Source organism: Streptomyces sp. OZ13, from assembly GCF_052068155.1.
Lineage (GTDB): Bacteria > Actinomycetota > Actinomycetes > Streptomycetales > Streptomycetaceae > Streptomyces.
In genome coordinates, this window is sequence record NZ_JBQHCZ010000002.1 from 282145 (window position 1) to 338758 (window position 56614).

Here is a 56614-nt window from a genome sequence, read left to right on the forward strand (position 1 = left end):
GGTGCCACGGGTTTCCCGGGCTGCTCCCGGTCATGGACCAGCCATTCCACCTCCACGCCCAGGGTGCGGGGCGGACCTGTCTTGAAGCAGATACATCGGAGCAGGTCCTCGGCCTCGTCCTCGGACATCGGACGGCTGAAGTCGCCCGTTCCCGCTCGGTGCATGATCGGCTCCTCCTGTCGAAGGGACTTCTGTCAACCTAAGGCCACCGCTGCGGGTCCGCACAAGAGTGCCCCTGAGGAGCGAAAATGTGTTTGCCGCCGTCACCTGGGGTTCCCGATGATGTCGGGCATGAGTGCACGACTACGGGGAATCGCCAAGCAGACCGAGGAGATCGTCGGGGCCGGGGGGTACCGCCTTCCTGACGGACGCGAGGTACGGATCGGTCAGCAGCTCGCCACCGCACTGGCGGGCACACGGATGTACGGACCGGAGCCCCTGGCCGTCTCACCGGACAGGGACCGGATCACCCGCTTCGAGGTCACGGGCGAGAGCAGCACCGAGGCCGCCCGGCGGCTCACCGGCGCCGGGGAGGGGCCGGTCGCCGTCCTGAATTTCGCCTCCGCCCGTAATCCCGGCGGCGGTTACCTCAACGGCGCGCAGGCCCAGGAGGAAGCTCTGTGCCGGGCGTCCGCCCTGTACGCCACGCTGCTGCGCGTGCCCGAGTTCTACGAGCACCACCGGTCGGAACGCAGCGTCTTCTACACCGACCGGGTGATTCTCTCGCCCGGTGTGCCGGTCTTCCGCGACGACCGGGGGCGGCTGCTGGAGCAGCCGTTCACGGTCGGCTTCCTCACCTCTCCCGCACCCAACGCGGGAGTCGTCGCACTCCGCACACCGGGCGAGGTCCACCGCATCCCCGCCGCGCTCGCGTCACGGGCGGAACGGGTCCTGGAGACCGCGGTGACCGGCGGCTACCGCCGTCTCGTGCTCGGCGCCTGGGGCTGCGGCGTCTTCCGCAACGACCCCGCAGCCGTCGCCGGCGCCTTCCACGCCCTGCTGACCGGGGGCGGCCGGTTCGCCGGCCACTTCGAGGAGATCGTCTTCGCCGTGCTCGACCGGGCAGGCACCTCGCCGACGCTCGCCGCGTTCCGACGTGCCTTCGCCGACCGGACCGGCGCCGCCGGGGCTCAGCTCCAGCCGTAGCGCTCCCGCAGCCGCCGCACCACACGGTCGAACCGCGCCCGGTCCAGCGCGGACGCCTCACGGCGCATCCCCGTCTCGTGCACCCGCAGCACCCGGTCCAGATCCACCCACGACTCGCGTCCGGCGCCGTCCCACGGCCCCACACCGATCGGCACCCACTCCCGGTCGTGGTCGTGGCGCCTGCTGGACAGCTGGACGGCCAGCAGCGTGCCGGCCGCCTCCCTGGCCACGACCAGGACCGGCCGGTCCTTGCCGCGGCCGTCGTTCTCCTCGAACGGCACCCACGTCCAGACGATCTCGCCCGGATCCGGATCGCCGTCCCGGTCCGGCGCGTACGAGGTGCGGACCGGCCCGGCGCGGAGGGGATCGGCCTCGGTGGTGGCGGCCGGGCCGCTGCTGCCGGGCGAATGGACAAAGACGTCGGAGCGCGTGGAGCCGTGCGGTCCCCGCGGGCCGGGCGAAGGGGCGGTGGAATGCGTCATCCGGTCACGGTAGTGCCCACCGGGCGACATGCGGGCGCGGCGGTGGGTGTCTAGCGTCGCCTGCATGAACACACAACCGCAGCGCTTCGGGATCATCGTGGTCCCCGAACATGTCGAAGGGCACGATCCCGCCACGCTCCCCGAGGATGTCATCCGCTCCGCCGTCGTGGACTACACGGGAGAGCTGGGCGCGTCGGGCTTCCCGCGTTACGTCGGCGACGGCGTCGAGGTCGACATCGACCCGGAGACCCGCGCGGTCGAGGCCCTGCTGGTGGACGGCGCGGAACTGTCGCTGGGACTGGTGGCGCGGGTGGTGGACGCGGGGGAGGCGTAGCGCCGCCCTTCGAGCATGCGCTCCCGCCCCGCACCGACGGCCGCGCCGGTGCGCGAAACGCGAACGGCCGGGGTCCGGCCCGAGGAATCGGGCCGGACCCCGGCCGGACGTGTGCGGGGATCTGCGCACGGGAACGGTCAGGCGGTTGCCTGGCCACCCTCGGCGGCGCTCTTCTGGGCGGCCTCGTCGATCGACTTGCGGACCGCGTCCATGTCCAGCGCGCGCGCCTGGCCGATGACGTCCTCGAGGGACGACTCGGGCAGCGCACCGGGCTGGGCGAAGACCGCGACGTTCTCGCGCACGATCATCAGAGTCGGGATCGAACGGATCTCGAAGGCAGCCGCGAGCTCCTGCTGCGCCTCGGTGTCGACCTTCGCGAACACCAGATCGGGGTGACGCTCCGACGCGCCCTCGAAGACCGGCGCGAACTGGCGGCAAGGACCACACCAGGAAGCCCAGAAGTCGATCAGGACAAAGTCGTTGTCGGTGACGACCTGATCGAAGTTTTCCTTGGTGAGCTCAACGGTGCTCATGACGTGCTACCTCTTCCTGAGGTCCGGGGGACTCGCCCCGCACAACGGTGCCCGGGGCCGTGCTATTCCTGCCCCTGCCCATGTGGCCAGGACGCACACCCCGGATCAGACTGGCCCTATGACCCATGCTGTGGAGTACGACGTCGTAGTGCTGGGCGCGGGCCCTGTCGGGGAGAACGTGGCTGATCGGACCAGAGCGGCGGGACTGAGCACCGCGGTGGTCGAGAGCGAACTCATCGGCGGTGACTGCTCCTACTGGGCGTGCATGCCGAGCAAGGCGCTGCTGCGCCCGGTGATCGCGCGGGCCGACGCCCGCAGACTGCCCGGCGCGAGCGCAGCCGTGCAGGGTCCGCTGGACAGCAAGGCCGTACTGGCCCGCCGCGACGAACAGGCGGCCCACTGGAACGACGAAGGGCAACTGGCCTGGCTCGATTCCATCGGCGCCCGTGTCTACCGGGGCAAAGGAGCCCTCCACGGCCCCAGGAAGGTGGTGGCGTACGGGCCGGAGGGCGAGCACTACTCACTGACCGCCCGGCACGCCGTCGTCGTGAGCACCGGCAGCCGCGCCGTACTGCCCGACATCCCCGGCCTCGCCGGAGCGAAGGCGTGGACGAGCCGCGAGGCCACCAGCGCCCGCGAGGCACCGGGCCGGCTCGCGGTCGTCGGCGGGGGAGTGGTCGGGGTGGAGATGGCCACCGCCTGGCAGGCACTCGGCTCGCAGGTGACCATGCTCGTCCGCGGCGGCGGCCTGCTGCCACGGATGGAACCCTTCGTCGGCGAGCACGTGGCGGAAGGCCTCAGGGAGGCCGGCGTCACCATCCGGACGGACACCGACGTCACCGCCGTCGAACGGCCCGGCGGCGCCGGACCCGTCACCCTGGTCCTCGGCGACGGCGAGCGCGTCGAGGCCGACGAGGTGCTCATCGCGACGGGCCGCGCCCCGCGCACCGACGACATCGGACTGGAGACCGTCGGACTGGATCCGGGCTCGTGGCTGACGGTCGACGACAGCTGCCGCGTGCAGGGCACGGACTGGCTGTACGCGGTCGGCGACGTCAACCGCCGCGCGCTGCTGACCCACCAGGGCAAGTACCAGGCCCGGGTCGCGGGAGCCGCCATCGCCGCCAGGGCGCAGCAGGTCCCGCTGCTGGAGACCGACCGCTGGGGCGCCCACTCCGCGACGGCCGACCACGCGGCCGTGCCGCAGGTGGTGTTCACCGACCCCGAGGCAGCGGCCGTGGGCCTCTCGCTCGCGGAGGCGGAAGGGGCAGGACACCGGGTGCGCGCCGTCGACTACGACCTCGCCTCCGTCGCGGGCGCCGGACTGTACGCGGAGAACTACCGCGGACACGCCCGCATGGTCGTCGACCTCGACCGCGAGATCCTGCTCGGCGTCACCTTCGTCGGCGCGGGCGTCGGCGAACTGCTGCACTCGGCCACGATCGCGGTGGCCGGGGAAGTGCCCATCGACCGGCTGTGGCACGCGGTTCCGTCCTTCCCGACCATCAGCGAGATCTGGCTGCGGCTGCTGGAGACGTACCGGGCGGGCTGAGGAGGGCACGCGAGTGCGCGTGCCGGGGCCGGCAGGGCGGCGTCGTCGCTCTGCCGGCCCGAGCCGTTGGCAGAGCGACTCCGCGACCGTCCGTCCGTGCGACGGCTCGGCCGCGCGTCGGCTCGTCCTCTTGTCGGCTCCCGCGTCGGCCCGGCCGAGGCCGGCCCTGCCGCGATGAGTTCCGGCCGGCTCAGGAGTCTTTTCCGGTGGGCGTCGCAGGACGCCGTACGACGCAGTCCGGCACGAGACACCACGGAGGACCCGATGACGACCACGCCGAGTGACCCGAGCGCCGCGCTGCCCGGCCGCCCGCCCGTCGCCGACCTGGCCACCTGGCAGGCCGCCCGTGACGAACTCCTGGTCCGCGAGAAGGCCCACACCCGTGAGGGCGACGCCCTGGCCGCGGCGCGTCGCCGGCTGCCGATGGTGGAGTTCGACGGGACGGTCGAGGTCGTCGGACCCGACGGCCCGGTCCCGTTCCTGGAGTTGTTCCAGGGCCGCGACGAACTCGTGGTCTACAAGCACATGTGGTACGACGGCGCCCCCCATCAGGGGCAGTGCGAGGGCTGCACCACCACGGCCTGGCACATGAAGGACGCCGTCTACCTCAACGCCCGCGGCGTCTCGTTCGCCATCGTGACCACGGGCCGGTGGGACGAGGTGGCCGCGTACGTCGAGTTCATGGGCTACACCCAGCCCTGGTACTCCGTGCGCGACGTGGACGCGCCGGTCGGCGGCGAAATGGGTTACCTCACCTGCTTCCTGCGCGACGGCGACCGCGTGTTCCTCACCTACTCCACGACGGGCCGTGGCAATGAGCCGGTCAACGGGTCCCTCGGCCTTCTCGACATGACGCCCTACGGCCGCGGCGAGGCGTGGGAGGACAACCCCGAGGGCCGGCCCGAGGGGTACAGCCCGTGCTGGTACTGGCGCTCGGACGCGGACGGGAACCCCACCTGGGGGCCGACCAGCCGCCCCGTGCCGCAGTGGACCCGTCCCGGCGCGACCCCCGTGGAGACCCTCGGCCGGCACGGCGACCACCACTGAGGCGCTTCCGCGCCGCGTCCGGACCGCCGCCGGGGCCGCCGCCCCGCGTCGGCACAGGTGTCCGGTGTTGGGGCGGCACCTCCGGACGTGACAACTCCTGCACGAATTCTTGACGGCGGTCCGGCGCGGGCCGATTCTGAGAGCGCTCTCAAGCGTCCGTCCTTCGGGCCGGGACTTCACCTTCGAGAAGTCCCGCCAGGGATCGTGACGCCATCCGACCAGCATCCGACGACGATCCGACAGGGATCCGTCGAGGATCCGATCAGGAGGAGGTGGAGCGTGCCTGTCCCACGGAAGTTACTGGCGCTGGCGTTCACCGCGCTGCTGTGCGCCGCCGGCGTCACCGCCACCGGGCCCACCGCGACGGCGGAAGCCGCGGTGCCCGCGACCATCCCGCTCAAGTTCACCAACAACTCGGGCCGCAGCGAGCCGGTCTACATCTACAACCTCGGCACGGAGCTCAGCACCGGCCGGCAGGGCTGGGCCGACGCGAGCGGCACGTTCCATCCCTGGCCCGCCGGCGGCAACCCGCCGACCCCGGCCCCCGACGCGTCGATCGCCGGCCCCGCGTCCGGACGTTCCGTCACGATCCGGATGCCCAAGTTCTCCGGGCGGATCTACTTCTCGTACGGGCAGAAGCTCGTCTTCAAGCTCACCACCGGCGGCCTCGTGCAGCCCGCGGTGCAAAATCCCGGCGACCCCAACCGCAACATCCTCTTCAACTGGTCGGAGTACACACTCAACGACTCCGGCCTGTGGATCAACAGCACACAGGTGGACATGTTCTCCGCCCCCTACGCGGTCGGTGTCCAGGCCGCCGACGGCACGGTCAAGAACACCGGCCACCTCAAACCCGGTGGCTACAACGGCTTCTACAACGCGCTGCGCGGTCAGCCCGGCGGCTGGGCGAACCTCATCCAGACCCGTGCGGACGGCACCGTCCTGCGCGCCCTCGCCCCCGGCCACGGCATCGAGGCCGGCGCGCTGCCGGCGAACATCATGGACGACTACATCAACCGCGTGTGGAACAAGTACACGACCTCGACCCTCACGGTCACGCCCTTCGCCCACCAGCCGGGGATCAAGTACTACGGCCGGGTCTCCGGCGGGGTCATGAACTTCACGAACGGTTCCGGGACCGTCGTCACCTCGTTCCAGAAGCCGGATTCCGACAGTGTCTTCGGGTGCTACAAGCGGCTCGACGCGCCCAACGACCAGGTGCGCGGCCCGATCTCGCGCACCCTGTGCGCCGGCTTCAACCGCTCGACGCTGCTGGTCAACCCCAACCAGCCGGACACCGGTTCCGCGAACTTCTACCGGGACGTCGTCACCAACCACTACGCCCGCAAGATCCACGCTCAGATGGCCGACGGCAAGGCGTACGCCTTCGCCTTCGACGACGTCGGCGCCCACGAGTCACTGGTGCACGACGGCAATCCGCAGACGGCGTACGTCACGCTGGACCCGTTCAACTGACGGGAATCAACCCCGCCCGACGCTGGTACGACGCGCACCGGGACTACGGCCGCACCCGTGACCCCCGGTCGATCGGACTCCCCGGAGGTCCGCCTTCATAGGTCCACCGTCCCGAAGTCCCACCGTTCCTCGAACTTCGTCGCCCCCGGAACCGGGCCTGCCCGGGGGCGGCGGAGAGGTCTTGATCACCGTCGGGCATGCTGATCCGGTGACCGTGCTCTCCGGCTTTCTGCCCATCTGGGCGATCACCGCCGTCGGTTGGGCGGCCGGCCGGTTCGACGTACTCGGAAAGCAGGCCCAGTCGGTGCTGGGCCGGTTCGCCTTCGCGTTCGCCATGCCCGCGCTGCTGTTCGTGACACTGGCGCGGGCCGACGTGTCCAAGCTCCTCAGCCCCGGCGTGGCGGTCTTCGCCGTCAGTGTGCTCATCATGCTCGCCCTCGGCCTGCTGATCGGCCGATGGGTCTTCCACCGCGGACGCGCGGACCGGGCGATCGGCGCCATGGCGGGCGCCTACGTGAACTCCGCCAACCTCGGCATCCCCGTGGCCGTACATGTGCTGGGTGACGCCTCGTTCGTGGTCGCGGCAGCCCTGTTCCAGACGCTGTTCGTGACCCCTCTGATCCTGACGTTGATAGACCTCGACGCGGGCCGCGGCGCCGACGGCCGGAGCCGCTTCCTGTGGCTGCCGCTGCGCAACCCGATCATCACCGCGTCGGCGGCAGGGGTGACGGTGTCCGTACTCGGTGTGCCACTGCCGGAGGCCGTGACCGCGCCCGCCCAGATGCTCGGCGGCGCGGCGGTCCCGGCGGCGCTGTTCGCGCTGGGCATGTCCCTCGACTCCCGCGCCACGGAGCCCGGCACCACCGTCCTGGAGGACGCCGTGTCCGCCGGGCGTGCGGAGCGACACGTCCTCGTCCTCCTCAAAACGGTCGTCCAGCCGTTGCTCGCCTACGCCCTGGCCCGATGGTGGCTCGGCATCGAGGGCGACGACCTGCTCGCGGTGGTGCTCTGCGCGGGCCTGCCGACCGCCCAGAACGCCTTCATCTTCGCATCGCAGTATCGGCTCGACACCCGACTCGTCAGGGACGCCGTCGTGTTGAGCACCCTGTTCTCCATGGGATCCCTGTCGCTGATCACCTGGCTTCTCGCGTGAGCGGCAGGCCGTGACGGACGGCCTGAGGACGTTCCGCGGGAATCGGGGCGCGGAAGGGGGACCCGGGGCGCCCGCACCGCAATAGGTTGGACCCCATGAGCAATCTCGATCGTCAGGCCACCCTCTCCGTATGCGGCGGGCGTGGCTTCGTCGTCGCCGAGCCCGTCAGGGAGCTCCTCAGCCCCCGCCGCGTGCAGCTCGGTGAGTCCACCGAGGTCCGCCGGCTGCTGCCCAACCTCGGGCGGCGGATGGTGGGCGCCTGGGCCTTCGTCGACCACTACGGCCCCGACGACATCGCCGACGAGCCGGGCATGCAGGTGCCGCCGCATCCGCACATGGGTCTGCAGACCGTCAGCTGGCTGCACGAAGGCGAGGTACTGCACCGCGACAGCACGGGGGCGCTGGCCACCATCCGCCCCCGGGAGCTCGGTCTGATGACTTCAGGGCGGGCGATCAGCCACTCGGAGGAGAGCCCCCGTCCGCACGCGCGCTTCCTGCACGGCGCCCAGCTGTGGGTGGCGCTCCCCGCCGAACACCGCGGTATCGAGCCGCACTTCCAGCATCACACGGAACTCCCGGAGGTCACCGGCGCCGGTCTGAGCGCCACGGTGATCCTCGGCAGCCTCGACGGAACGGCCTCACCCGGTACGACGTACACGCCCCTCGTGGGGGCGGACATCACCCTCACCCGGGGAGCCGAGGCGCGCCTGCCGCTCGACCCGGACTTCGAGTACGCCGTGCTCTCCATGTCCGGCGAGGCCCACGTCGACGGCGTTCCGGTACTTCCCGGCTCGATGCTCTACCTCGGCTGCGGCCGCTCCGAACTGCCCCTGCGCGCCGACTCGGACGCGGGCCTGCTGCTGCTGGGCGGCGAGCCGTTCGGGGAGGAGATCGTGATGTTCTGGAACTGGATCGGACGGTCGCATGAGGAGGTCGCTCAGGCCCGAGAGGACTGGATGAACGGCACCCGCTTCGGCGAGGTGAAGGGCTACGACGGCCCTCCGCTGCCGGCCCCGGAGCTGCCTGCGACGCCGCTGAAGGCGCGGGGAAGGGTGCGATGAGCTCGGGCAATCACCTGAACCGGCCTCGGGCGGAGCTGGCGTCCGGGGTAGCGAAAGCGGGCATGTAGATCACTCCGATACGCGAGAAGCGTCGAGCCGCTTCAGCTCTGATTGCGTCGTGAATCCGGCATGCGCCTTGAAACGAAACGATTGACCGCTTGCACGTCAAGGGCGTGGTGGTCGCCGGACGTCACAGTCAGAGAGCCCCCTCGCCTCTGCATGACCTGATCGGCCTCCCGCGGGGGAGGGTCGGCTGCCCTGTCAGTCCAAGAGGTGCAGTGCGGTGTCCGGTCGGCAGTGGGCGCAGGCTTCCACTCCGTCGGTCAGGGCGCGGATGGCTTGGGCGCGGTCGACGGGGTGCTGCCGTTTGCCGGCCATGTGGCAGCCGCCGACGTGCACGTAGAGCGGTTCGCGGCGCTGTCCTATCCCGGTCTCGATGACCCAGTCGGGCACGGGCGGGCGGACGGCGGCGCCGTGCGCGTGCTCGCGCTGCCGCTGCTCGAGGAAGCTGATCCGCTCACGGACCCGGTCGAGGCTGAGGGTGAGCCAGTGCTCCAGGGTGCGCAGTCTCGGAAGGTCGGGCGGAAGGTCGGACATGACGGTCGCCGGGTGGGTTCAGGCGGCCCGGGCGACATCGACCGCGGGCGTCGGGGACGGGCGGGTGACCGCCTTCAGTGCGCTGCGGGCCTCCTGCACCCGCTGCTCCTCGAGCGTCGCCCAGTACGAGTGGGTGGTGATCCGGATGGACAGGTCGGTGCACTCCATCCTCAGCCGCTTCACCGTCTGCTTCTGCTCTTCGCTCCAGCCGGGGCTGTCCTCGCGGCCGCCGGTGACCTCACCGGTGTGCGGGTGCTCGGTGCCGGGCCGTCCGGGCATCGGCTCCACACTCCACGGCAGGGTGCGGCACAGCGCGGCCAGCTCAGCCGTCGCCTGGTGCAGACGGACCTGCGCGGCACGCAGATCCTCCGGGAACTGTCTCTCAGCCATGACAACCCTCCTGCTCGATCATGTTCAGCACGCCAGCCAGGCCCGCCGGCGGGCCTCACCCCGGCGCTGGACCGCCCCCACCGCCTCGAGCCGCTTCAGCTGGTACAGCACGCTCGAAGGCGACGAAAGCCCGGCACCGGCAGCGATCTCCCGCAGCGACGGCGCCTCGCCGTTCACGGCCACGTAGGTGCGCATCCAGCGCAGGATGCGCACCTGCCGCTCGGTGAAGTCACCCATGCCGCCCCGCCTCCTTGCCCTCGCGGCGGCGCGCCTGGTGGCGCAGCTCCGCCCACCCGGTGCTGGGCCGGTTCGTGCCCAGATGCGGGTCGGTGAAGATCCGCGCCGACAACTGCAGCAGGCGTCGGCGCAGCTCCGCCGCGCCGTGGGGGCGCGGCTCGGCGAGCGCCCGGTAGACGCGGTCCCACTCACGCTGGACCTGCATCAAGTCATCGGGGAACGTCGGTCGCGCCATACCCGCAGTAAAACACGTGTTCGATTTACTGTGCACGCCGGACACACCCGGCACGGCGGCAGGTGGCCGGTGCGCTGGACGCCCGCGCATTCGGACGAGAAGCTCGTTCAGCAGCTCCGCGCTCAACAGGGTGCCACGGTGGTCGAGATCGGCAAGGACGGCGCCCCGCTCCGCCCCGCCGGCGTCCTGTCCGGGAGACAGTGCCCGGCCTACTGCGTACCGAGTGCTTCCACCATGTGCTGTTGGTGCCGGTGGCCGATCGTCTCGTAGCCGATCACGGTGACGAACGGCGCGAGCATGACCACGAGCAGACACACCGCGATGGCCACGCCGGCGGCGGCCAGCAGGACAGCGGCGAGCAGCACGGCGAGGGTGAGGGAGATCAGGAGCAGGTGGAAGGGGTCGGCCGCGGACAGCAGGAGCGTGTGCAGCAGATAGACCATGAGGAGGTAGAGGCCGACCGGAAGGGCCAGTGCGAGGACGACGGCCGTGCCGGAGATCTTGGCGTGGTGCTCCATGTACAGGCCCGCCACGTGCAGGCCCGCGCCGGCTCCGGCGACGCCGATGAACAGGGGGATGTGGCCGTACCCGAAGAGGTACCCGCGGCCGCGGCGGTGCGCCAGGATGTCGCCGAACGGCGTCATGAAGTACATCCACCACATGCCGAAGGTCAGGCCCACGCCGGCGATGACGACGGCGATCGAGTTCCAGGTCCAGTGCGTACCGTCGCTGCCGCCCAGGAGGTCGCCGGAGGAGGCGACGGTGCCGACGACGCCCTCGCCGAGCGTGATGATCGCGAAGAGTCCGTACCGTTCGGCGACGTGGTGCGGGTGCCAGGGCGTGCCGCCCGCGGAGCGCTGGGTGAGGACCGGCAGGACGAGTTCGAGGGCGCCCAGGACGCCGAACGCCACGAAGACGGCGGCGATCGGCAGATGGACGAAGGCCACGACGATCCAGCCGGCCTGGACGATCACCGTCCAGCGGATGTTGGCCATGCCGACGTCGTGGAACGACGGGGACTGCCGGGCGGCGCGCCACCACTGAAGCACCATCGCGATCCGCATCACGACGTAGCCGATGACCATGGCGCGCAGTTCGAGGTGACCCCCCTCCTCGACGGAGTGGAACATCGCGGGCAGGCCGAGCGAGAACACGACGACGCCCATCATCTGCACCATCGTCAAGGCCCGGTAGAGCCAGTCGTCGGTGGCGAAGGCAGAGGCGAACCAACTGAAGCTGATCCAGGCGACGCTGATCGCGAACATCGCCATGACGAACGCGACCACCGCCTGCCCGGCATGCCCTTCGGCGACCATCTCGGCGAACTGGAACGCCGCCGTGCCGACCGCGACCACGAAGGTCAGGTCGAACAGCAACTCCAGTGGTGAGGAGACCCGCCCGTGCTCTTCCGGGTCACGGCCGGTCATCGGAACCAGCCGTCGCGACAGGGCATGCCTGCCGGGCCTGCTGGTGCGCTGGGGATCGTTCATGCGCACCATCATTTCCGACATCTCCGCTCAGTGCGCTCGCGCACCACGGCACGAGCACACCCGGCTCCAAGGGTGGAGGGCACTGGGCGTGACCGGGGACCAGACCAGGCGTCTCCCGCTGAATGCGGGGGGGGGGGGTGATCGATCAGCGGGAGTGGCTGACGGTGTTCCTGCTGCCCGCCGTTCGCCCGACCTCAACCCCGTCGAATGGGTGTGGGCGCATGTCAAGCGCACCCTCGCCAACCTGGCCGTGGTCGCCCTCGGCCGTCTCGAGATGCTCGTCCGCAACCGGCTCAGACGCCTCCAGTACCGCCCCAGCACCCTCAACGGCTTCATCGCCGGAACCGGACTCACCCTCGACGACCCGACCCCACCCTGACGAGCCGAAGCCAGTAGAGCCTCGTCACGGTGCGTGTCAAGTTGGCCGAAGGAAGTCAACTCATGCCTGGGTACGGGCCTTTCGTCGGCGCAGGCCGACGAACGTACCGCCACCTGCGACGAGCAGCCCGGCCGCACCTGCGGCGACCGCCGCGGTGCTGTCGTTCGTGCCGGTCTCCGCGAGCGCCTTGCCGCCGTTGTTCTTCATGGTCTTGTCGATCCAGCCTGTGTAGGCGGGGGCGCTGCTGTAGAGGCCGGGCCCGCCCGTGCACGGCACGTTCGGGACGCCGGGGCCCGAGGTGACGCCGATCAGCTCCCACTTGCCGTCCCGGCCCTTCTGGACCTGCGGCCCGCCGGAGTCCCCGAAGCACGCCATGGCCCTGGGCACAGTGGAGATCGTGCACAGCCGGGTCCGGTCTGCGTACCCGGGCGCGCACTCGGACTCGGCGCCCCTGCGGGTGTTCAGCTCCTGGAGCCGGTTCGGGAACTGGAACTTCCCGTCGACGGTGGTGCCGAAACCGATGAGGCGGGTGGGCGTGCCCGGCTTCCCCGGCTTCTTCGCGATCTTGATGGGCTGCTCGCCGACCGGTTTGTCGAGCCTGATCAGCGCGACGTCGTCCTTGTTGGCGACCTTGTTGTCGCCGTTCACGTAGCCGGGGTGGACGAAGATCCGGTCGATCTTCCGGACCGTACCGCCGGACTTCCGCTGGTCGCTGCCGACACGGACGATGCCGTCCAGCTTCATGCCCTCCATCTTCACGCAGTGCGCCGCAGTCAGGACCCACTGCGGGTCGATGAGGGAGGCTCCGCAGTTGCCGTCGATCAGCCCTAGCTCCGGAGCGGATTCCGGGATCACCGCCATGAAGGGGTAACTCTCGGTGGAGTCGGAGCCGTTGACGATGGCGTTGGCACTCCCGACGGTGAGGGAGGCACAGGCTGCGGCGGCGAGGGCGGTGGCGGCGACGGTGCGGGTGGCGCGGCGGCTGAACACAGGGGGTCCTTTTTGCTCGGGGGATCCGTACTGAGTTCAGCCTGCCCGGCCGTGATCCACCGGACCATCCGGGCAGCGGGAGTCCGGACGGTGTAGCCAGCCCCCCTTGGACCGGGGGGTGGGCGGGAGGGCAGGGTGGTGTCGGGTCGTCGAGGGTGAGTCCGGTTCCGGCGATGATGCCGTTGAGGGTGCTGGGGCAGTACTGGAGGCGTTCGAGCCGGTTGCGGTCGAGCATCCGCCCCCCATCCGCATACCCCGCACACCACGAGATACAGGCAACACTCCTATCTCATCAGCGACTTCACCGAAGGTCACCCCGACGAGCCGAAGTCAGTAGATGCCTCGACACTGGTCGCGGTGATCGGGGACGCTTCACGCGATGACAAGAATCGACGACACGCCGCCCGCGTGGGACGAGCGCACCCAGCTCACCACGTTTCTCGACTACGCACGTGACACCGCCCGCGCCAAGTGTGATGGCATCTCTGCGGAGAACGCCCACAAGGCGCTCCTGCCGGGGTCACCGCTGATGACCATGAGTGGAGTGATCAACCACCTTCGCTGGGTCGAGTACTACTGGTTCCAGGTGGTCTTCCTCGGCGAGGAAGACCGGGGCCCCTGGACCGAGGAGGACCCCGACCGCGAGATGCGCATCGCCGTCGACTTCCCGCTCACGCAGTTGCTCGACGAATACGCCGAACAGAGCGCCCACTACCGCGAACTGGTCGCCGGGAACGGCCTGGACAAGAAGGCCCAGCGAGCCGTCCGCGACGGTCTCCATGTCGACCTGCGCTGGATCCTCCTTCACCTCACCGAGGAGACGGCCCGCCACAACGGCCACCTGGACATCTTGCGCGAGATGCTCGTGCTCTGACCGCATACCTTCGCCGGGTTGGGCGGGTGTGGGGGCATTAATGCCAGCTACCTGGCCGAGGCATCCGCCTATGCTCGGCTCGTGCAGCCGCTTTCCGACCGCAGCAATCCGTTGATCACGGCGTTCCCAGCCGAGCTTGCAAGCGATGCCGAGGCAGTTCTGGCGGTGATGCCTGATTCTCGGCTCCAGCCGCATGCCTCGTTCTCGGTCGCTGTCGAGGGCCAGCAGGTTTTGATCCCCGGGCGTCTCTACAACGACGAGCCGCCAACTGACAGGGTGGCGTCGCTTTCGTCGCGCCAACAACAGCTTCTGCACTGCCTGTACTCAAGGCACTGCGACGGCATGGTCAGGCAGCGCCACCTGGAGAAGGTCGTTGGTTCCACGGACCCATGGGTCGTCCCCTTCGTCGTGCAGCTGGTTGGCGAGTACGTCTTGGAGATCCTGGTCGTCATCTGCGATGAGCTCCGTGATCTCGCCACGCCCGGCACCTGCGGCCACCTCGCTTACGGGCAGTTCCTCGTGGACAACCCTGCTTTCTTCGCGCGCACTCAACGGCGGGTCGTGAGCTACTGGAGCTGCTACTACCGGGGCACCTACGCGAGTTTTCGGGGCTACCCGGGCTGCACGATTCTTGACCTCCTACGGTCCGCTGCCTCCGACAGAACAGGACAGCCCTGGCCCAACCTCGCTCCAGCCGGCACCAGGGTGGACGGCTACTGCTAGGACCCGGCCGGGCAAGGCCGCCGGGCTGGTCAAGCGGCATCGGCGAGGGGACGTCCGCCCCAACGGATGCCCTTCTCGCTGCGGATACGAGCGCGCTCGCGGCGCTGGGCTGCCAGCACGTCAGGATGACGGGCACTCGCGTTGCGCCAGCGCAGATAGGCGTGCAGGGCCCGGGTCTGCACGGTGTGGTTGCGGTGGTTGGAGTTGGCGATGGTGAACTGCCGCAGCGGCCCGAAGTGCGCCTCGATGGGGTTGGCCCAGGACGCGTATGTCGGCGTGAAGCACAGCTCGACGCGGTTCTTCTTCGCCCAGCGGCGGATCGTCTCGCCCTTGTGGGCGGACAGGTTGTCCAGGATGACGTAGATGGGGGCGCCGTCCGGTCGGGCGGCCCGGACCGATCTGAGCGCGGCCAGCGTGTTCGCGGCGCCCTTCTTCCGGCGGTTGACGCCCCAGAGCGTGTCGTCACCGATCGAATAGCAGCCGTGGAAGTACCTGACGCCATGCGTGCGGTGGTAGGTCGCCGGGTGCCGCTCGGGGTGACTGGCCGGGGCCCAGCCCGCACCGCCGGTGGGGCGGATGCCGAGCGGGCCGAACTCGTCGAACGCGAAGACCCGGTCCGGAAAGCGGTCCAGGACCTCCTCGATCCGGTCCAGCTTTGCCTCACGGTCGGGGTCCGGGGACTCCTTCCACGTCTTGGTGCGCTGGAAGGTGATGCCGCGGCGGGCGAGCAGACGGCGTAACGCCTCGCGGCCGATGCGGATGACCCGCCCATGGACTTTCCGCAGGTGGGCCAGCAGTTTGCGGATGGACCAGCGAGTGAAGGGCTGGCCGAGCTTGGTCGGGCGGGTGGTGGCCGTCTGGACAACGAAGTCCTCGTCGTCAGGACTGAGCAGGCGGGGACGGCCTCCCGCCCACCGAGGGTCCAGACAGGCCAGGCCGATCTCGTTGAACCGGTGGATCACATCCCGGACGGTGTCCTCGTCGGCCTGCACCAGCTGGGCGATCACCGGGACCCGGTTCCCGCCTGCCGACGCCAGCAGCATCATCGCGCGTCGGAAGCGGACCGAATTGGTGCTGCCCCGACGCACGATCTGCTGCAGCTTCTGCCCCTCCTGGTCGGTCAACCTGCGCACGCGGACAGGCTCAGCCACCGCACCCCCAGCACTCGGATCGGACGTCACGCAACATCCAACCGCCCCGACCACCAACCCGGCGAACCAATGTGGTCAGAGCACTAGATCCGGCAGAGATCACGGCCGGAGCCGGAGCCGGAGCCGGAGTCGGAGTCGGAGCGTGCAGAACCCCCGGCCTCAGTCGAAGCGCAGGTCGGCGAGTTGCCGCTCGAGGGCGGCGTCGTCGTCCACGGGTTCGGCCCGGGGCGGACGGGCCGCCATGAGGGCGGCCAGCTCGCCGCCCGCCCGCCGGACGCGTGCGGGCAGGCCGTCGGTGTACTCGTCTCCCCCTGACCCCCAGTCCTCGGACGCCGCGTACACCGCGGTGGGGACGACGGCGGCGCGCAAATAGGCGAAGAGCGGGCGCAGGGCGTGCTCCAGGACCAGGGAGTGACGAGCGGTACCGCCCGTCGCCGCGACCAGGACCGGCTGCCCGGTAAGGGCGTCGGGGGCGATCACATCGAAGAAGGACTTGAACAGCCCGCTGTAGGAGGCCGTGAACACCGGAGTCACGGCGATCAGGCCGTCGGCTGCCGTCACCGCGTCGATCGCCGCGGCCAGTCGCGGCGGTGCGAAGCCGGTCACGAAATGATTGGCGACGTCGCCGGCAAGTGCCCGCAATTCGACGACCTCGATCGACACGATGTGGCCCTGGTCGGCGAGATCGTCTCGGGCCGCCTCGGACAGCCGGTCGGCGAGCAGACGGGTGGAGGAGGGCGTGCTCAGTCCCGCGGAGACGACGGTCAGCTTCACGCGGCGCTCACTCCCGGCTGCCTCGCGGCGGAGGAGACCCGCGCCGCGTGCGTCGGCGCGTCGGGCACGTCGGCCGGCCGTCCGTTCGCGAACTCCTTGCGCAACACCGGTACGACCTCTTCGCCGAGGATGTCGAGCTGTTCCAGGACGGTTTTCAGGGGCAGCCCCGCATGGTCCATAAGGAAGAGCTGGCGCTGGTAGTCGCCGACGGTCTCCCGGAAGGAGAGGGTCCGCTCAATGACCTGCTGGGGCGAGCCAACCGTCAGCGGGGTCTGCTCGGTGAAGTCCTCCAGGGACGGGCCGTGGCCGTAGACGGGGGCGTTGTCGAAGTACGGGCGGAACTCCCTTACGGCGTCCTGCGAGTTCTTCCGCATGAAGACCTGGCCGCCGAGGCCCACGACGGCGTCCTCCGGACGGCCGTGGCCGTGGTGGGCGTACCGCCGCCGGTACAGCTGGACCATCCGCCGGGTGTGGTCGGCCGGCCAGAAGATGTTGTTGTGGAAGAAGCCGTCGCCGTAGAAGGCGGCCTGCTCCGCGATCTCCGGAGACCTGATGGATCCGTGCCAGACGAACGGCGGGACGCCGTCCAGCGGCCGGGGTGTCGAGGTGAAGGCCTGCAGGGGCGTGCGGAACGTACCTTCCCAGTCCACGACGTCCTCGCGCCACAGCCGGCGCAGCAGCGCGTAGTTCTCCTTGGCGAGGTTGATGCCCTGACGGATGTCCTGTCCGAACCACGGGTACACCGGGCCGGTGTTCCCGCGCCCCAGCATGAGGTCGACCCGGCCGTCGGCCAGGTGCTGGAGCGTCGCGTAGTCCTCCGCGATCTTCACCGGGTCGTTGGTGGTGATCAGTGTCGTGGCGGTGGACAGGATCAGCTTCTCGGTGCGGGCGGCGATGTGGCCGAGCAGGGTGGTCGGGGACGACGGGACGAACGGCGGGTTGTGGTGCTCGCCGGTCGCGAAGACGTCCAGGCCGACCTCCTCGGCCTTGAGCGCGATGGCGACCATGGCCTTGATGCGCTCGTGTTCCGACGGAGTACGGCCGTCGGTGGGGTCGGGGGTCACGTCCCCGACGGTGAATATGCCGAACTGCATGGGGTCCCTGTTCTCCTGGTCCTGTCTGGATCCTGCGGTCGTGGGCCGTGGAAGGCCGGGTGACGCCGGGGTTCCGGCCCCACCCACGCGGCAGCTGAGCCGGTTCCCCGGGGCGGTGCGCTCACCCGCGTGTGAACCGGCGGGTAGGGCGTCACTTCGCCAAAAAGTCGAGGAGAGCGGTGTTGACCTCCTCCGCGTGGGTCCAGAGCAGGCCGTGCGGAGCGCCCTCGATCTCGACGTAGTCGGCCGACGGGAGCGCCTTGTGGAAGGGGCGCGCGGTGCCCTCGGCCGGCAGGATGCGGTCGGCGGTGCCGTGCAGGATCAGGGCCGGGACGTCGACGGCGGGGATGTCGGCGCGGAAGTCCGTGTACCAGGTCGACGGAGCGGCGGATGCGGCGAAGGAGCCGCCGCGGGCCGCGGTGTTCCAGCTGTTGCGGACGGCTTCCTCGCTGATCCGGGTGCCCAGGTTCTCGTCGAGGTTGTAGAAGTCGTTGAAGAAGGCGGTGTAGTAGGCGTAGCGGTCGGCCTTGACGGCGGCGACGACTCCGTCGAAGAACTCCTTCGGGGCCACGCCGTCGGGGTTGTCGTCGCTCTTGAGCAGGCAGGGCTCCAGCGAGGCCAGGAAGGCGACCTTGGCGACGCGGCCGGAGCCGTACCTGGACACGTAGCGGGCGACCTCGCCGGTGCCCATGGAGAAGCCGACGAGGACGGCGTCGTTCAGGTCGAGGGTCTCCATCACGGTGTTCAGGTCGGCCGCGAAGGTGTCGTAGTCGTAGCCGGTCGTCGGCTGCGAGGAGTGCCCGAAGCCGCGGCGGTCGTACGTGATCACGCGGTATCCGGCGTCGAGCAGCGCGGCGCTCTGCCGCTCCCAGGAGTGGCCGTCGAGCGGGAAGCCGTGGATGAGGACGACCGGCTGCCCGGTGCCGTGGTCCTCGTAGTAGAGGTCGACGGGGGTGGTGTTCTCGTGGCCCACGGTGATGTACGTCATGGGGTGATTCCTCGATTCGAAGGGACGGTCCGCGCCTCGGTGCGGGTACGGAACGCCGCCACGCTACGGTCGCGGAAGCGCCGCCTGTTGTCGCACAACGCACTGCGTCTTGCTCATGAGCGCAGCGTTCTGCCCGCCCGGGAGCAGATCGAGTCGGACGGCGCAGCACGCCGGACGTGCCCGTCGGCTCCCGCGATTCCTGCCTGTGGTTCTGCCTGGAGACAGAAACGGCCTGCTGCTTGGCTGTTCGGTGCGGGCGGGAACCCGGGCCCCGCCGAAGCGGTCCGGTTGCGCTCCAGCGAGGTCGCTGCCCGTACGACGAGCCGTCCGGCCCTGACGGGCACCGGCCGCCGCCTTCCGGGGAGGCGCAGCGTCCTGTTCCCGCCCGTCGCAGCCCCGGAGTCACTTCCCTTGAGCGGAGAGCACTTTGAGCTTCGTGTTGACGACCGCCTCCGTGCCGGACCGGGACAAGGTCGCGTACTGGAACGATGCGGTGAGCAGGACGCTGGTGCCGATGACGGTCGCCCCCCGGGGCGACGGGCCGTTCGACGGCCGGATCGCCACCGACCGCCTCGGATATCTCCAGGTTTCCACCATGGAGGCCGACGCGGAGCGGGTCAGCCGCACGCCGGCGCTGATCGCCAGGTCGTCCGAGGCGCTGGTGGCGGTCGGTGTCCAGGTATCCGGCACGGCCACCTTCGTCCAGGACGGTCGGCGGGCCGAGGTGGGTGAGGGTGACCTGGTGGTGTACGACACGACCCGGCCGTACTCCTTCGACTATCCGCAGCGGTTCGCCACGCACGTCTTCCAACTACCGCGCCGCACGCTGGGCGTGTCGGACAGCGACATCCGGCAGGTCACAGGCAACGCCATCGGCACCGGGGACGGTTTCGGCGCGATGCTGCTCCCGTTCCTGGCCACCCTGGCCTCCTCCTCGGCCGACGGCTACCCACCGGCCGTCGTCGACCGGTTGGCCGGCAATGTCGTCGACCTGTTCGCCACTCTGATTGCGGAGCGGGCCCACCCGGGCGGCACGGACGCGGACGCACGGAGTCATCTGATGCTGCGCGTCCGGGACCACATCAACCGGAACCTGGGCGACCCGGACCTGACACCGGAGCAGATCGCCCGGACGCACCGGATCTCCGTCCGGTACCTGCACCGGCTGTTCGAGGGCGAGGGGACCACCGTCGGCGGGCTCATCCGGCAACGGCGTCTGGAGGAGTGCGGCCGTGAACTGGCCCGCCGCGGCAGGACAGCCCCCACCGTGTCCGCCGTGTCCCAGAGGTGGGGCTTCGTCAACCCTGCCCACTTCAGCCGGGCCTTCCGCGCCGCCTACGGTGTGTCGCCCCGTGAATGGCGCGACCTGCGCACCGCCCAGGACGACGGCGGGCGGTCCCCGGCTGTCACCACGGCGCCCTCGACCGTCCCAAAGGCCGCCGCCGATGTCCACGGTACCGACCGGCAGGGGGCTGACCGCATGCCGTCCAGCGGGTAAGGTCCCCGCTCGGAGCCGCGCCGGCCGCCCTGTGCCTGCTGCGGCGGTGCCCCGGCCCGACAGCCGCCGCACCGCCTTCCGCCGCTCGACCAAGGGCCGGTGCTCCGAACCACCCTTTCGCTTCAGGCCCTCTCGGCAGGAGACCGTGTGTGACCACCTTCGTCCCTTCGTCCGCTCGGCGCCCGGTCCTGGACCACCCCACCCGAGCATTCGTGGCTCGGCACACCTGCCCACCGTCGGCGCACGACCCGGACCTGGAACAGGCCCGTCTGAACCTTGCGCGTCTCCAGGAGAAGGACGCTCCCGACCCTCTCGACGAAGAAGCCACTTCCACGGACTGGCTCGCACTGCCGGGCGGGCCGACCGGTCACGTACGGGTGCAGGTGGTCAGGCCCGCCGACAGCGTCGGCGAGATCCCCGTCGTGCTGTTCCTGCACGGACTGGGCTGGGCGCTGGGCGACGCCGACACCCATGAACGTCTGGTGCGCGCGTTCGCCCTCGGCACGGACGCGGCCGTGGTCTTCGTCGAGTACGAGCGCGCCCCGGAGGCGCAGTATCCGGTCGCCGTCGAGCAGTGCTACGCGGTCGCGAAGTGGATTTGCGAGCGAGGCGGCGAAATCGGCCTGGACGGAAGCCGGATGGCCGCCGTGGGCGACTCGGCCGGCGGCAACCTGGTGGCAGCGCTGACCCTGCTCGCCAAGGAGCGCGGAGGAGTGCGGCTGCTGCAGCAGGTGCTGCTCTGCCCGGTCACCGACGCCGACTTCGACACCCCCTCGTACCAGGAGTTCGCCAAGGGATACTTCCTGGGCCGCGAGACCATGCGCTGGTTCTGGGACCAGTACCTGCCCGACGTGCGGCAGCGGAGCCAGGCCACCGCGTCACCGCTGCGGGCCTCCCTGGAGCAGCTCACCGGGCTCCCTCCGGCGCTGGTGGTCACCAGTGAGGCCGACGTGGTACGCGACGAGGGTGAGGCCTACGCGGCGAAGCTCCGAGCGGCCGGCGTTGCGGTGGTCTCCATGCGCTACCACGGGACGATCCACGACTTCATGGTGCTCGATCCGCTGCGCGACACGGACGCCGCCCACGCCGCCCTCGTCCAGGCCCTCGACACCGTGCACGTCGCCCTGCACCGGCACCGCGGCTGAGCTCCCGCTCCAGGACCGGCGTACCCGCACATCGGTCCGTGATCACCAGAGCGGTCGGCAGCCCTCGCGGGATTCCGGGCCCAGGGCACATCGACGCGGCAGTCGCCAGTCACTCGGCGGGGAGCGAGTCCAGGAGCTTCTGTGCGGTCATCAGGTCTTTGCTGTCGGCCGCGTCGCCGAAGGCGAGGGCCTGACGGAGGCAGGAGCGGGCTTCCTCGCCTTCTCCCAGCTCGATCAGGGCCTCTCCGAGATGCAGGAGCGTGCTGCCCTCTATGTGGGGAATGCCGATGCGGTGGGACTGGACCACGGCATGGCGATAGTGGTCGGCGGCCTCGCGCCATAGGTGCAGGACGGCGTAGCCGCGACCGAGCGCACGGGTCGTGTTGGCACGGTAGATGTCGGCGAGGTGCCCGCTCACGGGACAGTCGGGCGCGTCCAGGAAGGTGATGATGCGCTTGTGCTGGATCAGGGAATCTTCGGCACGGCCGAGCAGGCGCAAGGAGGACCCGTAGGTGAACATGGCACCCAGCCAGCCCTCGCGGTCGTCGGCCTCCTCGTAGAGGGCTATGGCGGCGAGAGACTTGTCGGCGGCCTCCCGGACCTCGCCGAGCTCCGTCTGGGCCCATGCGGCCTGCGCAAGTGCCGAGGCTTGCTGGGACGCGTCCTGGGCACGGCGGGCGCAGTCCAGCGCTTCCTGGGCCCGTTCGACGGCCTCCCGGTACCGGGATTCGCAGGAGAGGGCCCAGGAGTACATGTTGAGGTGGAAAGCCTGCATGTACGGGTCGTCGAGTGCGGTGGCGGCCTCGCCGGCCAGGCGGAAGACCTCGGGCCAGTGTCCCCAGTGGACCCACAGGTCGCAGAACCACTCCATGGCATGTGCGGTCTCCACGACCCGGGTGTGCTCACCCCTGTGGGCGGCGCTGCGCAGCGCGGCGAGCCAGGCGGGGGCTTCGCTCTGCAGCCAGGCACGGGCCTGCTCGGCACTCTCCAGCGGGACCAGGCCTTGCCAGGAGGCCGGCGGCGCCCCGTACTTGGGCTTGTACCAGCGGCCGGCGACAACGGCCGTCTCCAGCAGCCAGGTGCGCAGCCGGTCGTCGGCTGCTTCCCGCTCGCCGGGTTCCTCCTCGCGCGACAGCCGGTCGCGGGCGAACAGCCGGAGCAGGTCGTGCAGTTGATAGCGGCCGGTGAAGGTGGCCTGCAGCAGTCCGGCCTCGGCGAGCTCCTCCATCACGTCCTCGGCCTCGAAGACGCCGGTCGCCGTCAGAGCGGCGCCGTAGGCAGCGGTCATGTCCGGCCCGGGAACCAGACTCAGCAGCCGCAGCATCCGTGCCGCGTGGGCGGTCAGTTGACGGTAGGACAGTTCGAATGCCGCCTCCACGCGCACATCGCCGGCGGTGAGCGCGCCCAGTCGGCGTTCCTCGTCGGCCAGGCGCCGGGCCAGGTGGTCGACGGTCCATCCGGAACGGACGGTCAGCCAGTTTCCCGCCACCCGCAAGGCCAACGGCAGACGCCCGCACAACTCCGCCACCCGCGCCACCGCCTCGGCTTCCGCGTCCGCCCGATCCTCGCCCAGGATCCGGCGCAGCAGATCGACCGCCTCGTCCTGCGCCATCTCCGACAGCGCCAGGCGGCCGACATCCTCCAGCCCGGTCAGGGGCCGCCGACTGGTGACCAGCACCAGACTTCCCCCGCCCGTGGGCAGCAGCGCACGGACCTGTCCCTCGTCGCGGGCGTTGTCCAGGACCACCAGGCACCGGCGGTCACCGAGCAGCGCCCGCAGCAGCCCCGCGCGACCCTGCGAATCCTCATGCGCCAGCCGGCGGTCCGACACGCCGAGGGCCTTCAGCAGCTTCAGCAGCGCCTCGCCCGTGTCCACGGGGCCGTCCACGCCGTGCAGGTCCACCACGAAACACCCGTCGGGGAACTCTTCCGCCAGGTCCGCTGCCGCCTGCAGCGCCAGCGTCGTCTTCCCGCACCCCGGAGGACCCGAGACGACCCACACCGAGAACTCCTCGCCGGCACGGGCCGCTTGCGCCGCCTCCCGCAGGAGCGCCAGCTGCGGAGCGCGCCCCGTGAAGTCCCCCACCGATCGTGGCGGCACGGCCGTCCCCGCCACCGCCACCGCGCGCGTGGGACGCGCCGCCCGCGCCACGGCCAGCAGCGCCTCCCGTTTCGCGTCCGCGAGTCCCAGCCCCTCCGCCAGCGCCACCACCGTGCGCCGCTGCGGAACCCGACTGCGCCCCCGCTCCATGTCGCCGATGGCGCGGACACTCACGCCCGACGCCTCGGCCAACTCCTCCATCGTCAAACGGCCTCGCTGCCGCAGATCACGCAGAACGACCCCGAACGACTTCTCCCCGTACACAACCCCTCTTTCCTCCCCGCCCCGAGGGAAGAATACGGCGTGCTTGTGCGGGCAAAGCTGCAGGGTGGCGGCACCAACCGCGGTGCCGGGCCGCAGGTCAGCGGGCCGTGGAGCGGACCGCGTCCTGGATCAGCTCCGCCACGGCCTTGGGCCGGGCGAGCATGACCAGATGGGAGGAGTCGACCTCGACGGTGGTCATGCCGGCGCGCTCGTAGCCGTAGCGCTCCACCTCGGGGTTGATGGTCCGGTCGGAGGTGGCGACCAGGCCCCACGAGGGCTTGGTCTTCCACGCCGCGACCGGCGCCGCCTCCGAGAAGGCACGTGCGGCCAGGGGGCGTTGGGAGACGGCGAGCACCGCGGCGAGGTCGGGGTCGACGTCCGCCGCGAAGAGGGCGGGGAACTTCTCGATCTCCACCGAGACGTCTGTACCGGTCTCGGTGGAGCCGGCCACCGGGAACGGGGTGTAGACGAGCGCGTCGGCGAGACCGGAGTCGGGGAAGCGGCCCTGCAGCTCGCCCAGGCTCTCTCCCTCCTCCAGCGCATATCCCGCGAGGTACACCAGTGCGCGGACGTTGTCCTCCGTGCCGGCGAGGGTGATGACCGCGCCGCCGTAGGAGTGCCCGACCAGGATCACGGGGCCTTCGACGGCGCGGATCACCGAGGCGATGTACGCGGCGTCGTCGACGAGGCTGCGGTTGGGCACCGCCGGAGCCACCACCTTCAGGCCGGCGGCGGTCAGTTCGGGGATGACGCGGGCGAAGCTGGAGGCGTCGGCGAAGGCGCCGTGGACCAGGACGACGGTGGGGCGGGCGTGTCGGGACATACGAAAACTCCTCGGTGCGTGACTGGGGATGGGTCTGGGATGCGGGAGATGGATGCGCGGTGCTTCACAGGCCGAAGCGGGCGCGCCTTGCCTCGGGAACCAGGTCGGTGTACTCGGGGTGCTTGCCGATCCAGCCCCGGATGAATGGGCAGTACGGCAGGACGCGCAGCCCACGGGCCCGGGCGTCGTCGAGCGCTCCCTGGGCGAGGAGACCGCCCAAGCCCCGGCCGGCGAACCGGCTGTCGATCTCGGTGTGGATGAAGGCGATCTCGCCCTCCGAGAGGTGGTACTCGGCGAATCCCGCGGTCTCGGTGCCGTCGTCGCCGGCGAGGATCTCGTACCGGGACTTCTCGGGCCGGTCCGTCACCTGCGGTTCCATGGGTGCTCCTGTGCGGTCGTGGTGTGACGGGGTGGGTCGGGGCCGGGGTCAGAGCGTGCGGCGCACGCCCGCCTGGCGTTCCAGGTTGCGCAGTTGGACGCCCAGGTCGCCTTCCACGGCGATGTGGGCGGGGCCGCTGCGGCCGATGGGCAGGACCTGCTCGCTGCGCATGTCCTCGAGCATCAGGGCGAACGCCGTGTACATCGCGACGAGCGCCACCACGAGGCCGAGCGCACCGGCCGTGAGCGTCAGCCATTCGGCGCCGGTGAGGCCCGCGAGGCCGGTGGCCGCCCAGCGGGGCAGGGAGACCGCGAGGACGAACCACAGCGCGCGCTTGGGCCGCGTCACGGCAGTCATCAAGGCCCCGAAACAAAGGAGGGCCAGGTTGAACACGCCAAGGACCTCGAGGCCGTCGGCCGCGCCGCTGAACATGACGAGCGCGTACGCCAGCCAGCTGCCGGCGAACACCGCCATCAGCGTCGCCGCGATCACGTCACGGGCGCCGAAGGCCAGGATGCTCACCAGAAGTTGGAGGACGAAGGCCGGCAGTACGGTGAAGGCGACGGCGCTGCGGGCCGTCTCGTCGAAGATCCCGAGCTGCAGGCAGCCTGTCATCACGGAGGCGATGGCCACCGCGAAGAAGCCGAGCGGCATGGGTGAGGCGATGGGGCGCAGGTTGATGCGTGTCATCGACCGGAGGTCCGGTTCGAAACGGCGTCCCGGGGGAGCGTCCGGCGAGGCGGCCGGGGTGTCGCCGCTGTCGGCGGCGGGGGAGGCTGCGGTCATCGGGTGGATCTCTCTTTCAGTGCTCGAAGCAGGGGTCGACGAAGGACGGCGTCGTGTCGCGAACGGAGCCGCGGGCGACGCGCCACCGGCGGTGCTGCTCGGACTCGGCGACGGCATCGGCCACCAGCGACGCCTGACGCGCACCGCTCTGGTAGCCGCCGAAGTGGGCGACGGGGCTCCAATCCGGGCTCACCGGCGGGACGGGCTCGTCGAGACCCTCGTACTCGGCGGAGGCGTGGACGATCCGGCCGCCGACGACGGTGAGTACGGATTCGATGTCGGGGATGTCGGCCTCGGGCACGGTGAGGTAGTCGTCGGACAGGATCGCGAGGTCGCCGTAGAAGCCCTCGCGGAGGATTCCCTTGACGTCTTGCTCGCCGGTGAGCTCCGCCCCGCCGCGGGTGTAGAGGCCGAGGGCGGTCTCCCGGTCGATCAGGTTCCCGGCCGGACTGAGGGCCGTGCCTCCGACGGTGCGCCCGGTGACCAGCCAGTGGAGCGCGACCCACGGGTTGTACGAGGAGACGCGGGTGGCGTCCGTGCCGGCGGCGACGGTCAGGCCCCGGTCGAGCATGGCCCGGACCGGCGGCGTGTGGGCGGCGGCCTCGGCGCCGTAACGGTCGCGGAAGGCGGTGCCCTGGAAGGACATGCGGTTCTGGACGGAGAGGGCACCGCCGAGGGCGGCGATCCGGTCCAGGCTGTCGGCCGAGACGGTCTCCGCGTGGTCGAAGAGCCAGCGGTTGTCGCCGGGGAAGAGTCCTTCTGCGGCGAGTTTCTCGAAGACGGCCAGGTCGCGGCGGATCGTCTCGTCGTAGGTGGCGTGGAGCCGGAAGCCCCAGCCGTTCTCCATCAGGAGCCGTACGGCGCTCTCGAACTCGGCCTCGTACCCTGCGGCGAGTTCGGGCCGGGGTTCGGAGAAGTTCTCGAAGTCGGCCGCGGCCCAGGTCAGGTTCTCGCCCGCGCCGTTGAGCCGCAGCCACTCGTCCCCGTCACCGGGCTTCACCATCTCCGTCCAGCGCTTGAGGTCGGCGAGCTCCTGACCGGCCGTCTGCGGGAACAGGTGGTAGGCGATCCGCAGGGACAGCTCCCCCGACCTCGCGAGGTCGACGACGGTGGCGTAGTTGTCGGGGAAGTTCTGGAAACCGCCGGCGGCGTCGACCGCCGAGGTCAGTCCGAAGCGGTTCAGCTCACGCAGGAAGTGACGGGTCGACGTCCGCTTGTCCGCCTCGTCGAGGGCCGGCGCCTTGGCCAGCGTCGAGTACAGGATGAGCGCGCCCGGCGCCGCGAGGAGGACGCCGTTGGGTTCGCCGTCCCGGCCCCGTACGATCTGCCCGCCGCGGGGATCCGGGGTGTCGCGAGTGAACCCGGCCGCCTGGACCGCGGCCCGGTTCATCAGGGCCGACTGGTACAGGTGCAGGACGAAGACCGGGGTGTCGGGGGCGGCGGCGTTGAGCTCGGCGACGGTCGGCATCCTGCGCTCGGCGAACTGCTCGGCGGTCCAGCCGCCCACGACCCGGATCCACTGCCCCTTCGGGGTGCGGCCGGCCTGCTCGCGCAGCATCGCGAGGGCGTGGCGGAGGCTTCGTACGCCGTCCCAGCGCAGTTCCAGGACGTAGTTCAGGCCGCCCCTGATGACGTGCAGGTGCGAGTCGTTGAGGCCGGGGATCACCCGGCGGCCCAGCGCGTCGACGACCTTCGTTCCCGGCCCGACGAGATGGGCCAGGTCGTGGTCGTCGCCCAGGGCCGCGACCCGGCCGTCGCGGATCGCGACGGCACGGGCCTCGGGGCGGTCGGGGTCACCGGTGAAGACCTTGGCGTTGCGGACGAGGAGGTCGGCGTGCTCGTGTTCCCGCCGCGGGCCGGGGACGAGGCCCGCCACCGGCATGCTTGCCGACGGCCCGTGTGCGGAGGGTCCGTGCGTCGACGGCCCGGTCATGCGAGGGCCTTGCGGAGGGCGTCGGTGGCGAGGCCGATGGCGAGTTCCGCGGCCTGCGTCTCGCGCAGCGCGTTCAGCATGACGAAGTCGTGGATGGCTCCCTGGACGCGCAGGGCGGTGACGGGGACGCCGGCGGCGCGGAGCTTCGCCGCGTACGCCTCGCCCTCGTCGCGCAGGACGTCGGCCTCCGCGGTGATGACCAGGGCCGGCGGCAGACCGGTCAGCTGCTCGGTGGAGGCACGCAGCGGTGACGCGGTGATCTGAGCGCGCTCGGCCTCTTCGGTCGTGTACTGGTCCCAGAACCACTTCATGGCGTCACGGCGCAGGAAGTAACCCTCGCCGAAGGCGTGGTACGAGTCGGTGTCGAAGCCCGCGTCGGTCACGGGGTAGAAGAGGACCTGGTGGGCGATGCGGACGTCGCCGCGCTGCTTGGCCATGAGAGTGAGGGCGGCGGTCATGTTCCCGCCGACCGAGTCGCCGGCGACGGCGATCCGGGTGCCGTCGAGGTCCTTGTGGTGTCCCTCGCGGGCGATCCACTGGGCGACGCTGTAGTTCTGCTCGATGGCGACGGGGTAGCGCGCCTCGGGCGAGAGGTCGTAGTCGGGGAAGACGACGGCCGCGCGAGTGCCGACGGCGAGTTCGCGGACGAGCCGATCGTGGGTGTGGGCGTTGCCGAAGACCCAGCCGGCGCCGTGGATGTAGAGGATGACGGGGAGCGGGCCGGTAGCGCCGCGGGGGCGGACGATCCGGGCGCGGACGTCGCCGGTCGGGCCGCCGTGGACGGTGATCCACTCCTCGTCGACGGCGGGCAGCACGACGCCTTCACCGCTCTGGACGTCGTCCACGGCCTTGCGGCCGTCCGCCACGGGGATCTCGTACAGGAACGGCGGCTGGGCGGTGGCGTCGGCGAAGGCCTGGGCAGCGGGTTCGAGAATCGGTGTGTTCGGCATGAGAGGTTCTCCTTCGTGGGTCCTACGAGTGGGTGCTGCTCAGTGGGTGGCGCGCGTGGCGTCGATGATCACGTCGGTGACCACGACCGGGACGGCCACGGCGTGCAACGCGTCCACCTCCGTGGTGTGGGAGCCGCGCGCCGTGCCGTGCACCGTTCGGCGGCCGGCGGGATGTTCTTGTCAGCGGTGGTGATCAGCGCCCACAACGGGCTCGCCGGATGCTTGTGTTGGTGCAGTGCGGCGGTCTTCTGAGAGGCCGTACGACTCCAGGAGGCGCAGCCAGACCTCGCTGACCGTCGGGAAGGCCGGGACGGCGTGCCACAGACGCTCGAGCGGGACTTCTCCCACAATGGCGACGGTGGCCGTGTGGATGAGTTCGGTCGCCATCGGGCCGGTGAGGGTGCAGCCGACGACGACTTCGCGGGTCTCGTCGACGACGAGCTTGGCGTGGCCGCGGTAGTCGTCCGCGTACAGCGCGGCTCCGGCGACGTCGTCGATGCGGTACTCCACCGCGCGGACCGGGACTCCGGCTTCGCGTGCCGCGCGTTCGGTGAGACCGACGCACGCGACCTCGGGGTGGGTGAAGACCGCCTGGGGGACTGCGAAGTGGTCGGCCTCCGCGCGCCATGCCCGCCGGCGGCCGGTGTCGGCAGGACGGCCCGCTGCGCGCTCGGCGATCGCAGCGGCGCATGCGCGGGCCTGGTACTTGGCCATGTGGGTCAGCGGCGCACGGTGGTTCACGTCGCCGACCGCGTAGAGCCAGTCCCCGTCGAGGGCGGTGACGCGGCAGGTGTCGTCGACCGGGAGCCAGTCGCCGACCGGCAGGCCGACGGTCTCCAGGCCCAGGTCCGCCGTGCGCGGCCGGCGGCCGGTGGCGGCAAGTACCTCGTCGCAGAAGAAGGCGGCTCCGTCGTCGGTCTCCACGGTCACGCTACGGGTGGTCTCGTCACGGGCGACCCGCGTGGCCGAGACCCCGAAGCGGATCGCGACGCCCAGGCCGGTGAGCCCCCTGGTGACCTCTTCGCCGGCGCACGGCTCCCAGCCGGTCAACAGGGCCTGGTCGCGGACGAGCAGGGTGACGGAGGAGCCGAGAGAGCGCCACGCGGTGGCCATCTCGCAGGCCACGACCCCTCCGCCGATGACGACGAGCCGCGCCGGCACCGCATCGGACGTGGTGGCCTGCCGGTTGGTCCACACACCGATCCGGTCGAGCCCTTCGACCGGCGGCAGCGCGGGTTCCGTGCCGGGGCAGAGGACGACCGCGAGCCGGGCCCGCAGGGTGCGGACCGTGCCGTCGGCCCCGGTCACCTCCACCCGGCGCTCTCCGGCGAGCCGGCCGTGCCCTCGTACGAGGGGTATGCCGGCGCTGTTCAGCCAGTCGGCCTGGCCGGTGTCGTCGCCGCGGCCGGTGAACCGGTCGCGGCGGGCCAGGACCTGCGCCGGGTCGAGGGCCCCGGTCACCGCCTGCAGTGCCCCGTCGACCGACCGGGCGGCCTCCCTGGCCGCGCCGGGACGCAACAGGGCCTTGCTCGGCACGCATGCCCGGTAGGAACACTCGCCGCCGACCGCCTCGGCCTCGACGACGACGGCGGTCAGCCCTGATCGGACGACGCGGTCGGCGGCGACCTCGCCGCCCGGCCCGCCGCCGACCACGACGACGTCGTACGTGTCCTCCATCAGCCGCGCACCAGGGGGGTGTCCACGAGGTGCTCGGCCAGGAACCACACCTGCGCCTCGCCGGTGCGGATGACGTCGGAGACGAGCAGGTCGGTGCTGCCCTCGTCGCCCTCGTCCGAGATCCGGGCGGCGGCGTCCCGCGCGTCGATCAGGATCCGCTCGTGCGCGTCGAGAAGGCGCGACAGCATGACGGGGACCGGCTCCACGCCGTCCGGCGGCCGGGGAATCGCCGTCAGCTCCGCGACGTGGCGCGGGTCTCCGACCGCGACGCCGCCGAGGCTCTGGATCCGCTCGGCCAGCCCGTCCACGATGGCGAGTTGGGCATCCGCATGCTTGTCCAGCATGAGGTGGAGCGAGTAGAAGGTCGCCCCGCGCATGAGCCAGTGGTGCTTCTTGTAGAGGGAGTACAGGATCTGCGTGTCGGCGAGTACGCGGTTCAGCCGCTGGCAGGCGTACATGCGGGTGTCGTGGCCGAGGCCGATCGGCAGCTGCTTGAGCGTGCCGAACGTCTGGGTCTCTTCGCCCTTCTGGTGCAGCAGCGGCTGGCCGCCTCCGCGCGGGGCTGTGGTGGTCGTGGTTTCCATCGAGTTCTCCTGGAGGTGGGAGGGCCCGGCCGTCCGGTCGGGGGCACGGAGCGGCCGGACCCGGTCTGCGTGGCACGCGGTCAGCGCTCGCTGCGGACGGCGGCCTGCGGCGCCGCCGGGTCTGCCGTAGCTGCCGGGCCCGACCGGTGCAGTACGACCCGGGCGAGCAGCCCGCTTCCGACGCCCGCCGCGACCACGAGGACTGTCCACCACAGCGGGTAGGGCCTGAGGCCGAGGGCCGCGTCGAGGGACCAGGCGCCGGGTCCGGTGGCGGCGAGAGCGGCGGCGGTGCCGATGAGGACGAGCGGGTACTCGTAGCCGTCGTTCTGCACCCAGAGGCCGTTGTGCCATTTCACGGTGAGGGCGACGGTCATGACCCCGATGGCCCCCGTGGCGGCGAGCGGGGTCAGGAAGCCTGAGGCGAGCAGCAGACCCGATCCGATCTGACCACCGCCCGCCGCCAGTGCGGTGAGGGCTCCACCGCGGAAACCGTCGGCGCGGAACTCCTGCGTGCCGCCCTCGAGCCCCCTGCCGCCCAGGTGCGTGCTGATCTTCTGCACGCCATGGCCGGCGACGAGGAGCCCCACCAGCAGACGCAGGATCAGAATGCCGGTGTCCAAGGAGGTCAGCCGGCCGCGTGCGCGCCGATGATGCTCTGCGCATACACGACACCCAGGCCGTAGGCGCCCGCGTGGGCCTTGACGATCTCCATGACCGCGCCGTACGTCTCCTGACGCGCCCAGTCCCGCTGCAGCTCGAGGAGGACCTGCACCCAGGTCACCGGCACCGCGCCGGCGGCGATCATCCGCTGCAGCGCGTGCTCGTGGGCGGCCGGGCTGACGCCGCCGGAGGCGTCGGAGACCACGTACACCTCGTAGCCCTGCTCCAGCGCGGACAGCGCGGGAAGCACCAGGCAGACCTCGGTCCACAGGCCGGAGAGGATGATCTTCTTGCGCCCGGTCGCCCTGACCGCCGCCACGAGCGCCTCATCCTCCCAGGCGTTCATCGTCGTGCGGTCGATGACCTCGTTCTTGGGGAACACCTCTGCGAGCTGCGGAAGCAGGGGCCCGGAGAACGACTCGGCGGCCACCGTGGTCAGGACGGCGGGCACGTCGAACGCCTGGGCCGCCTTGGCGAGACCCACGGTGCTGTTGATGATCGCGGCGCGATCGCCGCTCCCGGTGCCGAAGAACATCTGCGGCTGGTGGTCCACGAAGAGCATGACGGCGTTGCCGGGCGTGAGCAGGTCCGCGCTCGGGGCGGCCTGCACCTTGGTGATGTCGAACATGAGGGATCCTTTCGGAGCAGTCGGAATCGTGCCGTCCGCGTTACTGGGTTCGGCACACCCGAAAACTACGACCGGCCCGACCGGCCGACTTCTCTCTCCGTGCCCAGGAGTTGGCACGACAGCGCACTACCCCCCGCGCAAGGGACACGAGTTGGATTCACTGCGTATGCCGGACTCACCGGAGTACTCGCCTCCCGCGAAAGGACGGTGGGGCCGGCATTCGTCCGTAGGTGGGGGGCGAGGCTCGCTCCCGGGGCTCTTCGGGCGTGACCAGGGCGTCCATGCCTCTGCAAGCTTTCTGCAAGCTCAGAACTGGAGGGTGGTGTCTGTCATCCGCCCCAGTACGCCGGCAACAGGTCGCCAGTCCGGCCGGCGGATCGTCAAGAAGCAGAGGGCTACGCAGACGGGCCTTCGACAGACGTGACAGGACCGACGTGACACGACAGGACGAGGCTTCCATGGAGATCAACCGCACCCTCCGCACCCTCCGTACCAGAGTGACGGCTCTCGCCGTAGGAGTGACATTGCTGTCCGGCGCCGCCGTGGTCGGCACCGCCGGGCCGGCCGCGGCCGCGAGCGGCTGCAACGCGACCTACGTCAAGTACGGGAACTTCATCGAGTGGCGCGGGGAGGCACGCATCCCCGCCTGGAGCGACGGCACCTACCTGAGTCTCAACTGCTCGATGCAGGAGGGGTCCTCCGGCGCCGGTGTCAGGGCGCTGCAACTGACCCTCAACAAGTGCTACGGCGAATCGCTGGACGTGGACGGGGACTTCGGGCCCCGGACCCGTGACGCGCTCAAGCGGGCCCAGGCCAGGGAGCGCATCTCGGTGGACGGCGGCTACGGCCCGCAGACCCGCAACGCGCTCACGTGGTACTACAAGCCGGTCACCGCCATGGGCTCCGACGAGTGCAGCCGGCTCTGACGAGCCGCCACTCCGAGCGGAACGACAATCCTCACCGGCGGAGCATGCCGGAACTCGACGGAGCCTCTTCAGCGCGGGCCGTGGGACGGGGAGTGCCGCGCTGCCGACCTCGAGGGCCGCGTCACACGAGGCTCCCGTGCCGGAGAGGCGAGGGGAAGCCCGCCTCTCCGGCACGGGAGCCCCATCGGCTCCCGCTCCCGCCCGGGCCGGGGCGCGGCCGACCGCTCCCGCGCGCCGGCCACGCGGCGGCTCCACCGCCCCGCCCGGCGAACCGCGCGCCGGGCAGACGAATCTGAACCGTGGAGGATGCGCATGTCGGAAGACCCGAATGTCCTGGCTGCCCAGAAGTGGGTCAATGCGACCTACGCGAACGCGCCCGGGTACGTACCGTGCCCGACGGACGGCAGTACGGGCTGGGCGACAGTGGACTGCCTCACCCAGGCACTCCAGCACGAACTGGGGATTTCCCCGACAGTCAAGAACTTCGGGCCGGGCACCTTCGAAGCGGTGAAGAAGCGCTTCCGGTTCCCCGACCAGGAGACCAACACGAACATCGTCCGCATCTACAACGCCGCGCTGTGGTGCAAGGGCTACTACGGCTCGGAGCATCCCGCCGTATGGGACTCGACGGCCACGGCCTCCCTCGGTGAACTCTACGGCGACATCGGTCTCCTTCCCGGCTCGCACATCGACGCCGACCTGTGGGCCCGCATCACCCGGTCGCTGCTGCGCATGGACCAGTTCCGTACCGTGCCCGGCGGCCACGGCACCACCAAGCGCATCCAGCAGCACCTCAACCAGCGCTACGTCCAGCTCGTCCGCATCCCCGCCATGAACCTGGTGCCGTGCGACGGCCACTACTCGCGCGACGTGCAGCAGGGGCTGATGCTGGCCGTCCAGTACGAACTCGGCCTGGACAAAGCCACCATCAACGGCTATTTCGGCGAAGGTACACAGCAGGCCCTGAAGACCAGGGGCACCGGCAGCTCCCTGCCCGCCGACCTGGCGCTGCTGTTCCGCGCCGCCTGCTGGTTCAACTCCCCCACCTGGGACAGCGACGGCAGCGCCGTTCACTTCGCCTTCGAAAAGGTGTTCGGCGACATGCCCTGGCCCGAGGAGGACGGCGACGTCCCCTGGCCCGACATCGAGCACTGGGTGAACGCCTTCCAGGCGTTCTCCCAGATCCCCACCGGCACCTACAACTTCCAGACCTGGGCCCAGTTGCTCGTCTCCTGCGGTGACACCAGCCGCGACGCCGAAGGCTGCGACACCGCCGCGTACACCAGCAAGGAACGCGCCCAGGCTCTGTGGAACGAGGACTACCGGATCATCGGCCGGTACCTGGACGAGCACCTCGACCCCGACGACGAGCACTACCTCGGCAAGGCGCTCAAGCCCGGCGAGGCGCAGGACATCATCGACGGCGGTCTCAGGCTGTTCCCGCTGTTCCAGTACAACGGGACCCAGCTGTTCAACTTCACCTACGAGAAGGGGTACGACCAGGGGGTCAAGGCCGTCGCCAAGGCCAGGGAACACGGCATCCCGCACGGATCCTGCATCTACTTCGCCGTGGACTACGACGCTCAGGACCACCACATCACCTCGAACGTCCTGCCCTACTTCCACGGTGTCCGCACGGCCTTCGAGCAGAACGGCGCCCGCTACGTCTTCGGCGTGTACGGCACCCGCAACGTCTGTGAACGCGTCTCCCGCGAGGCCGGCGCCCGCTGGTCCTTCGTCTCGGGCATGTCCTGGGGCTACTCCGGGAACCTCGGTTATCCGATGCCGCACAACTGGTCGTTCAACCAGATCCGGGAGTACCAGTTCCAGGCCGGCTACGGCCTCGACGCCAACGTCTGGCGGCGGGAAAGCGACCTCGGGGTGTCCAGCCTCGACTTCACCGGCCAGGGTGATCAGAGCCTGCGGGAGTACATCGACTTCGTGAAGCGCGTCGAGGGCGTCATCTCCGCCATGGGCTCCGGACCTCCCCGGCACTCGGTGATCGACGGAACGCTGGCGTTCCTGCGCTCGGCCGAACCCGCTTATCACGGCGTGAAATGGGATGCCATTCTCGGCGGCATCTCCTGGGACATCATGGATGCCTGCGCGGACGCGGGCATCGAACCCGGCGACAGGCTCACCTACTACGATCCGCGGGCGAACCACGACATCACCCTCGCGCACTTCGGCGCCGCCGCCGAGGGCCACTACAGCCGCCCCGGCAGCGGCAACGACGCGACCGTGGGAGAAGGCTGCGGATGGGCGGGGGACATCCTCAACGCCTACACGCAGTGGCGTGAGGACCACCGCTCGATGACCGGCGAGAACTTCTGCGTCCAGGTCGTCGGATCCGCGACGGTGGAATCCCGGTTCAGCAGTGACGACCTCATCGCCGACGTCGACGCCTACAACCTCTCCCGCATGCTGCACGGCTCTGACGGCGAGTCGGGCGGCGGGGACGACAGGCTCCTGTCCGACGCCCTGTTCACGTACCACTTCTGGGATGGAGCGAACCGCTCGGGGAAGCGGTTCACCCACTTCTACGACACCCGGTTCAGCGGCAGTCGCAGCACGTTCGAGGCGACCGTGCGGAACATCCTGCTGGATTTCGACTTCTTCTCCGCGTTCGACTGGGGCAAGAAGTTCTTTCTGCCCGAGGACGAGTCCCAGTGGCCGGAGAAGATCCCCGCGGACCAACTCGACTCGTTCGTCGAGGGACTGCACACCGTCATCACCCGACGTATGGAAGGGGAATAGCGTGAGCCGCACCATCTCGCGCCGGGGCGTACTCGCCGCCGGGGCCGGCGCCGCCGTGGCCGCCTGGATCGCCCACGTCGGCCCGGCCGCCGCCGCCCCGGTCTCCGCGTCGAACGGGAGGAGCGCCGCATGGACCCGGGACAGGTCCCTGAACGGCTGGCCCATCACCCCCGACGCCGTCAGCACCCGTACGGTGGAGGGCTCTTCGGCCTCCGTGGACCTGCGGGACGGCCCGGTGGCGACCGTGCTCCTGCACGTCGCCCGGCGCTGGCACTACGAGATCGCACCACTCGACACCGGCCAGGGCGGCGGCATCAGCGGCCACACCACCAGCCGGACCGTCGCCGCGGAGTTCGAATCGAACTACCTCTCCGGCACCGCACTCTGCCTCCACCCCGCCGCGTACCCCCTCGGCGGCTCCGAGGAGTTGTGGCCCCACCATGAACTGATCGTGCGTGACATCCTCCTGGACTGCGAAGGCACGGTCGTCTGGGGCGGCGACCTCGATCCCGTGAAGCGGTCGCACTTCCACATCGCCGCCGGGCCGGAAGGGGACGGCCTCGCTCGCGTCGCCGGACGGCTCTCCCCTCGGCCCAGTGCCGGGCGGACCCGCGGAGCGGGGGCGGTCGGAGACCCCGCGCAACCCGCCAGGCGGGTCAAGGCACGCCGTCTCGAACGCACCCAGAGCAGCTGACCGCGCAAGGAAGAACACTCATGACAAGAACACGGGGGACATGAAGCCCACGAGAGCGATCGCGGCCGTCACGACCGCGGGGCCCCACTGACGCTGGGCGTCCGCGTCTCACCGGCGTCGGCCAATACGCCGGACGGCTGGGGGCGTGGGTACAGGGACTTCTCCGACGACTGGAACGACGAGGGGGTCCTCTCTCGAACCTCGTACGCGAGCTCCAAGCCAACCTTCCTGTGGCAGAAGATCCTTTGGGTCGAGGGCGTGATGTACGCGGCATCCAGTACGAGCGAGTCCTTCACCAAGGACAAGATCGACGGGATATTCGGCACCAACACCGCCCGGGCGACCCGGTCGCTGCAGTCACGCTGGCGCCTCGGAACGGACTCGACCGTCGGTGGGGCGACGTTCGGCAGGGCGGCCAGGAATCCCTCCTACGTGGGCGGCAGCACCGCCTCGGGCAAGGCGCTGACCCTCCAGTACAACGGGGACGAGCACACCTTCAGCATCATCCGGAACCCGGACGGCAAGTACACCTTCCTCGACCGCCAGGGAGACCGGCGCCAGGCGGGCTACGGCTACCACAGTTGCGGCTGACACCCGTTGCGGACCCGGCACGCCCGGCAGCCGGGCATGCCGGGTCCGCCTGTCGCTCGAACATCCGCGTGACGTGAACGGAGCAGCCGGCCGGCTGCTCCCGACAGCGCCACCACAGCGACTGCTTGCCACCGGCGCCCCCTGGCAGGGGCAACTCCTGCCTCATGCGCTTCGACACAGGCTCCCGGTCCACGAGGCTCGTCCCATCCGTCGGAAGGCGGCCGCGCCAGTCACTGACACTGCATCTGGTTCGGCCGGGGCCCGGCGACGGGCCCTGGCCACCCGACCAGCGTTCACCCCTTGCCAGGGCTGCCCCGCCTACCGCTCGGGCGAGGCGGTCTGCGGTGGACCGGCCGTTGAGCGGCGGGCAGGTCACCGACATGGACCGGGGGAAGTTCGGCGCGACGCCCCGGGACGGACCAGTGAGTCACCGACCGGTCCCCGCACCCCCTGCATCGTCACTACCGTCAGCAAGATCCGAGGGACGTCGGGCAGTTGCTGCCCTGTACGCCCCGAAGTGTCCACGAAGAGTTCGGAGCGGGCGGGCGGTGATCCCCTGGAGTGCCGGCGCCCGGCTGAGTAGCCTCGGATCCTCCAGGGGCGTCCGTGGGTGTGGTGAACGCCGTGGCCGGAGAACGAGGGGGAGACGGATGAGTATCGTCATGACCGTACGGGCGGAAGGAACTTCGGGTGCCGCAGAGGAACTGCGGGGATGGCTGCTGAACGAGCCGGAACTGCGGGGCCGTGTCCGACGGGAGTCGACGGAGCCCCCGCCCGGGGCCATGGGCCCCGCGACCGATGCCCTAGTAGCCCTGCTGGAACCGGGCGGGGTGGCGGCGGTCTTCGCCGGGGCGATCGTCGCCTGGGTGCAGACGCGGCGCGGCAACCACACCGTCACCGTGACCCGGGCGGACGGCACCTCGATCACCATCAGCACGCGCCAGGCCCGCAGCCTGAGCCCTCAGGAGCTCGCCGAGCTGGCCGAACGGCTGGCACGGCCCGCGGAGCGGGCGGAACTGCCGGGTGAGGAGCAGGGCGGAGCGGAGCGACCGCGTGAGGACCCCGCGCCGTGACCGACAGCCTGGCGGCACGCGGTGCCCGAGTCGTGCTGATCGGCACCGGTTCGTTCCGCCCGGGCTCGAAACTCACCGAACTGACCTCTGTGGACGCCACGTTGAGCGGTCTCGAGCAGGCGCTGCACGACGCGTGCGGCAGGGCCACCGGCAGCGTCACGCGGGTCCCGGCCTCCGCGGACGCCACCGAAGTGGTGGCCGCTGTGGAAGAGGCGCTGCACGGCGCGAAGGGGCCGTTGGTGCTGTACTACGTCGGACACGGCCTGCTCGGCCCCGGCGACGAGCTGTACCTGGCCACCCACTTCAGTCTTTCGGACCACAGCGTCGCGGGGGCGGTGCCCTACCGCACCGTGCGGGACCTGCTGGGTGGGGCGGCACATGGCTCTCTGGTGGTGCTGGACTGCTGTTTCTCGGGCATCGCGAAGCGGCCGAAGGGCGGCGTGACACCGGATCCGTTCGTATCCGCGCAACCACGAGGCAGCTTCCTGCTCACGTCGGCGTCCCACTACGCGCTGTCGTTCGCTCCGGAGGGGCAACCGCACACCCTGTTCAGCGGCCGGCTCCTGCGTCTGCTCACCGACGGTGACCCCACCGGGCCGCCGTGGCTGACCGCCGACCGCTTGCACGCCACGTTGGAGCGGCAGTTCGCGGACGATACGCGGGTGCGGCCGACCCGACAGAGCGAGGGAACGCTGGGTGCGCTGCCCCTCGTACGCAACGTCGCCTACCAGGTCCCCGCCGACGAGGGCCACGTCGAACCACCCGCCGACCTTCCCTGCCCGTATCCCGGTCTGGAGCCGTTCCGGACCGAGGACAGCGGTCACTACTTCGGCCGGGACGACCTGGTGCGGCGGCTGCTGACCGCGGTGCGTGGCACCGGTCCGGTCGTGGTGATCGGCGCTTCCGGAGCGGGCAAGTCGTCCCTGCTGCGTGCCGGTCTGCTGGCCGGACTCGCACGCGGGCACGCGTCCGACGACGCCGCGGCGCCCTGGCCCGCTCTGCTGCTGCCCGCACCGGGGTCCCGTCCGCTGGCCGCCCTGGCCGAGGCCTGGGCACGTACCACCGGGCGCCCGGTCCCAGAAGTGCGCCGAGCGCTGGAGCGGGGCCATTTCCTGCCGCCCCGCGCCGGGCGGGCAGCATGTCGGCTGCTCGTGGTCGACCAGTTCGAGGAGGTGTTCACACACTGCGCCGACGCCGCCGAGCGTGCCGCGTTCATCGCCGCCGTCGCGGGCGACGGGCCTGCTCCGCGACCGCGGGTCGTCCTCGGCCTTCGCGCGGACCACTACGGCAGCTGCCTGGCCCACTCCGCACTGGAGAGGGCCCTGCGGAGCGGGCAGTTGAACGTCCCACCGATGAGCGAAGAGGAATTACGGGCCGCGATCGAGGGCCCCGCGGCCGCGGCCGGCCTGAAGCTGGAGGACGGGCTCGCCGACCGGCTGCTGCAGGACCTCGGCGAAGGCCGGGTAGGTGACCACGGGACGGGCGCACTGCCGTTCCTGGCACACGCACTGCGCGAGACCTGGCTGCGGCGCGCCGGTGCCCGGCTCACCCTGGCCGGATATCACGCCACCGGCGGCATCTGGCGATCGATGTCCCGGACCGGGGAGAACCTCTACCGCGAACTCGGCCCCGACAATCAGTGGGTGCTGCGGGAACTGCTCCTGCGTATGGTGCACCTGCCTCCGAACGGCGCGGGTGCGGTGATCCGGCATCCGATCCCACTCGCCTCCTTGCTGGACGGGCTGCCCGCCGGTGCCCGGGACGTACGGGACCGGCTGGCGAAGGACCGGCTGATCACCGTCGACCAGGACACCGCGCAGATCGCCCACGAATCCCTGCTGCGCGCGTGGTCGCGGCTGCGTGACTGGGTGACCGAGGACGCTGCGGCCTTGCTGGAGCGGCAACGACTGCGTGTCGCCGCGGAGGAATGGCAGGCCGCCGGGCGCGATCCCGCCTTCCTCCTGCACGGCAGCCGGTTGCAGAACGCGCTGGATCTGCGCGTCCCCGGTCACCGCGCACCACTGACGGAACCGCAGCGCCGGTTCCTGGCCGAGAGTGAGGCGGCGGCACACAGCACCCGGCTGCGCGAGCGGCGCCGTCTCAGAGCGCTGAAGGCCGCGGTCGTCACGCTGGTGGTCGCGGTACTCGCCTCGTTCGGGTTCGCCGCGACGGCCCTGCACCAGCAAGGCAGGGCGGAGGAGCAGCGCAACACCGCCCAGGCTCAGCGGGAGCTGGCCACCTACCGTGCGCTGCTGGCGGAGGCGGACAGCCTGCGGGACACGGATCCACGCAGTTCTCTGGCCCTGGGCCTGGCCGCCCACGCGCTGCGACCGGGGGCGGACGCACGGCGAAGCATGTTCCAGACACTCGCCGAGAGCCCGTTCCGCGGCTCCGCCCTGCTGCCGACCGAGGCGACCGAGGCGGTTCTCGGGCCTGACGGACGAACCCTCGCCGCCTTCGAGGAAGACTCCCTGACGCTGTGGGACGTGGGCCGCGGAACCTCCCGGACGACTGCACTGGCCCGTCTGGACTGCGACGCCTACACGGTCTCTTTCGGCGGCCCGGACGGCCGGACTCTCGCCGCCCTGTGCTCGGACGACACGATGTCACTGTGGGACCTCACCGGACTGCACGAGGGGAAAGCCCCCCGGCGCACGGTTTCCGGGCTCCTTCCCACCGGTCTGCCCGGTTACGCGGAGGCGATGGCGCTGAGCCCCGACGGCAGGCGGGCGGCCGTGGTCGGCTGGTGGGACGAGGACGAAGATCTGGCGGCGGAACACGGCGGCGCGCTCGCCCTCTGGGACGTCTCCGGCGCACGCGAACCCCGCCGGGTGTCGGTGACCAGAGGGGTGTACGAGACCGACGGCGTGGCATTCGCCCCGGACGGCCGGACACTCGCCGTCTCCTCCGACTTTCCCAGAAGCCGGGGATCGCTCGACATCGGCAGAAACTACACCGTCGACGGCGTGCGTGTCTGGGACGTGACGGATCCTCGTGCACCCCGGCCGGGTGCATTCGTGCGCGGGTCCGACGGAGACATCGCCTTCAGCCCCGACGGCCGTCATCTGGCCACGACCGACGAGGGATCCGCCAAGCTCGTGGACGTCTCCGAGCCCCACGATCCGACGACGGTCGCGAAGTGGCAGGCGCACTCGTACGAGGTGCAGGCCTTCGCTTTCTCCCGCGACGGCTCCCGGCTGGCGACCGCGGGCAAGGACGGGGTGGTCGCCGTGTGGGACCTGAGCGACACCCGTAAGCCGGTGCGGCGCGAGAACCTCGTGGGGCACACGAGTGTGCTGGCACGGATCGAGAAGGGGGTGGACATCGGCACCCTGGCCTTCGTACCCGACGGGCGCAGGCTCGTTTCGGTGAACACCTACGGCGGCGAGTCGGAAGCCGTCCACTGGAATCTGGGAAGCACACAGCGGGCCCGTGCCGTGCGGAAGCTGGACTCGGGCACCGGCCACACCGTGGTGGCCCTCTCGCGCGACGGCAGGATCTTGGCCGTGACCGGCTCCGCCACCGTCCGGCTCTGGGACGTCGGCGACCTGACCGCCCCCAAGGCGCTGGCCACAGCCCGCGGCCCGCGCAGCATCGTCCGGGACATCGCCCTCAGCGGCGACGGAACCCTCCTGGCCGGCCTCCACATCGACGGTACGGTGACCTTGTGGGACCTCGCCGACCGGGAGCGGCCTCGTGTCGTAGGTGCGTTCGGCACGGCCACCAAGGACGCGGACGAGCTCGTCTTCGCGCCCGACCGGCCTCTCCTGGCGGTCCGCGGCGAGGCACTCGACCTATGGGATGTCGCCGACCCACGCCGCCCGCGGAAGAAGGATTCGCTCGCCGAGGTCAGCTCGCTCACGGGGAACGACTTCAGCCCCGACGGCCGCTATCTGCTGACGTCCCGGGGCCGCTACGCGGGAGGCGTGCACCTGTGGGACTGGCAGACGCCGGGCGCGTCCTTCGCGGAACTGGTTCCGGACGGACGGCTGCCGAACCTGCGAGGCCGGACGGCGTTCAGCCCGGACGGCAGAACGGTCGCCGTGGCCGGAGAGGGCACCAGCGGGGAGGACAGAAGGAGCGCGGTCCTGAGTCTCTTCGACGTGAGCGACCCGCGGCGGCCCCGGCAGACGGGAACGGTGCCGCGCGAGGACGACCGGGACGTGACCTTCGACGGCGCGGACTTCCACCCCGGCGGAGGCCTGGTGGCGGCGGGCGGATGGGACGGCCTCGCATGGCTGTGGAGCGTGGGCGACCGCGACGCACCCCACCTGGCCGGCCGCCTGGGCCCCCACGAGGGCGGTGTGAGCGACGTGGTCTTCACCCCGGACGGCCGTTCGCTCGTCGCCGCCGGTGGAGGCACGGTCCTTTTCTGGGACCTCGGCGACTACCCGGCCATCGCCGCCGACACGACCGGACTCGCCTGCCAAGTGACCGGCGGCGGGCTGGAGGCCTGGCAGTGGCACGTCTACGCCCCCGACGTCCCCTACCAGCGTTCGTGCCCGTCCCGTTGACGGCATGGCCGGGGGGCTGATGGACCCGAAAAACCGAAGTGGGGCTCAGCCCGACATGGCGAACCCTGTGTGGCACTTCCGACTCGGCCTGGCATTCGACCGGTCAGGACACGTTGCCGCGGACGCCTTCGCCGAACAGGCCGTCGGTGTACGTCACGTACTTGGGGGTGAACTTGCCCTTGCCGGTGATGACGCCCGTGGCCTTCTCACCCGGGGCGAGGTCCATCATGTCCATCTGGTTCTCGTCCTCACCGAGCTCGTGGTTGTGCTTCAGGCCGGTGGTGTCGGTGATAGCGAAGTACAGCGGGTTGATGTCGATCTGCTCGTCGCTGTTGTTGGCGATGGTGACCTGGACGCTGGTGTAGTCGCCGCCGTCGTGGAGGATGCTCGGCCTGAACGTCGTCTTCGTCACGGTGAGTTGGACCGGGGCGGGCTTGGCCGGCTCGGCTGCGGGCTCGGTCTTCGGCTTGGTGGCGGGCTTCGCGTCCGCTTGGGCGTCGTCCTTCTTCACCGGCGCCTTCTCCGCCGCCTCCGATGTGACCGGCTTCTTCGTGCTCGTGCTGCTGTCGCCGAGGGCCGCTCCGAGGATGACGAGCAGGATCAGTCCGCCGAACACGGAGCCGAGGACGATGGCGACGATCGCGCCGGCGCCCATGCCCTTCTTCGGCGGCGGGGGCGGCTGGTAGGGGGCGGGGCCGTGACCGTACGGGCCGGGCTGCTGCGGGTAGCCGTATCCCGGCTGGGGCTGTCCGTGCGGGTACTGCTGGGGCTGGTTGTACGGCTGCTGCGGGTGGGTCATGGCCTGCCTAAGGTCGGGAGCGCCGCGAATGTGTGCGATTCATGTGGGAGCGGTGCGTGAAATGTGGGACTCACCGGAGTGGTTGATGGTTGCACGGGTACCGGTGGTGTTCCGCCGCCTGTGGGGGCAATGAGCGCGCGGCCGGCGCTGACCACATGCAGGTCGTCCTCGTCGAGCCGGATCCGGACCGTGACGTGGGCGCCGGTCGGCCCAGGCGGGACGGAGCGAAGGCGACGAGTCCTTGTGGGCCGACGACGCGGCATCGACGCCCCCTACGCCGCGCTGGTCGACCTCGCCCGGGACATCGAGACGGGCCGCAGCGACGCCTACGACGCGGCCGCCCGCATCCGCTCCTGGCACATCCGACGCCTCCCGCCCGGGCGACCTTCCCGCTGTGCAGCGCCGTACGCCGACCGTTTCGGGGCTGTCATGGAGGTCTCTCGCCATGCCCGCCCGATCTGGTCCGGCCCCGTGACCATTCGATCTCGTTCCGGCAGGTGCACCTCGCTGACACGGCCGCGTGCGGTACCGAAAGGTGCGGACGGGAAGCAGCTCACCGACGACGAGATCATCAAGGGCTACGAGATCAGTAAGGACACGTTCGTGCAGGTGACCGACGACGAGCCGGCGCAGATGCCGCCTCCGACGGCGGCGACGAGGGCTGTCGAGCTCGGCGAGAGCGAGATCGATCGGTGATCGCCCTCGCCATCGAGCAGGTCATCGCGGCGCAGGCTGAAGGCCGGCGGCCGCCTCTGGGGAAGCCGTGCCGGAACCGGCCGGGCAAGTGGTCGAGACTCGCCGGCGCGCCTCGGGGATCCAGGGCGGAGCCATGGCCGGATCGCGGCGACCGCCCTGCGATAGATGCGTTCCGCTGCGCTGCCGTCTTGGGCCGGTGGGGCCGACCTGCGCACACTGGAAGTATGCGCGAAATGATCGGCGGCGTGACGGCGGAGCGTGAGGATCTGCTTGCTGCGGCCGTCGTCGAAGCCGTCGAAGGAACCGGCGCTTATGCGGGGAGTGTTTTTCTCCGCTCCCGCGACCGCCGGTCGATCGTGCTCGCCGCGACTTGTGGCGTGCCGCCCTCTCTGCTCGGGGGCTGGCGCCTCATTCCGGTGAGCAGTCCCATCCCGGTCGCCGCAGCCTATAGCTCCGGGCGCACGGTCCACCTGGCCGATGCGGAGGAGACGACGCGCCGGTATCCCCAGCTCGCGGTGGCTCTGCCGTACGCCTTCGGCTCCTGCTCCGTGCCGGTGGGCTCAGGCGAGGAGACCTTTGGTGCGCTGGCGATCGTCCGGGCGGCGTCACCCGGCGGCCAAGGGATGTCCAAGGCCCAGCGCCGCCACGTGCGGACCGTCGCCAACCGGCTCGGTGCCGCCCTCTCCGACCTCCGCGCCCGTACCGGCGATCCCGTCGAGTGCGACCCGCAGACGATTCCCGTCGAGACACCGGCTCCGTCGGCACCGGCCGTGCGGGCCGGCCTGTTCGAATGGGACCTCGTCACCGGCATCATCACCGTGGACGACGAGCTCTGCGCGATCTTCGGTCTTGACCCCCGTGCTTTCGACGGACGGGCCGAAACGCTTGCTTCCTGCCTCCATCCCGGCGACCGCGCGGCCCTTCGAGCTGCCGCCCGCGCGGCAGCCGCCGAGGGCCGGATCAAAGCGCGGCGCCTGCGCATACGGGACCGCAGGGACAGCAGTGAGGGGTACCGCACGGTTGAGTTGTGGGGCGGCCGCGTACTGAAGGCCGACAGCGCGCGGGCACGCACCCGCCTGGTCGGCACGGTCGTCGACGCGGCTGCCGGCAGCGCGGCCGTCGCCGCGGTCGAACGGCTGCGGGACGGTCTGATCTCCCTCGCCCCCGACGGGCGGGTCACCTACGCCAACCACAGCGCCCTGCGGCTGTTGGGCGTGCGCGGCGACGAGTTGCTGCAACAGTTTCTCCCGGACGTACTGCCGTGGCTGTCCGATCCCGACGTCGAGTACCGGCACCGGTCCGCGATGATCTCGCAGGCGCCAGTGTCCTTCCTTGCCTGCCGACCGCCCGACCGGTGGCTCGCATTCTCTCTCCATCCGGAAGCAGACGGAGTAACCGGCCGGGTGGTGCCCGTCGACGATTCATCCTCGACCTCAACGCCGTCCGCCGCCTCGGCCGAGACAGCAACCGATGCCACACCGGCGCGCCTGGGCGTCATGTACCACGTCCTGCAGCTGGGCAGCGCGCTGACCGAGGCGGTCACCGCCCGCGAAGTCTGCGAGGTCATCTCCGACCAGCTCCTACCGGCATTCGGAGGCCAGCAGTTGGCGATCTACGTGGTCCGCGACGGAACGATGCGTCTGCTCTTTCACACCGGCCACCACGAAGACTTCCTCGACTGGCTGGAGGGCGTACCGCTGCACGCGCGGCTGCCCGGTACGGAGACCCTGACCTCCGGCACGCCGCTCTTCATCGAGTCGCAGCAGGACCTCTCCCAGGGCTACCCCGGAATCCCCACGGGCGACGTACGCTCCTGGGCGTATCTGCCACTGATCGCCTCCAGCCACCCTGTCGGCACCTGCGTCCTCGGCTTCGACGAGATCCACCAGTTCACGCAGAGGGACCGCGGCGTCCTCACCGCACTTGCCGGGCTGATCGCCCAGGCCTTGGAACGAGCGCGGCTCTACGACTCCGAGTTCGCCCTCGCGCGGGGCCTGCAGCAAGCGCTCCTGCCGCACCGGCTGCCAGTAGTCCCGGGTATCCGCACCGTCGCGCGCTATCTGCCCGGCACCAGTGGAATGGACATCGGTGGCGACTGGTACGACGTCATCCCCACCGGTAGTGGGGTCTCTCTTGTCATCGGAGACGTGGAGGGCCACAGCATCGCCGCCGCGGCCACCATGGCCCAGTTGCGCAGCGCCGTACGGGCCTTCGCGGCGGTAGGCCATACACCCGGCGATGTGATGGCGGGCGTCAACCGAACCCTCGTCGACCTCGACCCCGGGCTGCTGGCCAGCTGCTGCTACATCCACCTCGAACCCCACGGCCACCACGCCTGTGCTGTGACCGCCGGCCACCCCCCACCCCTGCTCCGCCGTCCCAACGCGATGACCCACGCCCTTGAACTGGAAATCGGCCCACTCCTCGGTGTGGATCGCGCAAGCACTTATCCAGCAACCCGGATCGAACTCCCACCAGGGTCCGTCCTCGCCCTCTACACCGACGGACTGGTCGAGGAACGCGGCGCCGACATCAACGTAGGGATTGACCGCCTGCGAGCATCGCTGGCCCACGCCCGTGCGGACACACCGGACGAACTCGCCGACCGGCTTCTGCACAACGCCCGGGGCTCCTCGTACCGGGCCGACGACATCGCCCTGCTGCTCACCAAGCTCGCTTCGGGTCATCGTGCCGAGGTGACACCCGATCACGTGTCACGCTCCCACTGATTCGGTAGACGCCGAGGCCGATGCCGGACTTGCCTGCGGCCACGACCAGTGTCCACAGCAATGGCTGCACCTTCTCTCCGCGTGTGCTGACGCCGTGGAACCTGCCTCCTACGAACTGCCCGGACAGCTCAGAGATGACGGCACCGTCCTGCTCTGCGAGTGGCATGACCCCCCGCCCCCGTGACGGGGGACCACGCCGATCGAGCCAACGGGGCAGCTCCTCCGGGCGGACCGTACCTCCGTCCAGGGGACTGCTGCCGTGGCGGACGCTCCGCGGGCGACGGGGGATGGGATGGTGGTGGGGTTAACTCCAAGCGCTCCCGTTGGAGTGGCTGAGCGAGAGCTCCTGGGGTGGCCGTCACGTCCCCCTCAGGGGCTTTTGCTTGTGCTGGCCGCTGAAGGGCCGTTCCGCCGCGTCCGGGACGCCAGGACGCCGGTGGTGGCAACGCTGCTCGGCAACCGGGCGGCGTAAGCCCCCCTCGAACCCTCGGCGAGGTCGCAGCGCGAGAGCCGCTCCCCTCAGCCGAGGATCGACCGGCCAAGTGGGCGTCGGCGTCGACCGAGTCGGCGCGGCACGCTACTCGATGGTCAGCGTGAGCCCCGTCGCCCCATGGGAACTGGAGGCCAGCCCTCCGAGTACGGCGGCCGACGGACCGTTGACGTCGCACGTCGCGCCCTGATCTGCTGCCTCGATCAACGTAGGGACCAACGCGGCGAACGCAGATGCCGAGCAGGGAGCTGAGGCGATGACGCCCTCGCACGCACCGGGCCCGCCGACCGCCGTGGTCGTACAGAACACCAGGAGCGGCGGTCCCGGCCGGGTCGGGGCCTGGCTGCGCGAGGCGGGGATCGGCCTCGAAGTGCTGCGCCCCTACGAGGGTGATGCCCTGCCCCGGGCGCTCGACGGCAGGCCGCTCCTCGTGCTCGGCGGCGGCTTCCTGCCGGACGACGACGAGCGCGCGCCCTGGCTCCCGGCAACCCGCCGCCTCGTCTCGCAGGCACTGGACGCCGGCACGCCCGTCCTCGGCATCTGCCTCGGTGGCCAGTTGCTCGCACAGGTTGCGGGCGGCAGCGTACGGGCGCGTCACGGAAAGCCCGAGTTCGGCAGCACACAGATCCGGATGCGTTCCGAAGCCGCCGACGATCCGCTGCTGTACGGGCTCGGCCCGGCGGTTCCCGCGATCGAACGGCACGTCGACGCGATCACCGAGCTTCCGCCGGACGCGGTTTGGTTGGCGTCCAGCGCGGCCTGCCCCCCCCAGGCATTCCGAGTCGGCGCGCGGGCCTGGGGCGTGCAGTTTCACCCGGAGGCAGAGGCCGAGCGGATCGCCGGGTGGGACCGGGAGACGCTGGCCCGGCAGGGCTTCGACAGGGACCGGCTGCACGCCGAGGCCGTGGCCGCCGAGGGTGCGGCGGTCGCGGCGTGGTCGGTGTTCACGCGGAGGTTCGCTCACGTGTGCGCGAGGTTGCCGTGACCGGCGGCGCCGGCGGGGCGGCTCGCCGCCGCCTTCCCGCCGACGCGACGACGCTGGTGAGCACGCCCGCCAACAGCCCCCAGAACGCGGACCCGATGCCGAGCAGCGTCACACCGGAGGCAGTGGCGAGGAAGGTGACGACGGCCGCCTCCCTGGACGCGGGGTCCGACAGAGCACTGGCCAGGGACGCCTCGATCGTGGCGAGCAGGCCGATCCCGGCAACGGCCAGGACGAGCGCGTGTGGCATCGCGGTGAGCAGGGAGGCGACGGTCGCGCCGAGCAGGCCGACGCACAGGTAGAAGACGCCCGCCCACACGGCCGCGAGGTAGCGCCGCTGTCGGTCGGGGTGAGCTCCGTCGCCGGTGCAGATCGCGGCGGTCATCGCCGCCAGGTTGAGGCCGAACGCCCCGAACGGCGCGAGCACCGCCTGGACGGCACCCGTCCACGTCAGGACGGGCGAGACGGGCACCTCGTAGCCGGACCCGCGCAACACGGCGACCCCCGGCAGGTTCTGCGAGGCCATGGTGACGACGAACAGCGGCACGCCGACGCTGATCAGCACCTTCCAGTCGAACTCGGGAGCCGTGAACACCGGCTGTGCGAGCGACAGTCGGACCCGTTCCAGATGCCAGCCCCCGGTGAGGACGGAGGCGACGACTCCGCCGCCGAGCGCGATGAGGACCGCGTAGCGAGGCAGCAGTCGGCGCGCGAGGAGATAAAGGACGAACACCGGAAACGCGATCGCGAAACTGCTGCCCATCTGGGAAAAGAGCCCCGTCCCGAACTCGAGCAGCACTCCGCCGAGAAGCGCCGACACCAGCGGCACCGGGATCCGGCCCATGACCCGCGCGAAGAATCCGGTCAGACCGCTCACCATGATCAGTGCTGCGCTGAACACGAACGCGCCCACGGCCTTCTCCATGGACACGCCGCTCAGGCTCGTGGCGAGGAGCGCGGCTCCCGGCGTCGACCAGGAGGTGACGACCGGGGCCTTGTACCGCAGCGACAGACCCACGCAGGTCACGGCGATCCCGACGCCGAGTGCCAGCATCCACGAAGAGACCTCCCGCGCGTCCGCACCCGCGGCGCGTGCCGCGGTGAACACGAGGGCGGCGGCACTGGTCACGCCGACGGTGACCGCGATGAGCCCCGCCGCCACGGCCGAGGGCGGTGCGATGGCGCGTATGCGGGCGAGCGGGGACATGCGGCATCACTTCCGGAGGGGAGAGCACGTACAAGCGTTCCGTAAACGGAACGTTCCGTTTATGGAACACTAAGGACGTGGGTGGCGGCACGTCAAAGCGCCGTTGGGCGCAGAACCGGACGGAACCGGGCGGATGGGTCTGAACGACGAGGTGGGGCGCAGGCTGAAGCGGCTGCGGCAGGACAGCGGCCTGTCCCTGTCGGAGCTCTCACGCCGCTCGGGCGTCGGCAAGGGTACGCTCTCGGAACTCGAGACGGGCCGGCGCAACCCCACCCTGGAAACGCTCTATGCCCTGACCACCGCGCTCGGCCGCCCGGTCAGCGCCGTCCTCGTCGACCCGGCGCCCCGCGTCGCGCCGGGGGCGGCCGGAGTCTCCGGCAGCGCCGTCACCGCGGTCCTCCTGGAGCGGTTCGAGGACGAGGACGCAGCCACCGACGTCTTCCGCGTCACCATCGCCGAGGGCGCGACCCAGAAGTCGGCCGCCCATGTCCCGCACACCACGGAGAGCCTGATGGTGCTCTCCGGAACGGCGGTCGTCGGCCTTCCGGACGTGCCGCAAACGGCCGGCCCGGGCGACCACGCCCACTGGCCGGCCGACGTCCCGCACTTCTACAGCGCACCGGACGGCGACGTCCAAGGCGTCCTCTTCGTCCGGTACCCGAAGGGCACGTCTTCCAAGGATGCTTGAGAGCGCCCAGCTCAGTCGTCGTCCTCGTCCTCCTCGTGCTTCCCTTGCTTGTTCCTCCTCTGCTTCTGCTCGGTTTCCTGTTTCGGAGGGTCTGCCGTGCTGGTCTGCAGCGATGGGGCGGAGGAAGGGGCAGGATTGTCGGACTTGGAGTCGGTCGGCTCCTGAGTCGTCGTGGGGCTCGTGCTGCCGGGCATGTCGGTTGGTGGGACCTCTGCCGAACTGCGGCCCGGCGAGAACCACAGCATTCCGGCGAGCATTGCGGCCAGGAAGGCCACCGCCCCGGCGACCACGCCCGCGACCCTCGGCCGGCGTGCCACGAGGTTGCGGATCACCGGGCCGACCCGACGCCGAGGCGCACGTGGCCGACGCGTGTGTCCGGCGGAGGAAGGCAAGGCGTAGGTGGTGGCGGGGCCGGCTTCATGAGTGAGTGTCAGCCGCCCGGAGGGGGCGCCGTGCCCTGGTGACGGCGCGGTGGCAGTCTTCGTCGCAGGGGCAGGAAGCGGCTCGGGTCGGCCCAGCCAGGCACCGGTGGCGAACCAGTCAGCGACCTGCTGCGCGGTGGGCCGGTCCTCGGGCTGCTTGGCGAGGAGAGCGAGGAGGTAGTTCTCGAAGGCGGCCGGTATTTCCGCGCCCAGTTGCCGGGGCGGCACGGGGGAGGCGTCCAGGTGCTGGTGGAGGATCGCCACAGCGGTGTCGGCCTGGTACGGAGGGCGGGCGGTGAGGAGCTGATAGAGCACACAGCCCAGGGAGTACACGTCGCATGCGGGACCGGCGGGCCGGCCGAGGGCACGCTCGGGGGCGAGGTAGAGGCTCGTGCCGACGATCTGTCCCGTCGTGGTGAGGGCGGCAGCCGGATCATCGACGAAACGGGCGATGCCGAAATCACCGATCTTGAGCGTTCCGGCGGTGTCCAGAAGGAGGTTGGCGGGCTTGATGTCGCGGTGCACGACGCCTTGCTGGTGGGCGGCGGCGAGCCCCGAGGCGGCCTGCGCGGCGATCCGTGCCACCTGCTCGGCGGGCAATGGGCCGGCGGTGGTGAGGTGGCGGGCGAGGCTGTCGCCCTCGACCAGTTCCATCACCAGGAAGAGACGGTCCTCGTGTTCGCCGAAGTCGAAGACGCCCACCACATGGGGGTGGTTGAGTCGCCCGGCGGTCTGTGCCTCCAGGCGGAAGCGGGAGGCGGCCGTGGGATCCGTGTTCTGGGGGAGCAGGAGTTTGACCGCGACCCGTCTGCCGAGGGTCTCGTCGACGGCTTGCCAGACCTCTCCCATCGCGCCGCGTCCGATGGGATCGTGCAGCCGGTACCGGCCTGCTATCAGCACCTGTGTTTCATCCTCATGCCGTGAGACGCCTCGACCGCCGCAGGCCGTCACTCACCACTTGGGCTCGGGTGACGGTGGGGGACCGCAGCCGCCTCAGCCTATCGTCTGTGGCCGGAGGCACTGGCGGCCGCGGAGGTCCAGCACGCCGGTGTGCTCATCTGCGAGTTCCGCCGCCGCTCCGGCAGGCTCATCCCATCCGTGGCGCTGCACTGCGCCCTCAACAGTGCGGGCTACGCACTCGCCTGGGCGGCGAGTCGTCGGTGGGCTGAGGGCGCCCGTCGGGGTCGCCCCCGGCGAGCCGACGCCCGTATCAAGTCTCGCGCGTGCTCTTCCGCTGCTTCCCGCTTCGCTGCCGGCAGCGGCCGGCGACCGCGCCGCAGGAGTCCGCCGGCGCGTCACTACCGCTCCTGAGCGCCGGTTCGTCGGCGCGTGTACTGCTGCCGCTGTTCGACCCTTTCTCGAAGGAACGAATTCGCATGAACGTCACCGTCTTCGGTGCCACCGGCGCGATCGGCTCCCTGACCGTCGCCGAGCTCCTGGAGCACGGCCACCAGGTCACAAAGGACAATCTCGCCGAGAAGCTGCCCTGGGTGGGCGACTTCTCCCCGGCCACCGTCCGCTTCATCGGCATCGTGGAATTCGCCGCCGCGCTCGGCCTGATCCTGCCTGCCGCCACCGGCATGGCCCCGATCCTGACCCCGTTGCCGGCCACCGGCCTGGCCGTGGTCATGATCCTGGCCGCGATCACCCACGCCCGCCGCAAGGAGAACGGCGCGATCGCCTTCAACATTGTCCTGCTGGTCCTGGCCACCCTCGTGGCCTGGGGGCCGCTTCTGCCCCCACAGTTTCTGACCCCGCCCAGCGACAGCCGGGGGCCGGCCCCTATCAGGCCGGCCCCCGGACGACCGCCCACCTCAGCAAAGGTTCAGCGCCGCAGGGTGAGGACACCCGGCCGCCACGGCAGTTGGTTGTAGTCGCCGCCCGCGGTGGGGGACTTGCCCTGGTACAGGAACTGCAGGTTGCAGGGGTCGATGGTCATGGTCTGGTCGGGGTTGTTGCGGACCAGGTCACCGTGGCTGATGTCGTTGGTCCAGGTGGCACCGCTGTTGGCCTTGCCCGCAAAGGGATTGCTCTCGCTGGCGGCCTGCGGGGTCCACGAGCCGCTCAGGCTGGAGGCCGTGAAGGAGCGGAAGTAGCGCCCGTTCGCGCCCATCGCCTCGACGATCATGAGGTACTGGCTCTGGCCCTGAACCTTGTAGACCTGTACGCCCTCGAACAGGTTGGCCTTCGTGTCGCTCATGATCGTCGTGTACGACGAGCCGAAATTGCCCGGGAAGTTCCCGATCGGCATGCTCGCCCGGTAGATCTTGCCGTTGTCACCGGCGAAGAACAGGTACATGTTCTGGCCGTCGGCGATCAGGGTCTGGTCGATCGGGCCGGTGTCGGAGCCGGAGATGCTCCCGGTGAACAGCGGCTGCGGCGCGGACCAGCCGTTGGGGTTGGTCGGGTCGCTCGACGTGCGGTAGATGAAGGGCCACGCGCCCCACTGGTACGCCAGCACCCAGACGTTCTTGGGCGCGAAGTAGAACAGCGTGGGCGCCACCGCGGCCTGACTCATCCCGGTCTGGCCGGCCGACGCCATGTCCGACCAGTTCGTGAAGGGGCTGAACATCATCGAGCCGTACGACGATCCCGACACGTTCGACGCGTAGACGAGGTGCTTGCCGTTGTGCGTCACGGTGGTGAAGTCCTTCACCGCGGCCCACCCGTTCGCCGGCTGTGCCAGCACACCCGTCGACGTCCACCGGTACGTCGACGGAAGAGAACACGTGCCGTCCGTCGGGGGAGTCCCGGTCAGGCCTGTCCACTTCTGGTTGCTGCCGCCGTTGCACGTCCCGATCTGTACCGCCGTGCCGTTGGCCGTACCGGCGCCCGCAACCTCCAGGCACAGCCCGGACTCGACGCCGACGACTGTGCCGTCGGAGTTCACCCGCCACTGCTGGTTCGCACCGCCGGAGCAGGTCCAGATCTGCACACGGGTACCGGCCGCGGTGGCGTGGCCGGGAACATCCAGGCACTTGTTGCCGTACACGGTCAGCTGGTTGCCGTCCGTCAACGTCCACTGCTGGTTGGTCCCGCTCCAGCAGTCGTGGATCTGAAGGTACGTGCCGTTGGTCTGGCTGGCGCCCGGCACATCGAGACACCGGTTCGAACCAACTCCGCGTAACGCGCCGCTGGTGGCCGCCTGAGCCGGGGTGGCGACGAGCATCGCCGCCAACGCGGCCAGGGCCGCAACCGCGGCGGCGAGCACCGCAGACGGATGCCTGCGGCTGAAACTTTCTCTGTGCATGGGACTTCCCCAACCTTTAGTGGGCTGTTCCGGTTGGCCTCGTCAGAGGTTGTCCGGACTGTCGGTGGAGTGCGGTGTGCAGCGGTCTTGTGAGCCCCACGGCAGACCGCTTGTGGCTCGCCGGTTCTTCACGACTTCTGAAAGACCGGCGTCGCCCGGTGCCTTCGGACCGCAGGCCACCCGGGGTGGAGGCTTGGACGGCGTCGGGTGAGCCCGTCACGGTCCCCGAGGATCGGCGACGTCCGACGCGCTGGAGCTTGTTCACGCTTCTGCTCCTGCTTGATGAGGTCATGACATATGGTGCGTGCGCACTCCTTGGCGGCTTGTTGTTCGGGGATGCGGTCCGGAGGTGCCCTGCTGTTGGTCGACTCCGACGTTCGTGATATCGAACGAAGGTCGAAGTATCGAGCAACTGAATGATAGGGAACCGCTGAACGACGTCAACCCCTCTCGCACGTGTCGCCACCAACAACGAAATATTTCGTAGACCCTCGCACCAAAACAGCGCACGTCGCACCGTCAAAGGGCTAGGGTCTTCCTCCACCTACGCCGAAGTGAGCCCTTCGCGGACGGTGTCGACGCCCGCTCGGGGGTGTCTCCGGCGTCCATGACACGCCGAGTTTCCGAATGGCGGCAGAAATTTCGGCCCTTCTCTCGCCTGCCTGGGGGCGCGGGCCGCTTCGACAATGTGCCTCACCGCCGCGAGGACGACCGTCTCGACGGCGTGCGCGGCACGCCAGGACGCTCGACGGGTGCGGGGTTGGTGGATAGGGGCTGCGACTGACCACTTGTCGCACAGCGCTGGAGGCGATCCCAATGCACGCGACACAGCTCGGGAACCGATCCTGGCTGTGGTCACCACCCGGACGACCTGTTGCGGTCGCGGTGCGAAGGCAGCGAAGCGAGGCTGTGGCTGTTGGGGAACGCGGCCGGCTCACACACCGGTGTGCAGCGGCGTCCGCGCCGTTTCAGGAAGGTGGCGGCCATGACGAAGACGCCCGGCGGGGCGGGGCAGAGCCCGGCAGGGCCCCGCAAGAGCGAGTGGGAGACGGGCCCGTACCTGTTTGCCGGCTTGGCTCTGGAGTTGAGCGGGTCGCTGAGCATTGCTCTGGGCGCCGCCGGCATCGCGAATGACGCCATCTTCCGCACGGCTCAGTACGTCTACCGGTTCGATCTGACGGCTTGGGGCTGGATTCATGTAGTTGTCGGCATCGGGCTGATCGCTGCGGGCCTGGGAGTACTGGCCGGCAGGAGTTGGGGCAGAGGGGCCGGTGTGGCGCTGGGCGCCGCGAGCCTGATTTCCCAGTTCATGTTCATTCCGTACTATCCGCTGTGGTCGATCAGCGTGATGACGCTCGACCTCATGGCCATTTGGGCATTGAGCAGGTTCAGCGAGCCGTAGACCGTGCTCTACGTGGTGAGGCGGACGAGCTGCTTGTCACAGCACAGAGCGGCGACGAGGCCCCTGCACGCGCAGGCCGCCGCGACGCCGGCCTACGACGCCACGGTGTTTCGAGGTGCGCTGTCCACGGCCGTGAACCGCGCCACCCGGCGCGCAGCTACCGCGTGCTCCAGGCCGCAGGGACAGTACGCCGGGCGGCCTGGCCGGGCAGCGAGACCTCGATCCACGTGCAGGTGGTGGCGCAGAGAGAGCCCTTCAGAAGCTGACCCGACCGGCGATCCGGTTCGCCAGCGACGCCGGCCGTTTCTCCGAATGGCAACAACGCATCGCCGGCGTGAAGCTTGGTAGCTGAAGCGATCATTGGAGGAACGGTGGGCAACCTTGTCGTCGCAGGAGTGGATGGCTCGTCGTCGAGTCTTGCCGCAGTCGAAGAGGCCGCCCGGGAAGCCCAGCGGCGTCGTGCGGAGCTGCGTGTGGTGCACGCTTTGAGTTGGCCGGTCAGGCCCATGTACACGCCGCTGGACCCGTCGCCGCTCAATCGCCTGGTGAACGAGGCGGCGCAGCGTGCCCGGAGCGTGGCGCCCGACGTGGAGGTCACCGAAGCCGTGGAGACCGGTGACGCGGTGGCGGTGCTGGAGGCTGAGTCGCGAGCCGCGGACCTGGTGGTCGTCGGCCCGAGGGGCTTGGGGGGCTTCATCGGCATGCTGCTGGGGTCAACGGCGGCGTCCCTGGCCGCCCACAGCCAGTGTCCAGTGATGGTGGCACGCGAGGAACCGGCTGGCGCCGGGCCGATCGTGCTGGCTGTCGACGGCTCGTCCGCCGGCGAGAAGGCGGTCGAATTCACCTTCGCCGAGGCGGCGCTCCGCAAAGCTGAAATCCTTGCCGTGCACGCGTGGCGACCGGACTACGTGCCGCCCGGCACGGGTCCCGAGAGCGCGGAGCGTCTGCTGGCCCAAGTACTCGCAGGCCGCACAGAGAGGTACCCGGACGTCACGGTCAGGCACGAAGTGCTGAGCGGTGAAACCCGCGAGGTACTGATCGAGACGAGCAAGACTGCTCAGCTCATGGTCGTCGGCGCCAGGGGGCGCGGCGGTTTTGCCGGACTGCTCCTGGGTTCGGTGAGCCAGGCACTGCTGCACCACGCGCACTGCCCCGTGACCGTCGTTCGCGGCAAGGCCTGACCAGACCGCGCGGCGAGGGATGCCCGCCGCGTATAGCGGTTACTGAAGCCGGCGATCGATGTTGTTGCCGTTCGACCGC

General features: G+C 70.4%; 51 protein-coding genes and 1 pseudogene (1 of these 52 cut by a window edge). 25 read left to right on the forward strand and 27 right to left on the reverse strand.

What is annotated here, in order from left to right; translation table 11 throughout:
• Nucleotides 1-164 carry the start of an ergothioneine biosynthesis glutamate--cysteine ligase EgtA gene (egtA, locus tag ACTMTU_RS04920; protein WP_441262201.1) on the reverse strand. Its footprint begins 1108 nt before the window's first position, so only the first 164 of its 1272 coding nucleotides appear in the window; it begins with the start codon at nucleotides 162-164; its stop codon lies beyond the left edge, outside the window.
• 127 nt (nucleotides 165-291) lie between these two features.
• Between egtA and ACTMTU_RS04925 the strand changes: the two genes are divergently transcribed.
• Nucleotides 292-1146 carry a TIGR02452 family protein gene (locus ACTMTU_RS04925; RefSeq protein ID WP_441262202.1) on the forward strand — a complete coding sequence of 285 codons (855 nt, stop codon included), beginning with the start codon at nucleotides 292-294 and terminating at the stop codon, nucleotides 1144-1146.
• Here the strand turns inward: ACTMTU_RS04925 and ACTMTU_RS04930 are convergent.
• A complete protein-coding gene (locus ACTMTU_RS04930; RefSeq protein ID WP_441262203.1) occupies nucleotides 1131-1628 on the reverse strand; it encodes a type II toxin-antitoxin system PemK/MazF family toxin in 498 nt (165 codons plus the stop codon). The two genes, ACTMTU_RS04925 and ACTMTU_RS04930, sit on opposite strands and share 16 nt — an antisense overlap.
• 64 nt (nucleotides 1629-1692) lie before the next feature.
• On the opposite strand from ACTMTU_RS04930, the gene ACTMTU_RS04935 reads away from it, so the two are divergent.
• Nucleotides 1693-1962, forward strand: a complete 270-nt coding sequence (locus ACTMTU_RS04935; protein WP_441262204.1) for a hypothetical protein — start codon at nucleotides 1693-1695, stop codon at nucleotides 1960-1962.
• Nucleotides 1963-2099: 137 nt separating this feature from the next.
• Here the strand turns inward: ACTMTU_RS04935 and trxA are convergent, their stop codons facing one another.
• Nucleotides 2100-2495 (reverse strand): thioredoxin, encoded by a 396-nt coding sequence (gene trxA, locus ACTMTU_RS04940; RefSeq protein WP_441262205.1) that lies wholly within the window; start codon nucleotides 2493-2495, stop codon nucleotides 2100-2102.
• 118 nt (nucleotides 2496-2613) lie between these two features.
• Here trxA and ACTMTU_RS04945 point away from each other — a divergent pair, with 118 nt between their 5' ends.
• The 5 genes from ACTMTU_RS04945 (at nucleotide 2614) to ACTMTU_RS04965 (ending at nucleotide 8784) form a co-directional block, all read left to right on the forward strand.
• Nucleotides 2614-4047: a dihydrolipoyl dehydrogenase family protein gene (locus ACTMTU_RS04945; RefSeq protein WP_441262206.1), complete on the forward strand. Its 1434-nt coding sequence runs from the start codon at nucleotides 2614-2616 to the stop codon at nucleotides 4045-4047.
• Between the two features lie 264 nt (nucleotides 4048-4311).
• On the forward strand, nucleotides 4312-5094 hold the full coding sequence (locus ACTMTU_RS04950) for a DUF899 domain-containing protein (protein WP_441262207.1): 783 nt from the start codon (nucleotides 4312-4314) through the stop codon (nucleotides 5092-5094).
• Nucleotides 5095-5373: 279 nt separating this feature from the next.
• A complete protein-coding gene (locus ACTMTU_RS04955) occupies nucleotides 5374-6570 on the forward strand; it encodes a glycoside hydrolase family 64 protein (RefSeq protein ID WP_441262208.1) in 1197 nt (398 codons plus the stop codon).
• 208 nt (nucleotides 6571-6778) lie between these two features.
• Nucleotides 6779-7723, forward strand: a complete 945-nt coding sequence (locus ACTMTU_RS04960; RefSeq protein ID WP_441262209.1) for an AEC family transporter — start codon at nucleotides 6779-6781, stop codon at nucleotides 7721-7723.
• A gap of 95 nt (nucleotides 7724-7818) precedes the next feature.
• The gene (locus tag ACTMTU_RS04965) at nucleotides 7819-8784 is read left to right on the forward strand and encodes a pirin family protein (RefSeq protein WP_441262210.1); all 966 of its coding nucleotides are present in this window, start codon (nucleotides 7819-7821) and stop codon (nucleotides 8782-8784) included.
• Between the two features lie 261 nt (nucleotides 8785-9045).
• On the opposite strand, the gene ACTMTU_RS04970 is transcribed toward ACTMTU_RS04965, so the two are convergent.
• The 5 genes from ACTMTU_RS04970 to ACTMTU_RS04990 form a co-directional block, all read right to left on the reverse strand.
• On the reverse strand, nucleotides 9046-9381 hold the full coding sequence (locus tag ACTMTU_RS04970) for a DUF6233 domain-containing protein (RefSeq protein WP_441262211.1): 336 nt from the start codon (nucleotides 9379-9381) through the stop codon (nucleotides 9046-9048).
• A gap of 18 nt (nucleotides 9382-9399) precedes the next feature.
• On the reverse strand, nucleotides 9400-9771 hold the full coding sequence (locus ACTMTU_RS04975) for a hypothetical protein (RefSeq protein WP_441262212.1): 372 nt from the start codon (nucleotides 9769-9771) through the stop codon (nucleotides 9400-9402).
• 24 nt (nucleotides 9772-9795) lie between these two features.
• A complete protein-coding gene (locus ACTMTU_RS04980; protein ID WP_441262213.1) occupies nucleotides 9796-10008 on the reverse strand; it encodes a hypothetical protein in 213 nt (70 codons plus the stop codon).
• Nucleotides 10001-10243, reverse strand: a complete 243-nt coding sequence (locus ACTMTU_RS04985) for a hypothetical protein (protein WP_441262214.1) — start codon at nucleotides 10241-10243, stop codon at nucleotides 10001-10003. The genes ACTMTU_RS04980 and ACTMTU_RS04985 overlap by 8 nt, the downstream gene beginning before the upstream one ends.
• A gap of 209 nt (nucleotides 10244-10452) precedes the next feature.
• Complete coding sequence (locus ACTMTU_RS04990; RefSeq protein ID WP_441262215.1) at nucleotides 10453-11733, reverse strand: low temperature requirement protein A; 1281 nt, start codon at nucleotides 11731-11733, stop codon at nucleotides 10453-10455.
• Between the two features lie 137 nt (nucleotides 11734-11870).
• On the opposite strand from ACTMTU_RS04990, the pseudogene ACTMTU_RS04995 reads away from it, so the two are divergent.
• Nucleotides 11871-12112, forward strand: a pseudogene (locus ACTMTU_RS04995) (transposase); the annotation flags it as partial.
• Between the two features lie 60 nt (nucleotides 12113-12172).
• Here the strand turns inward: ACTMTU_RS04995 and ACTMTU_RS05000 are convergent.
• Complete coding sequence (locus ACTMTU_RS05000; protein ID WP_441262216.1) at nucleotides 12173-13102, reverse strand: S1 family peptidase; 930 nt, start codon at nucleotides 13100-13102, stop codon at nucleotides 12173-12175.
• A 379-nt stretch (nucleotides 13103-13481) separates the two neighbouring features.
• Between ACTMTU_RS05000 and ACTMTU_RS05005 the strand changes: the two genes are divergently transcribed.
• Together ACTMTU_RS05005 and ACTMTU_RS05010 are read left to right on the forward strand one after the other, a co-directional pair.
• A complete protein-coding gene (locus tag ACTMTU_RS05005; protein WP_441262217.1) occupies nucleotides 13482-13976 on the forward strand; it encodes a DinB family protein in 495 nt (164 codons plus the stop codon).
• An 81-nt stretch (nucleotides 13977-14057) separates the two neighbouring features.
• Nucleotides 14058-14699: a hypothetical protein gene (locus ACTMTU_RS05010; RefSeq protein ID WP_352373571.1), complete on the forward strand. Its 642-nt coding sequence runs from the start codon at nucleotides 14058-14060 to the stop codon at nucleotides 14697-14699.
• A 29-nt stretch (nucleotides 14700-14728) separates the two neighbouring features.
• Here ACTMTU_RS05010 and ACTMTU_RS05015 read toward each other — a convergent pair whose 3' ends face one another.
• From ACTMTU_RS05015 to ACTMTU_RS05030, 4 genes are all read right to left on the reverse strand, one after another.
• On the reverse strand, nucleotides 14729-15850 hold the full coding sequence (locus ACTMTU_RS05015) for an IS630 family transposase (protein ID WP_441262218.1): 1122 nt from the start codon (nucleotides 15848-15850) through the stop codon (nucleotides 14729-14731).
• A gap of 159 nt (nucleotides 15851-16009) precedes the next feature.
• Nucleotides 16010-16624: an FMN reductase gene (locus ACTMTU_RS05020; protein WP_441262219.1), complete on the reverse strand. Its 615-nt coding sequence runs from the start codon at nucleotides 16622-16624 to the stop codon at nucleotides 16010-16012.
• On the reverse strand, nucleotides 16621-17718 hold the full coding sequence (locus tag ACTMTU_RS05025; RefSeq protein ID WP_441262220.1) for an LLM class flavin-dependent oxidoreductase: 1098 nt from the start codon (nucleotides 17716-17718) through the stop codon (nucleotides 16621-16623). The genes ACTMTU_RS05020 and ACTMTU_RS05025 overlap by 4 nt, the downstream gene beginning before the upstream one ends.
• 151 nt (nucleotides 17719-17869) lie before the next feature.
• Entirely contained in the window at nucleotides 17870-18706 is an 837-nt protein-coding gene (locus tag ACTMTU_RS05030; RefSeq protein ID WP_441262221.1) for an alpha/beta fold hydrolase, read from the reverse strand.
• 427 nt (nucleotides 18707-19133) lie between these two features.
• Between ACTMTU_RS05030 and ACTMTU_RS05035 the strand changes: the two genes are divergently transcribed.
• Nucleotides 19134-20204, forward strand: a complete 1071-nt coding sequence (locus ACTMTU_RS05035) for a helix-turn-helix domain-containing protein (RefSeq protein ID WP_441262222.1) — start codon at nucleotides 19134-19136, stop codon at nucleotides 20202-20204.
• A gap of 149 nt (nucleotides 20205-20353) precedes the next feature.
• Nucleotides 20354-21349: an alpha/beta hydrolase gene (locus ACTMTU_RS05040; RefSeq protein ID WP_441262223.1), complete on the forward strand. Its 996-nt coding sequence runs from the start codon at nucleotides 20354-20356 to the stop codon at nucleotides 21347-21349.
• 109 nt (nucleotides 21350-21458) lie between these two features.
• Here the strand turns inward: ACTMTU_RS05040 and ACTMTU_RS05045 are convergent, their stop codons facing one another.
• The 10 genes from ACTMTU_RS05045 to ACTMTU_RS05090 form a co-directional block, all read right to left on the reverse strand.
• Nucleotides 21459-23714 carry an NB-ARC domain-containing protein gene (locus ACTMTU_RS05045; RefSeq protein ID WP_441262224.1) on the reverse strand — a complete coding sequence of 752 codons (2256 nt, stop codon included), beginning with the start codon at nucleotides 23712-23714 and terminating at the stop codon, nucleotides 21459-21461.
• Nucleotides 23715-23811: 97 nt separating this feature from the next.
• Entirely contained in the window at nucleotides 23812-24537 is a 726-nt protein-coding gene (locus tag ACTMTU_RS05050; protein ID WP_441262225.1) for an alpha/beta fold hydrolase, read from the reverse strand.
• Nucleotides 24538-24601: 64 nt separating this feature from the next.
• Nucleotides 24602-24916, reverse strand: a complete 315-nt coding sequence (locus ACTMTU_RS05055) for a GNAT family N-acetyltransferase (protein WP_441262226.1) — start codon at nucleotides 24914-24916, stop codon at nucleotides 24602-24604.
• A gap of 48 nt (nucleotides 24917-24964) precedes the next feature.
• A complete protein-coding gene (locus ACTMTU_RS05060; protein ID WP_441262227.1) occupies nucleotides 24965-25702 on the reverse strand; it encodes a GPR1/FUN34/YaaH family transporter in 738 nt (245 codons plus the stop codon).
• Between the two features lie 16 nt (nucleotides 25703-25718).
• Nucleotides 25719-27584, reverse strand: a complete 1866-nt coding sequence (locus tag ACTMTU_RS05065) for an amidohydrolase (protein WP_441262228.1) — start codon at nucleotides 27582-27584, stop codon at nucleotides 25719-25721.
• Between the two features lie 47 nt (nucleotides 27585-27631).
• Nucleotides 27632-28585: an alpha/beta hydrolase gene (locus ACTMTU_RS05070; protein ID WP_441262229.1), complete on the reverse strand. Its 954-nt coding sequence runs from the start codon at nucleotides 28583-28585 to the stop codon at nucleotides 27632-27634.
• Between the two features lie 180 nt (nucleotides 28586-28765).
• The gene (locus ACTMTU_RS05075) at nucleotides 28766-30262 is read right to left on the reverse strand and encodes a dihydrolipoyl dehydrogenase family protein (protein WP_441262230.1); all 1497 of its coding nucleotides are present in this window, start codon (nucleotides 30260-30262) and stop codon (nucleotides 28766-28768) included.
• Nucleotides 30262-30846 carry a Dps family protein gene (locus ACTMTU_RS05080; protein WP_441262231.1) on the reverse strand — a complete coding sequence of 195 codons (585 nt, stop codon included), beginning with the start codon at nucleotides 30844-30846 and terminating at the stop codon, nucleotides 30262-30264. The genes ACTMTU_RS05075 and ACTMTU_RS05080 overlap by 1 nt, the downstream gene beginning before the upstream one ends.
• A gap of 80 nt (nucleotides 30847-30926) precedes the next feature.
• Nucleotides 30927-31466 (reverse strand): DoxX family protein, encoded by a 540-nt coding sequence (locus tag ACTMTU_RS05085; RefSeq protein ID WP_441262232.1) that lies wholly within the window; start codon nucleotides 31464-31466, stop codon nucleotides 30927-30929.
• 5 nt (nucleotides 31467-31471) lie between these two features.
• Nucleotides 31472-32134: a hydrolase gene (locus ACTMTU_RS05090; RefSeq protein ID WP_441262233.1), complete on the reverse strand. Its 663-nt coding sequence runs from the start codon at nucleotides 32132-32134 to the stop codon at nucleotides 31472-31474.
• Nucleotides 32135-32568: 434 nt separating this feature from the next.
• Between ACTMTU_RS05090 and ACTMTU_RS05095 the strand changes: the two genes are divergently transcribed.
• The 6 genes from ACTMTU_RS05095 (at nucleotide 32569) to ACTMTU_RS05120 (ending at nucleotide 42689) form a co-directional block, all read left to right on the forward strand.
• Nucleotides 32569-33060 (forward strand): peptidoglycan-binding domain-containing protein, encoded by a 492-nt coding sequence (locus ACTMTU_RS05095; protein ID WP_441262234.1) that lies wholly within the window; start codon nucleotides 32569-32571, stop codon nucleotides 33058-33060.
• Between the two features lie 312 nt (nucleotides 33061-33372).
• A complete protein-coding gene (locus ACTMTU_RS05100; RefSeq protein ID WP_441262235.1) occupies nucleotides 33373-35817 on the forward strand; it encodes a glycoside hydrolase domain-containing protein in 2445 nt (814 codons plus the stop codon).
• Nucleotide 35818: 1 nt separating this feature from the next.
• The gene (locus tag ACTMTU_RS05105; RefSeq protein ID WP_441262236.1) at nucleotides 35819-36511 is read left to right on the forward strand and encodes a hypothetical protein; all 693 of its coding nucleotides are present in this window, start codon (nucleotides 35819-35821) and stop codon (nucleotides 36509-36511) included.
• Nucleotides 36512-36769: 258 nt separating this feature from the next.
• The gene (locus ACTMTU_RS05110) at nucleotides 36770-37102 is read left to right on the forward strand and encodes a peptidoglycan-binding domain-containing protein (protein WP_441262237.1); all 333 of its coding nucleotides are present in this window, start codon (nucleotides 36770-36772) and stop codon (nucleotides 37100-37102) included.
• Nucleotides 37103-37752: 650 nt separating this feature from the next.
• A complete protein-coding gene (locus ACTMTU_RS05115) occupies nucleotides 37753-38175 on the forward strand; it encodes an effector-associated constant component EACC1 (protein WP_441262238.1) in 423 nt (140 codons plus the stop codon).
• Entirely contained in the window at nucleotides 38172-42689 is a 4518-nt protein-coding gene (locus ACTMTU_RS05120) for a caspase, EACC1-associated type (RefSeq protein ID WP_441262239.1), read from the forward strand. The genes ACTMTU_RS05115 and ACTMTU_RS05120 overlap by 4 nt, the downstream gene beginning before the upstream one ends.
• A 103-nt stretch (nucleotides 42690-42792) precedes the next feature.
• Here ACTMTU_RS05120 and ACTMTU_RS05125 read toward each other — a convergent pair whose 3' ends face one another.
• Nucleotides 42793-43488 carry a DUF4352 domain-containing protein gene (locus ACTMTU_RS05125; protein WP_441262240.1) on the reverse strand — a complete coding sequence of 232 codons (696 nt, stop codon included), beginning with the start codon at nucleotides 43486-43488 and terminating at the stop codon, nucleotides 42793-42795.
• Between the two features lie 243 nt (nucleotides 43489-43731).
• Between ACTMTU_RS05125 and ACTMTU_RS05130 the strand changes: the two genes are divergently transcribed.
• The 3 genes from ACTMTU_RS05130 (at nucleotide 43732) to ACTMTU_RS05140 (ending at nucleotide 48388) form a co-directional block, all read left to right on the forward strand.
• Complete coding sequence (locus ACTMTU_RS05130; protein WP_441262241.1) at nucleotides 43732-44184, forward strand: hypothetical protein; 453 nt, start codon at nucleotides 43732-43734, stop codon at nucleotides 44182-44184.
• A 224-nt stretch (nucleotides 44185-44408) separates the two neighbouring features.
• Nucleotides 44409-46913: a SpoIIE family protein phosphatase gene (locus ACTMTU_RS05135; protein WP_441262242.1), complete on the forward strand. Its 2505-nt coding sequence runs from the start codon at nucleotides 44409-44411 to the stop codon at nucleotides 46911-46913.
• Nucleotides 46914-47659: 746 nt separating this feature from the next.
• Nucleotides 47660-48388: a type 1 glutamine amidotransferase gene (locus ACTMTU_RS05140; RefSeq protein WP_441262243.1), complete on the forward strand. Its 729-nt coding sequence runs from the start codon at nucleotides 47660-47662 to the stop codon at nucleotides 48386-48388.
• Here ACTMTU_RS05140 and ACTMTU_RS05145 read toward each other — a convergent pair.
• Complete coding sequence (locus tag ACTMTU_RS05145) at nucleotides 48348-49592, reverse strand: benzoate/H(+) symporter BenE family transporter (RefSeq protein ID WP_441262244.1); 1245 nt, start codon at nucleotides 49590-49592, stop codon at nucleotides 48348-48350. The two genes, ACTMTU_RS05140 and ACTMTU_RS05145, sit on opposite strands and share 41 nt — an antisense overlap.
• A gap of 133 nt (nucleotides 49593-49725) precedes the next feature.
• Here ACTMTU_RS05145 and ACTMTU_RS05150 point away from each other — a divergent pair, with 133 nt between their 5' ends.
• Entirely contained in the window at nucleotides 49726-50280 is a 555-nt protein-coding gene (locus tag ACTMTU_RS05150; RefSeq protein ID WP_441262245.1) for a helix-turn-helix domain-containing protein, read from the forward strand.
• 11 nt (nucleotides 50281-50291) lie between these two features.
• On the opposite strand, the gene ACTMTU_RS05155 is transcribed toward ACTMTU_RS05150, so the two are convergent.
• Nucleotides 50292-51602, reverse strand: coding sequence for a serine/threonine-protein kinase (locus ACTMTU_RS05155; RefSeq protein ID WP_441262246.1), 1311 nt, complete (start codon nucleotides 51600-51602; stop codon nucleotides 50292-50294).
• 476 nt (nucleotides 51603-52078) lie between these two features.
• Between ACTMTU_RS05155 and ACTMTU_RS05160 the strand changes: the two genes are divergently transcribed.
• Complete coding sequence (locus tag ACTMTU_RS05160; RefSeq protein ID WP_441262247.1) at nucleotides 52079-52576, forward strand: DoxX family protein; 498 nt, start codon at nucleotides 52079-52081, stop codon at nucleotides 52574-52576.
• Here ACTMTU_RS05160 and ACTMTU_RS05165 read toward each other — a convergent pair.
• Entirely contained in the window at nucleotides 52528-53952 is a 1425-nt protein-coding gene (locus ACTMTU_RS05165; protein WP_441262248.1) for a non-reducing end alpha-L-arabinofuranosidase family hydrolase, read from the reverse strand. The genes ACTMTU_RS05160 and ACTMTU_RS05165 overlap by 49 nt on opposite strands.
• Nucleotides 53953-54937: 985 nt before the next feature.
• Here ACTMTU_RS05165 and ACTMTU_RS05170 point away from each other — a divergent pair.
• Together ACTMTU_RS05170 and ACTMTU_RS05175 are read left to right on the forward strand one after the other, a co-directional pair.
• Nucleotides 54938-55354, forward strand: a complete 417-nt coding sequence (locus ACTMTU_RS05170) for a DUF7144 family membrane protein (RefSeq protein WP_441262249.1) — start codon at nucleotides 54938-54940, stop codon at nucleotides 55352-55354.
• 371 nt (nucleotides 55355-55725) lie between these two features.
• Entirely contained in the window at nucleotides 55726-56535 is an 810-nt protein-coding gene (locus ACTMTU_RS05175) for a universal stress protein (RefSeq protein ID WP_441262250.1), read from the forward strand.
• The last annotated feature ends 79 nt before the right edge of the window (nucleotides 56536-56614 follow it).

Coding starts and splice junctions, on each gene's coding strand:
- ACTMTU_RS04925 (WP_441262202.1), top strand. CDS start 292: ATGAGTGCACGACTACGGGGAATCGCCAAGCAGACCGAGGAGATCGTC.
- ACTMTU_RS04930 (WP_441262203.1), bottom strand. CDS start 1,628: ATGACGCATTCCACCGCCCCTTCGCCCGGCCCGCGGGGACCGCACGGC.
- ACTMTU_RS04935 (WP_441262204.1), top strand. CDS start 1,693: ATGAACACACAACCGCAGCGCTTCGGGATCATCGTGGTCCCCGAACAT.
- trxA (WP_441262205.1), bottom strand. CDS start 2,495: ATGAGCACCGTTGAGCTCACCAAGGAAAACTTCGATCAGGTCGTCACC.
- ACTMTU_RS04945 (WP_441262206.1), top strand. CDS start 2,614: ATGACCCATGCTGTGGAGTACGACGTCGTAGTGCTGGGCGCGGGCCCT.
- ACTMTU_RS04950 (WP_441262207.1), top strand. CDS start 4,312: ATGACGACCACGCCGAGTGACCCGAGCGCCGCGCTGCCCGGCCGCCCG.
- ACTMTU_RS04965 (WP_441262210.1), top strand. CDS start 7,819: ATGAGCAATCTCGATCGTCAGGCCACCCTCTCCGTATGCGGCGGGCGT.
- ACTMTU_RS04970 (WP_441262211.1), bottom strand. CDS start 9,381: ATGTCCGACCTTCCGCCCGACCTTCCGAGACTGCGCACCCTGGAGCAC.
- ACTMTU_RS04975 (WP_441262212.1), bottom strand. CDS start 9,771: ATGGCTGAGAGACAGTTCCCGGAGGATCTGCGTGCCGCGCAGGTCCGT.
- ACTMTU_RS04980 (WP_441262213.1), bottom strand. CDS start 10,008: ATGGGTGACTTCACCGAGCGGCAGGTGCGCATCCTGCGCTGGATGCGC.
- ACTMTU_RS04985 (WP_441262214.1), bottom strand. CDS start 10,243: ATGGCGCGACCGACGTTCCCCGATGACTTGATGCAGGTCCAGCGTGAG.
- ACTMTU_RS04990 (WP_441262215.1), bottom strand. CDS start 11,733: ATGAACGATCCCCAGCGCACCAGCAGGCCCGGCAGGCATGCCCTGTCG.
- ACTMTU_RS05005 (WP_441262217.1), top strand. CDS start 13,482: ATGACAAGAATCGACGACACGCCGCCCGCGTGGGACGAGCGCACCCAG.
- ACTMTU_RS05025 (WP_441262220.1), bottom strand. CDS start 17,718: ATGCAGTTCGGCATATTCACCGTCGGGGACGTGACCCCCGACCCCACC.
- ACTMTU_RS05030 (WP_441262221.1), bottom strand. CDS start 18,706: ATGACGTACATCACCGTGGGCCACGAGAACACCACCCCCGTCGACCTC.
- ACTMTU_RS05050 (WP_441262225.1), bottom strand. CDS start 24,537: ATGTCCCGACACGCCCGCCCCACCGTCGTCCTGGTCCACGGCGCCTTC.
- ACTMTU_RS05055 (WP_441262226.1), bottom strand. CDS start 24,916: ATGGAACCGCAGGTGACGGACCGGCCCGAGAAGTCCCGGTACGAGATC.
- ACTMTU_RS05060 (WP_441262227.1), bottom strand. CDS start 25,702: ATGACCGCAGCCTCCCCCGCCGCCGACAGCGGCGACACCCCGGCCGCC.
- ACTMTU_RS05065 (WP_441262228.1), bottom strand. CDS start 27,584: ATGCCGGTGGCGGGCCTCGTCCCCGGCCCGCGGCGGGAACACGAGCAC.
- ACTMTU_RS05070 (WP_441262229.1), bottom strand. CDS start 28,585: ATGCCGAACACACCGATTCTCGAACCCGCTGCCCAGGCCTTCGCCGAC.
- ACTMTU_RS05075 (WP_441262230.1), bottom strand. CDS start 30,262: ATGGAGGACACGTACGACGTCGTCGTGGTCGGCGGCGGGCCGGGCGGC.
- ACTMTU_RS05080 (WP_441262231.1), bottom strand. CDS start 30,846: ATGGAAACCACGACCACCACAGCCCCGCGCGGAGGCGGCCAGCCGCTG.
- ACTMTU_RS05090 (WP_441262233.1), bottom strand. CDS start 32,134: ATGTTCGACATCACCAAGGTGCAGGCCGCCCCGAGCGCGGACCTGCTC.
- ACTMTU_RS05100 (WP_441262235.1), top strand. CDS start 33,373: ATGTCGGAAGACCCGAATGTCCTGGCTGCCCAGAAGTGGGTCAATGCG.
- ACTMTU_RS05115 (WP_441262238.1), top strand. CDS start 37,753: ATGAGTATCGTCATGACCGTACGGGCGGAAGGAACTTCGGGTGCCGCA.
- ACTMTU_RS05125 (WP_441262240.1), bottom strand. CDS start 43,488: ATGACCCACCCGCAGCAGCCGTACAACCAGCCCCAGCAGTACCCGCAC.
- ACTMTU_RS05135 (WP_441262242.1), top strand. CDS start 44,409: ATGCGCGAAATGATCGGCGGCGTGACGGCGGAGCGTGAGGATCTGCTT.
- ACTMTU_RS05140 (WP_441262243.1), top strand. CDS start 47,660: ATGACGCCCTCGCACGCACCGGGCCCGCCGACCGCCGTGGTCGTACAG.
- ACTMTU_RS05145 (WP_441262244.1), bottom strand. CDS start 49,592: ATGTCCCCGCTCGCCCGCATACGCGCCATCGCACCGCCCTCGGCCGTG.
- ACTMTU_RS05150 (WP_441262245.1), top strand. CDS start 49,726: ATGGGTCTGAACGACGAGGTGGGGCGCAGGCTGAAGCGGCTGCGGCAG.
- ACTMTU_RS05160 (WP_441262247.1), top strand. CDS start 52,079: ATGAACGTCACCGTCTTCGGTGCCACCGGCGCGATCGGCTCCCTGACC.
- ACTMTU_RS05165 (WP_441262248.1), bottom strand. CDS start 53,952: ATGCACAGAGAAAGTTTCAGCCGCAGGCATCCGTCTGCGGTGCTCGCC.
- ACTMTU_RS05170 (WP_441262249.1), top strand. CDS start 54,938: ATGACGAAGACGCCCGGCGGGGCGGGGCAGAGCCCGGCAGGGCCCCGC.